The sequence below is a fragment of the Streptomyces sp. NPDC038707 genome (assembly GCF_040636485.1).
Lineage (GTDB): Bacteria > Actinomycetota > Actinomycetes > Streptomycetales > Streptomycetaceae > Streptomyces.
The window spans coordinates 54,295-107,902 of the sequence record NZ_JBEZUP010000027.1 but is presented as its reverse complement, the minus strand read 5'-3'; the positions used below and the strand labels follow the sequence as shown (position 1 = coordinate 107,902).

Genomic DNA, 53,608 nt, shown 5'->3' with positions numbered 1-53,608 from the left:
GCGGGTCCTTCCGAAGTGATCATCGGGGTTGCCCGCCCATGTAAACAGACCGGCGGCCCTCCTCGGTTCAGCGCTTTTCCGGGCGGGTGACGCCGATGGTGAGGCCCATGGCCGCCAGGCCGAGCGCCATGGTGATGACGCCGGTCAGGACGTTGTTCCAGATGATGCCGGCCCGTGCACTGTGCGTGGCGGTGACCACCCATGGTGAGATCAGGAGCCAGACACCGAGGGGCACCAGTGCCCACGCCAGGCGGAACATCCGCTCGGGGACGAGGGCGAGACCGAGACCGATCAGGCCGATGGTGATGCCGACGATCAGGTTGTTGGTGGTGATGTTGGGCCGGCCCGCGAAGTGGACGACCCACGGTGAGATCGCGGTGTAGAGACCGGTCAGCAGGATCAGCCCCTCGAGGGCGATCGCCCTGCCGGACGAGGCGGTGCGTTCGAGCCGCTCCCTCATCTCCGCCATCTCGGGGTGTCCGGTCATCCCGCCGGTGGAGCCGGTGGAGTATTGCGGATACGACATGGGCGTCGTCTCCTCTCCCGCATTGGGCTTATGTCCTTTTTACCCGAATTCCCCCACTTGAGTGACTGAAGCGACCTCATCGAACCCGCTCAATGTGATTCACATCACATGGCACCCGATCTCCCGCTCGTCCCGCCGGTCCCGTGAGGGCCGGCCGGTTTCGGCGTGCCGCGCGACGGAAACCCGGTGGTGCGTCCCGCGGAGGGCAGGGCGGGCTGTGCCCGACACCGAACAGGCCCGCGTCCGCGCATGCCGGAGGAACCCGTACAGGAGGGCACCGTGAAGCTGGCGGAATTTCTGGACCGGGTCCGTGACCGTGGGGAGTACCACAGCCCGGAGGAGGCCGAGCACATCAGTACGTCGGTGCTGCGGGTGCTCGCCGCCCGGATCCCCTCTCAGGAGGCGGACGACCTGGCCGACCGGCTGCCCGCGCCGCTGGACGATGTCCTGCACGGGCATCCTGCACGGCCGGAGGCTCTCGGGCTGGAGGAATTCCTGCGGCGCGTGGCCCAGCAGACCGGCGCCCGGCCCCGGACCGCCGAGTGGGACGCCGGCGCCGTCCTGTCCACCGTCGCCGACGCGGTGCCGGGCGCGGAGGTCGACCACCTGCTGGCTCAGTTGCCGACCGGCTACGCGGACCTGTTCGGCAGGCCGGACCTGGGCTGACCGCCGCGCGGACCGGCTCCGCGCCGGCCGCGCCAGCCGGCGGCGGAACACGGCCGAGCCCGCTCAGGAAGCCGCTTCGCGTGCCACGACGTCCGTGACCAGGGGGCCGGTGCCGGGCCGGGTGCCCGGGGTGAAGCGGAGGCCGGTGTCCGCACCGGTGGGGGTGAAGTCGTACGTCCAGGTGCGCCAGTCGTCGGTGACGGCGACGGTGGCCCTGGAGTGCCCGTCCGCCTGGATGCCCAGGCCCCTTCCCGTGCGCGCCCGTTCGCCGGGTGCCGCGCTCGCGCCGAGGGTGCCGGCGCGGGCGCGGAAGGTGACGCGGACCGGGCGGCCGGGCGTGGTGGCGAGGCGGGTGCCGAGGAATCCGGGAGCGGCGCACAGGCCCGCCGCGTGCGAGCCGTTGTCCAGACCCGCGAGACGCCCGTGACAGGCGTGCACCCCATGGTTCGTCCAGCCCGGGAAGCACGCGGGAGCGCTGCCCCGGTCCCGTTCCACCGCCTCGGAGATCCAGGGGGTCTGAAGGTGGGGGTTGGGGTTGAGGATCGGTCCGCCTGCGGGGACGGGCAGCCGCGCCCGGAGGGCGTCCCGCCAGACCGCGGCCATCTTGGCGTAGCCCTGGTCGTTCGGGTGGACCAGGTCGGACAGGTCGTCGCCACCCTGGGGTGAGGCGTGCAGCGCGGGGGCCATGTCGGCGAAGAAGACCCGGCCGCGGTGCCCGTACTCCTCGGCGATCTCGCGCACATGACGGTTGTAGCCGTCGATGTGCGCCTGCCACTCGGGCTGCCGCGAGGGAATGATCGAGGCGAGCAGGATGCCGGCGGAGGGGGCCAGGCGCAGCAGGGTCCGCACGAAGGTGCGCAGGTGGCCGGGGGCCGCCGTGTGCTCGGGGCCGTACATGTCGTTCGTGCCGATGTGGACGAGCAGCCAGTCCGGCCGGGCGGCCGGAACCCACTGCGGCAGCAGGGGGGTGAGTGCCTCGACGGTGATGCCGCAGACCGCGGCGTACGCGGGATCTCCCTGCGGCTGGAAGGCGTTGACGCAGGGGCCGACGAAGCAGGCGTCGTGGCCCAGGCGGTGGAGGTGGCGGAGGAGTTCGTCGCGGTACCCGGCCGCCCCGGTGCTGTTCATTCCGGCGGTGATCGAGTCCCCGAGCGGCATGATCCGCACGGGCCGGGGCGGGCTGTCCGTGTCTCCCCCGCCGAGCGTCCCGGCCGCCACCGCGGCGGTGGTCCGTGCGGTGACGTGCCGTGAGGTGGGGCGGGATTGCATGGCCTCTCCCAACGCGTGCCTGAGCCTGTGGTCGCGGATGGTGCCGGGCACCCGGAAGATGCCCGTCGGCCGCACGGGTTCCCCCGTGCGGCCGACGGTTCACACAGAAGAAGGACGTCCCCGGACCTTGTGACGGCCCTGTGCCCTGCACGAGGGCCGACGACGACACTGACGCTGACGCTGAAGAAGACGATGACGGGCCGGGAAGTCGCGCCACCGCCCGTGCGTCCGCGGCCGGTTCGTCAACCGGTGGTGCAGGCGGTCCCGTTGAGGGTGAACGCCGTCGGCGAGGTGTTGGCGGCCGACTTGCCGCCGGTGAAGCCGACCGTGACCGAGCCGCCCGCGGGGACCGTCGACGTGTACGACGCGGCGGCAACCGTCACCTCGGCACCGCTCTGGGCCGGGGTACCGCCCCACATGGTGCTGATGGTCTGGCCGTTCGGGAAGCTGAAGCCCAGCGTCCAGCCGCTGATCGCGGTGGTACCGGTGTTGCCGATGGTGATCTCTCCCTGGAAGCCGCCGGGCCATTCACCGACGACGCGGTACCGCACGGAGCAGCCGGCGCCGGGGGTGCCGGTGCCCTTCCCGGTCCTGACAGTGACCGTCGCGGACCGGGGCGAGCGGTTGCCGGCGGCGTCCCTGGCATAGACCGCGAAGGTGTACGCCGTGTCGGGGGTCAGGGACGGGACGGTGACCGCGGTCGTCGCGGTGGAGGCGGCCTGGGTCTCCGTGGTGCCGCTGACGCGGACCACGTCGTAGCCCGCGATGCCAACGTTGTCAGTGGCCGCGGGCCAGGTCAGGGTGACCGAGGTGGGCGAGACCGCGGAGGCGGCCGGGGTGCCCGGTGCGGTCGGGGCCTGGGTGTCGGGGGCGGCGGTGCCGAAGACCGTGGCCTCGCGCGAGGTCGCGGCGATGCCGTTGGCGCCGTGGAAGATGCGCCGGCCCCAGGAGCTGAGCCGCGCGGGGTCGAAGTCGAGGGCGAGGTCGAGGACCGGGTCGGTGTTGCCGCTCCAGGACCAGGCCAGGTAGCCGAGGCCGAGCTGCTCGGCGGTGGCCATCATGGTGTCCTCGTCCGGGTCGCCGTACTGGTCGGCCGGTCCGCCGAACTCGCCGATGACAAGGGGGAGTTTCGCGGTGACGAAGGCGTTGAGGTAGTCGGTGATCTCCTGGGCGGTGTCGAAGACGCTGTACATGTGGATCGAGAAGAGGAGGTTGCCGGTGGTGTCGGCGTCGTAGACCGTGCGGGCGTTGGCCCGCATGACGCCTTGCCAGTCCTGGCCCCAGTTGGGCGCGTCCACCATGATCGTGTGCTGGAAGCCCGCCGCGCGGAGCTTCTTGACGGCGGCCATGGTGGGTTCGGTCCAGCCGGCCGGGTTCGTGTTGCCCCAGGGCTCGTTGCCCATGTTGATGATGACGTAGTCCTCCTGGCCGGCCAGGACGTCCTTGAGGCTGATCCAGTAGTCGGCGGCGTGGTCCAGCGTGCCGGCGGCCGAGTCCTCGCCGTACCCGGTGGTGTCGTGCACCTCCAGGACGCAGATCAGCCGGTTGGCCTTGCAGTTCTGGATGACGGCCGCGACGTCCTGCGCGCTGTTGCGGGACCAGCGGTAGCCGTCGGAGAGGACGACGCGCACGGTGTTGGCGCCGAGCGCCTTGACGTCGGCCAGCGACTGGGTCTCGCCCGGGTACCAGGTGTGGGCGTGGTTGACGCCGCGCATCACGAAATCGTTGCCGTTGCCTTCGAGGAGGCGGCCGTTGCCGATGTGCAGCCCGGTCGCGGCGGCGGCCGGCCGGGAGCCGGCGTGGGCGGGGGCCGGGGAGAGGGCGAGCAGTCCCAGCACGGTGACCAGGGCGGCCAGCACCACGGCGACCGGGTTCCTCGGTGTCCAACGTGTCGTTGTTCTCACTGCGGCTCCAGGAGTGGGTGGACAAAGGGCGGCCGAAAGCTGTGGGAGCGCTCCCATAGAGCCAGTTACGGCAGGTGCACGTCAAGGGATCCGTCAGGAAAGGTCCCCGTCGGCCCCAGGGCGGGGCGGCCGGGCGCGGAACCGGAGTCTCAGCCGGCGCACTCCAGACCGGGGCCGGCGCACTCCAGGCCGGGGCCGATGTCCGCCAGGCCGCCGGCCCCGGCTTCCGGCGCCGCGGTCATCGGCACGTGGCCCCGGGCGCGGCCCCACCGGTCCAGCAGCCGGCCCATGCGCTTGGCGGTGTGCAGCGTGATGCTCCGCTCGCCGATCCGCAGGCCGGGATGGCGGTGCAGGATGCGTTCCTCCAGGGTGAGGCAGTCGGCGGGCGAGCGCAGCCACGCGGACAGCAGCAGGTTCTCCGGTCCGGTGACCGACGAGCACAGCCGGGTCTCCGGCAGCCCCGCAAGCGCGTGCGCCACGGCCTCGGTGCCGGGGCCTGGGGCGGTGATACGGAACGTGGCGATGACCGGCCAGCCGGCCAGTTGCTGGGTGAGGTCGCACCGGAGGTAGACCTCGCCGCCCGCGGTCATGCGCCCCAGCCGCCGGCGTACGGTCGTCTCGCTCAGTCCGCACTCCCGCGCCAGCTCGGCGTGGCCGCGGCGGGCGTCGGCGCCGAGCGCGCGCAGCAGCCCGCGGTCGCCTTCGAGCGGTCCGCTGCCGGGCCGCGCGCGCGTACGGCTGTCACCACCGGCGAGATGGGTGCGCTGGCGTTCGTTGAGCGCGCGCACCAGCCATCCGCTGCCCTCGCGGTACACCCGGGTGCAGACGCTCAGCCGTACCGAGCGCACTCCGTCCAGCCGTCCCAGCCGCCCGGTGACGAAGCCGTCCAGGGCGGACAGGTCGCGGGCGGCCACGCCCAGGAACAACGAGTGGTCGCCCGTCGTGCGTTCCACGCTGAACACCGGCCCCCAGCCGCACAGTTCGGTGGTCAGCGCGTCGAGTGCGCCAGGGGCGCAGGCGAGATCGACGTATCCGACGACCGAGGCGTGCTGCGCCGGGTAGGCCGTCATCCAGGCCAGGCCGCTGTCGGAGAGCCGCCGCCAGCGGCGCGCGGCGGTGGTGGCGTCGATGCCGATGACGGCGGCGATCTGCGCCCAGGGAGCGCGCGGTCGCAGCTGGAGGGCCTCGACCAGGGCCAGGTCGGTCTCGTCGAGCCCGTCGGGGGTGTCCGGGAGGGCGGTGTCGGTGGGCGGCACGCGTCTCATCCTGTCAGCGCGGGCGGCCCGGCTGAAGCCCCCGTCACGTACCCGGGACGCCGGATTCCGGCGCCGACGCGGTACGGCTGCCGGATTCCTGCGATTGCGTGGCCCGAAGCGGCGGACGGTGCAGGGTGTCCGCCAAGCGTCGCCTCGAACGGCGGGAGGACTCCTTGCTCAGAACCACCCGGACCACCGCGGTCCTGCTGTTCACCGCATGGGCCGTCGACTACATCGACCGCCAGGTGATCAATCTGGCGCTGCCGTCGATCGGCGACACCTTCGGTCTCAGCCACGCGGAGCGGGGCGTGATCCTCTCCTCGTTCTTCCTCACCTACGCGCTGACGCAGCTTCCCGCCGGCCCGGTCGCCGCGCGCTTCGGCGGCGCGCGTGTGGTGTGCGTGGCCCTCGTCCTGTGGTCGGTCTTCACCGGACTGACCGCCGTCGCCTGGTCGTTCACCGCGCTCGTGGTCTTCCGCGGTCTCTTCGGCATGGCCCAGGGCCTGTTCCCCGCGGCGGCCATCGAGACCCTCAGCCGGCGCAGCGTGCCCGAGCAGCGGCTGACCGCCAACGGCTGGATCCAGAGCTCCAACGCGGTCGGCGGGCTGCTGGCCTCCGTGCTGGGCGGGCTGCTGCTGGCCCGCTGGGACTGGCGGGTGATGTTCCTCGCCGTGTCCGTGCTGGGCCTGCTGGTGGTGGTCGCGATCCGGCGCCGGCTGCCCGGGCCGCTGCCCGCCGAACGGACCGGCCCGTCCCTGAGCCACCCGAAGGGGGCCGCGGCCGCGCTGCTGAGGTCGCCGGCCGTCTGGGGCTTCGCGGTGATGTTCCTCGCCTACGACGTCGTGGTGTGGGGCCTGAACAGCTGGAGCGCCTCCTTCCTGATGGAGGAGCGCGGTCTGAGGGTGTCCGACGCCGGGCTGGTGTCCCTGGCGCCGACCCTGCTCGGGGCGGTCGCCGCCGTCGCCGGGGGCCGGCTGAGCGACCGGTTCGAGGGGCGGCCCCGGCGGATCGTCGTCCCGGCGATGTGCGGGGCGGCCGGCCTGCTCGTCCTGCTGCCGCTCACCACCACACTGGCCCAGTTCGTGGTGGTCGGCACACTCGTCAGCGGGATCGTCGGCCTGTGCTACATGCCCTGTTTCTCGGTGCCCCTGCGCAGCCTTCCGCCGGCCCTGACGGGAACGGCTTCGGGAATCATCCTCTTCGGCGGCCAGGTGTCGGGCATCATCGTGCCGACCGTGTTCGGCCGGCTGGTCGACGCCTTCTCCTACCGCGTCGCGTTCTGGTCGTTGCTCGTGGGCCCCGTGCTCGCCGTCGCCGCCGTGCTCTGGGTGCCCCAGACCTCCCCCCGTTTCCTGGCGCGTCTGCGCGCCGTCGTCATCGACACCCCGAAGGAGGACGACAGTGATACGTCCGCTGCCGCCCACCCCGCCTGAGGCCGGCCTGAACCGCGGCCTTTCGGCACGTCTGCCGCACTGGGAGGAGGTCTACCGCGATCTGCACGCCCATCCCGAACTCGCCTTCCAGGAGCGGCGCACCGCTGCCGCCGTCGTCCGGGAACTGGCGGGCACCGGCGGCTGGGAGACCACCGAGCGGGTCGGCCGGACCGGTGTGGTGTCCGTCCTGCGCAACGGCGCCGGGCCGGTGGTCTGGCTGCGGGCGGACATGGACGCGCTGCCCGTGCGGGAGGAGACCGGGCTTCCGTACGCCTCCGCCGAGCCCGGGCTGATGCACGCCTGCGGTCATGACGTGCACGTGGCCGCCCTGCTGGGGGTGTGCCGGCAGCTCGCCGCGCACCCCGACGCCTGGAGCGGGACCGTGGTGGCCGTCTTCCAGCCGGCCGAGGAGGTGGGGCAGGGGGCGCAGGCCATGCTGGACGACGGTGTCCTCGACCGGTTCCCCCGGCCCGAGGTGGTGCTGGGCCAGCATGTGGGCCCGCTGCCCGCCGGAGTGGTGACGACCAGGCCGGGCACCGTCATGGCGGCGGCCGACAGCCTCCGTGTCACCCTGTACGGCGCGGGCGCGCACGCCTCCGCCCCCCATCTCGCCGTCGATCCGGTCGTGATGGCGGCGGCCGTGGTGCTGCGGCTGCAGACCCTGTCCGCCCGTCTGGCACCGCTGTCCCCGTCGCCGCTCCTCACGGTCGGGGCCCTGCACTCCGGCACGGTCGCGAACGTCATCCCGCACACCGCCGAACTGCTGTGCAGCCTGCGGACGTTCGACGCGCAGACCCGCGAACAGGTACTGGCCGGCATCCGGCGGGTCGTCGACGCGGAGGCCTGCGCGCAGGGCGCCACCCGTACGCCGGACATCACGACGTACGACTCCTTCCCCCTGACGGTCAACGACCCGGAGGCCGCCGAGCGGGTGCTGGCGGCCGTGGCCGGCGCGGGTGCCCTGGGGCACACCCTGTCCGCTCCGCTCGCGGGCAGCGAGGACTTCGGCCGGTTCGCGGCGGCGGCCGGATGCCCGTCGGTGTTCTTCCACTTCGGCGGCGCGGACCCCGCGGGCTTCGACGAGGCGGCCGTGGCCGCGCTGGAACGCGGCACGCTCCCGCCGGGCACGGCCACGAACCACTCCCCGTACTACGCGCCCTCCGACCGGCACGCCGTCGCCGCCGGGGTACGCCACCTCCTGGCCGCCGCCGCGTCGTGGCTTGGCCGGGACTCCCACACCGGAAGGACCGCCTCATGAAGCGCTGGAGGCCCGTTCTGCTCGCCGCCGCGCTCGCCCCGCCGGCGGCCGCCCCCGCGGCCGCCGCCTCCCCGGCCGGCGCCCCGGCGCCCCAGGTGCCCGCCTGCGCCTGGGAGCCGCTGGGTCACCGGACGTCCAACGTCGCCTATCCGGACACCAATGCCGAGTACTGGCTGCTGCGTCACACCATGCGCAAGGGGCTGGCCATCTGGCTCGACGGCCGCTTCCCGGACGCCCGTTACGCCTCGGTCGCCACCTACGACGCCCACCCCAGCAGTTCCACGGGTCCCGGCGGAGCTCCGTCCGCCCTGACGGATCACCAACTCCTCCCCGACCGGGGCAGCGGCAACCCGTACCGTCAACCCGTCCACCCCGGCGGCAAGTTCACCGTCACGGTCACGGACACCCCCGCGGGCCGGCCCAACACCCTGCCGCTCGCCCCCGCCGGCACCCCGGAAGGCGCCGAGGGAACCGTCGTCCACCGGATCCATCTGCCGCACGGGACGTTCCGCCTGCCGAAGGTCACCTTCGTCCGGGACGGGCACCGCGTCCGGGTGGGAACGTGCGCGAACGCCCTGTCCCCCGGCGCTCCCGCCGCCGGCGCGTCCTCCGGGCCCCCGTCCCCGGCCGGGGCGGACACCCCGCCCCGGCCGGCCTCCACCCCAACCCGGACAACGCGTATCTGAGCACCGGCTTCGACGCGCCGCCCGTCGGACAGGTCCTGGTCGTCCACGGCAAGGCGCCCACCGCGACCGCCGGAAACCACGCCCGGCCCTGGCCCGCCGGGGTGCCCAGGTCCGGTACTGGTCGATGTGCGACAACCTGTGGTGGGGGCCGGGCGAGGTGGTCGCCAACCCGCTGCCCGACGGCGGCGTGGCCCCGGGCTGCCGGGCGGACTTCGGCACCCGCCTCGCCGCGGACGGCACCTGCGCCTACGCCGTCGGTACGGAGGAACAGCGGGCGGCCGTCGAGCGCGTGCCCGGGGTCACCTTCCTGCCGCTGTCCTCGGCCGCACCGGCCGCCCGGCACCTGCTGATCCTGCGGAACATGGTGGCCGCGCCGGGCTTCGCCGAGGCGATCCAGCGGATGCCGGCGGGGAGCGACGCGACCCGCACCGCCGAGGTGATGGGCGCGTACCACCCCAGGGCGGCCTCTTGCGACCTGGACGCGCTCGCCGAGTCGGGACCGGAGGTCTGCCTGGGGTCTGACGCGCTGCGGAACACCGGGTCGCCGCAGGTCAGTTACAACCTTTCGGCTGAGCCGGCCGTCCAAGGGAAGTCCGGCGCGATCACTGTGCCGGACTTCCCTTCCTATCGATGTGGGAGATGCCATGAGTTCTGTCTCCGTCGGCCGTGTGCTGCGTCGCGGCGCATGTGCCGGAGCCGTTGGGGCGTTGCTGGCCGCCGGTCTCGGCAGCGGGGTCGCCTTCGCCGACGAGGCGCAGACCGACCAGCTGTGGATCCAGGCGCCGTACGAGCAGGCGGTCACCGCGGGCGCGGACGGCGCCGCGGGTGAATACCGGTCGCTGGCGCTCGGCCTGTACCACGACAACTCCGGCTTCACCGTGACCGACGGCCGGTTGACCGTCGATGTCTCGGGGCTGGCGGGGTCCGTCGACGTGGCCTGGCCCGACAACTGCGCGCCGAACACCTCCGGTACGGTCGCCGTGTGCGACACCGGGGACGTCCCCACCGGTTACACCCCGCAGGTCGAGCTGAAGGTGCGGGCCGCCGCCGGCGCCGGCGCGGTGCAGGGCGCGATCGAGTACGCGGCGGAGGCCACCGGCGGGCCCGACGGGAAGCTCGTCGCCCCGGGTGCGGAGACCTTCCTCACCGTCGGCTCCGGCCCGGACCTGGGTGTGAACGCCCTGCGGAGCGTGCGGGACGTGGCGCCCGGGACCACCCTCACGGTGCCGTTCTCCGTCACCAACACCGGTGACCGGACGGCCCACGGCTTCAGCGTGAAGCTGTGGGCGACGTACGGCCTCGACGTCGCCACTCGTTACCCGCAGTGCACCTACGCCGGGCCGGACACCGACGACAACGAGTACACGCCCATGACGTACGTGACGTGCTCGTTCGACACCGAGGTCGCGCCCGGCGCCACGGTGGAGCTGCCGGAGCCGCTGCGGCTCGCCGTGACCGGCCGCGCGCTGTACGAGCGGTTCGACTACGAGGTGCAGCCCGGCGGCGACGCCACCGACCTCGACGTCTCGGACAACGGCCAGTCCTGGAGCATCACCGCCCGCAACACCGCCGACTTCGCGGTGTACGGCACCCAGGTGAGCGGCAGCGCCGGGGACACCGTGACCGCCGCCTTCCGCTTCGCCAACCACGGCCCGGCCTGGGCCGGCAATGTCGGCTCCGGCGACCCGATCGCCGTGATCGACTTCTCTCTCCCGGAGGGCACCACCGCCACCTCCGTGCCGGACACCTGCCACACCGCCGGATCGTCCGGCAGCCCGGCCGTCGCCCACTACGCCTGCACCCTGCCGACGTGGGCCAAGCCCGACCTCGACGTCAGCTTCCCGTTCCAGCTGCGCGTCGACCGGGTCGTCCCCGACGCCACGGGCCGCGTCGTCGCCCGGCCCGAGTACGGCACGTCGTTCGCCTTCGACCCGGACAGCGGGAACAACTCCGCGACGGTGACCGTCAACCCGTCCGCCTGACAGCACGGAGCGGGGCAGGCCCGCGGGCCTGCCCCGCTCGCGGTCGCCTGCGGCGGGCTAGGAGTTGTCGTCAAAGTGTCACGCCCACATCAGAAGCGATGCGAAGCTCACCCGGGCCTACCGGCCGCAGACCAACGGCAAGGTCGAACGCTTCAACCGGACCCTGCTCGACGAATGGGCCTGCCCACGGCCCTACACCAGCAACACCGAACGCACCAACGCCCCGGCAGACTTCCTCCACACCTACAACCACCACCGCTGCCACACCGCACTCGGAGGCAGGCCACCCATCAGCCGCGTGAACAACGCTGCGGGCAATACAGTACCTGCGCCCGCAGACCCCGCGGACCGGCACGTCCCGGGACGCCGCCTGGTGGGCGCACGGAGCCGGCGGGGCGAGGGGAGTTGATGCCCCGTCAGGACACCGGGTCGCGATCGGCGTCGCCGTCAGGCTCCGCGGAGGCGGACGTGGGCCGCGGCGGCGGCGACCGAGCGGCGGCGGTTTCCAGCAGCGCCCGCGGGGCGCGGCCGTCGTCACGGGTGCCGCTCGGCGGGACCCCGAACCCGGTGAACGCCGACCGGCACAGCACCGCGTCGACGGTGAGCTTGTCGACGCCGCGTGATGGCGCGGCGCGCAGCAGGTCGTCGGTGAGGCCGGAGACGTCGCGCAGCGCCAAGGGCAAGCGAACGGTCTCGGCGACGGCGGTTCCGCCGGTGCCGGCGAACCGGGCAGCGAGCGCTCGGCCCCCGGGTCCCCTGGAACGCCGCGTCGCGCCTCACGTCCTGGCGGGAACCCGCAGGGTCAGGATGGCCACGTCGTCGTCGTTGTCGGCGGGTCGGACCCGGCTCAGCAGTCGATCGGTGAAGGAGGGCAGCGTCCGGTGGGCGAGTGCGGCGGCGTGCTGGCGCAGCCGCTGCAGACCGGTGTCCAGGCTGTAGCCGGGGGCTTCGATCAAGCCGTCCGTGTACAGCACGAGGGTGGAGCCGACCGGGATCAGGACGGTGGCGTCGGGGCGGGAAGCACCGAGTCCGGTGCCGAGGAGGATGCCGTGGCCGTCGGTGAGGTAGTCGGCGAGGCCGTCGCGGCTGACGAGCAGGGGCGGCGGATGGCCCGCGTTGGTCCAGGTCAGTCGCCGGTAGCCCTCACTCGCCTCTTCGATCCGGGCGAGGATCATGGTGACCATGGGCACATCGGTGATGTGCTGGACCGCTTCGTCGAGTCGTTCGACGATCCGGCCGGGCCCTTCCCGGTGGGTCCAGGCGTAGGCACGGAGCATGTTGCGCACCTGTGCCATGCCGGCCGCGGCCTCCAGGTCGTGGCCGACGACATCGCCGATGGCCAGGGCGGTGGCGCCGTCGGAGAGAGGGAAGGCGTCGTACCAGTCGCCGCCGACGTGCGAGGCGTCGGGCGCGGGCAGATAGCGGACGGTCATCTCCAGCCCGGGCACGCTCGGCATCTGGGGCAGCAGATGGTTCTGCATGGTCTCGGCGACCTTGCGCTGACGCTGGTAGAGGCGGGCATTGTCCAGGGCGAGACCGGCCCGGCGGGCGATGTCCTCGATCAGGGGCAGGTCGTCACCGGTGAAGTTCCCCGGGTGTGCGGCCCGGCCCAGGGTGAGGGCCCCCAGCACTTCACGGGTGCTGCGGATGGGGGCGATGGCCGCGGAGCGGATGCCGGTGGCATCGAACAGGCGGCGCTGCTCCACCGCGATGCCGGAATCCGGCGCCCCCTGGTAGGTCTCGGGTCCGGCGACGGTGGAGGCGACCCCGCGCAGAGCCCTGGACAGGGGCATGGGGGATCGTTCCGGGATCGGCGGCATCGGGCCCTGCAGGTCCTCGTGATGCCCCAAGGTGCCCCCCTCGGCGTGGACGACGACCGCGCGCCAGACCTCGTCCCGCTCGGTGATCAGGTCGATGATGACCCAGTCCGCCAGCCGAGGCACCACCAGCGCCACCAGCCGGCGCAGCGCCTCGTCAACGTCGAGGGTCGAGGTCAACCGTGTGGTGGTCTCGGCGAGCAGCGCCAGCCGCTCCAACTCCGTCAGCTCGGCCACCGGCCCCCGTCGCGCGCCGGCTTCCCGCGCGTGGTCGGTGGTGTGGAAGACGACGAGTGTGCCGTACTGCCGCCCACCGATGCGATACGGCGTGATCAGCCAGGAAACGGGCAGGACGGAACCGTCCCCGCGCGCGAAATGGTCTTCCTCGGCCTGGGCGGTGCGCCCGGCGTGGAACGCCTGCCGCATGACGCACCGTGCCGTCGGCAGTGGCTGACCGTGAGCGTCACGATGCAACAGATCGTGCGCGTCGCGGCGGAGAAGATCCTCGGCGGGCATGGCCAGCATCCGCTCCCCGCAGGAGTTCACGGCGACGATGCGGCCCTGCTCGTCCACGACATAGGCGCCGGTCCCGATGGCTTCCAGTGCTTCGGTGAGCACACCGGCGGATACGTCTTCGGACTGCTGCCGCCCACTGCTCGCGTCCGTGCCCGTGCGTTCAGGCCCTGCCATACCCGTCTCCTCGCTGATCGGCCGTCCTCTTCTGGCCGGCCGCCCGCACCCGGCTGGCCCGGTCCGGTCCCGGTGCGCCCCCCCCGATCGACAGGCAGCGGCCGCTCACCGGGACGTTCAGGCCTGATCATGTTTGACGGGTACCCGCCGGAAGCGGTGCGTTCACCCACGATCACCGATGCCCGCCACCGCCCGCCCCAGTCCGCCGATCACCTCCGGCTCCGGGAGGCTGCCGAGCCGTCCGTCGTACGCCGTCACGGACGACGGCCTCGCCGCTGCGGCCGTGGACTGCGGCGGCCGTGGACTGCGGCGGCCGTGGACTGCGGCGGCCGGGCCGCCGGCGCCCCGGATGCGGAGGCGCCTCCCAGACGCCGGCAGGGAGACAGCGACTCGGGACGCAGTCGGCAGTTCTCGGACTCGTCCGCCAGTGGCGCGTCCGGGCCGAGCAGCGGGACGGTCCGGCGAAGTTTCTCCCCTGCGGGCCCACAGGCCCATGGCCCCGCGGCCGTCGGACCGCAGCCGGCCAGGCCGGCGCCCGTCGTCCGGGCGCTCGGGCCGCCCACCCTCATGGATCCGGGGACCACGCCGACCACGATGATCGCCACCGCGGCCACCCCACATCCGGAGTGCCGGAGACCCGTGACGACTGCCTGCCTGGCCGGACTCCACATCCCGGGCATCTTCCCCTGGTCCACCGCCGATCCCGGGGAACCTGCCCGTCCCGTCAGGAGACCGCCTCGCCGGTCCTCGGCTTGATCTGCGAGACGGGGCAAGGCGGCTGTCACAAACCCGGCTGCCGTCCGGTCATAGGGATGACTGGACGGTGCGACCCATGGCGCCGTCGATGTCTTCGGTCAACTCTCTTCAAGAGGAGAAACAGCATGATCCAGACCAACATCGCACGCCCCGATGCCCGCGGGCAGGACGAGTCCGTTCCGTCGCGCTACGCGCTGAAGGTCGGCGACATCGACGTGATGGTGATCAGCGACGGGGTGCTGCCGATATCCCCCGCGACGCTGGCCACCAATGCCTCCAAGGCCGAGCTGTCGGCCTGGCTCAAGAACATGTTCCTGTCGCCCGAGGTGATCGACTACCCGCTGAATGTGGCCGTGGTGCGCAGCGGTGGCCGGACCGTCCTCATCGATTCCGGGCTGGGGACGGAGTTCCCGGGCTTCCCGCGGGCCGGGCAGTTGGCCATGCGACTGGACGCCGCCGGGATCGACCCCGCGTCCGTGACCGACGTGCTGCTCACGCACTTGCACATGGACCACATCGGTGGGCTGCTCGTCGAGGGGCTGAGGGGCCGGTTGCGCCCCGACCTGCGGGTGCACCTGGCGACCGCCGAGGCCGAGTTCTGGGAAGCGCCTGATTTCTCCCGTACCGCCATGCCGGCACCGGTGCCGGAGGTGCTTCGCACGACCGCCTCGCGGTTCCTGGAGGTGTTCCGCGGCCAGTTGCGGCCGTTCGAGACGGAGTACGAGGTAGCGCCAGGAGTAAGGATCTGCCGCACCGGCGGTCACACCCCCGGTCACAGCATCGTCCGCCTGGAGTCCGGCGGCGAGCGGCTGACGTTCGCCGGTGATGCGGTGTTCCAGTGCGGGTTCGACAACCCGGAGTGGCACAACGGATTCGAACACGACCCTGAGGAATCAGCCCGCGTCCGGATCCGTCTCCTGACGGAGATGGCGGCGAGCGGCGAGCAACTGATCGCGACTCACCTGCCCTTCCCGTCCCTCTGCCGCGTGGCGGTCGCCGGTAACGCCTTCCGGTTCGTACCGGCCGTTTGGGATTACTGACCGCACCTCGGTCACACCGCTTCTCACGGCCCTCGGCGGGAAGGGGAGGCGCAGGAACGGGCCCCTCCCGCCGGGCAGCGGGATGCCGGGTGAGAGGAGGGGGCATCGTCGGGGTGCCTCCAACCGCCGCGGTTCCGGACGGCCTGCGCTTCTCCGGTGCCGCGGCGTGGGCCGTCCGCGTGGCAGGCCGGAGCGGGTCCGGGCGCGTACTCGGCTGGGACGACCGCGCCTGTCCGCGGTGGCGGGGGAACGGGGCCGCCACCGCCGGACCCGATGAGCAGCGGGCCCACTGCAAGCCCTGCGGCTGCCGGCCGCACGGTATGACAAGCGTCATCACGCCATCACGCCTTCAATGGCACCGCGATCGTCATCCGGCTCCGGCCTCGTGGCCACCGTGCGTGGCGAGAACGGGGAGGCGGCACGGACGTTCCGCGAGAAGCGCGCCCGACGTCTGCCCTCGGCATGCCGTGCGCCACCGTACCCGCGGTCACGTCACCACCAGATCGACGCGCGACAGGCATGCCCTTGGTCCCCCGGGCCCCGTCTCGGGTCCGGTGCCCTGGCCGTCACCATCGAAACGGAGGGCAGGCGCAGACCCAGGCCCAGGTCGCCGTCGGCCGGCAGCGGGTCAGTTACGTAGGGACGCGACATAGGGAGACAGTTTCTCCGGGTTCATGACCCACATGATCCGGTCGATACCCTCGGTGGACACATCGATGGACAGCAGGGCCAGAGCAGCCCCATCGGCCGAGATGAGCGCGGCTGGCCGGCCGTTCGCCTCGACCCACTCGGTCTCTGCCGGCGGCCAGAAGCGCGGTGCGAACGCCGCCAGGTACCGGGACACGTGGGTCCGTCCGACGACCGGGATCTTGGACGCGCCGCGCATTCCGCCTCCGTCCGAGTAGCTGACGACGTCCGCGGTCAGCACGTCCTCCAACACCGAGAGGTCGCCCGTCCGGGCCGCGGCGAGGAAGACCTCCAGCAGGCGCCGGTGAGCCGCCGGATCGACCCGCTTGCCGCGTTCGGCGGCCAGGTGTCTGCGTGCCCGGCTCACCAGTTGACGGACGTTGGCCTCCTTCGTCTCCAGCATCTCGGTGATCCGCCCGTAGGGGTAGTCGAAGGCCTCTCTCAGCACGTAGGCGGCGCGCTCCACGGGATTCAGCTTCTCCAGGAGCAGCAGTACCGCCAGCTCGAGGGCCTCGGCCCGTTCCGCGCCCAGTTGCGGATCCTGGCTGGTGTCGACCGGCTCCGGGAGCCACGGACCGACATAGGTCTCCCTGCGAACGCGTGCGGACTGGGCCAGGGTGATCGCCAGACGGGTGGTCACCGTGGTCAGGAACGCGGCCGGCTCGTGGACGGTCGTCCGGTCGGTGTTCTGCCACCGCAGCCAGGTCTCCTGCACCACGTCCTCGGCCTCAGCGGCGCTGCCCAGGATGCGGTACGCGATGCCGAAGAGTCGCGGACGCGCGGAGATGAAATGCTTCGTCGCCTGGACGAGGGTGTCGTGAGAGGATCCGGCATGCATGGAACGGTCCCTTCTGACCGGGTTACCGACCATGCTACAAGTGGCACACCGAGTCACCCGAGGCTGTCCGGCGTCCCCAACTCGCCTTGCACTGCGATCAGTTCAGCGGGCAGGCAGTTTCGTCCGGATCGCTCGGCCGTCGGTCCGGGCGCGGCGTCGACCGACGTGCGGTGGGCGCGGGCCAAGCCGTTGCTCCCGGACCGGACACCGAAGCGGGGCGGCCGTTGGCGAGATCATCGCGAGATGATCGACGCGATCGCCTGCAAATTACAGTCCGGCACGCAGTGGGTGCATCTGCCGGAGAGGTACGGCAACGGGCGGGGCATCCGCAACCGGCTGCGTATTCGGGCCGTCGACGGCACCTGGAGCGGGTGTTCACCGCTCGGGTGGCCCAGGCCGACGCGGACGAAGGCCTCGACTGGGTCGGGTCGGTGGACTTCACGATCGTGCGGACCCGCCAGCACACGGCCGGGGACCACAAAAAGAGCCCCCATCAGCCGGTCCCGCGGCGGACCGACCACGGAGATCCACCGCACCGCCGCCACCCGTTGCCGGCCTCTGGCATTCGTCCTCACCGGCGGGCCGCCGGCGATGCACCTGCTTTCACCGCCCTGGCTCGACAAGGCGTACTCTTCCCGCACGGTCCGCGGGCACTAGGTGTTCTGTCCGGGGAGGTTGTGGACGGGTGAGCCAGGTCTCGGCTGAGGGATCTTGAACAGGTGAGGGCCTTCCGGTTCGGTGTGGATTGCGACGTCTACACCAACAGAAAGGCCCTCGTGCCCCACCGTAATGCACCGTTGACCGAGACCGGCCGCCTGCGCCTGGCCCGCTGCGTCGTGGACGACAACTGGAGCCTGCGCCGCGCTGCGGAACGCTTCCAGGTCTCGCCCACCACCGCTCAGCGGTGGGCCGATCGCTACCGTCGGCTGGGCGAGGCGGGCATGGCCGACCTCTCCAGCCGTCCGCGCACCAGCCCGCGCCGCACGCCCACCCGTACCGAACGGCGGATCATCAAGGTCCGCCTCCTACGCCGGTGGGGACCGGCCCGCATCGCTCACCTGCCGCACCTGGTGCCCTCGACCGTGCATCGTGTCCTGACCCGTTACGGCCTGGCCCGTCTCGCCCATATGAACCGGGCAACGGGCCGGGTCATACGCCGCTACGAACGCGACAAGCCCGGTGAACTGGTTCACGTCGACATCAAGAAACTCGGCAACATCCCCGACGGCGGCGGCCACAAAGTCCTCGCCGGGCCGCGGGCCGCAAGAACCGCACGAACGCCGGCTACAGCTACCTGCACACCGCCGTCGACGACCACTCCCGCCCGGCCTACAGCGAGATCCACCCGGACGAGAAGAAGGAGACCGCCACCGGCTTCTGGAAGCGGGCACACGCCTACTTCACCGAGTGCGGCATCACCGTCGAGCGGGTCCTGACCGACAACGGCTCCTGCTACCGCTCACGCCACTGGCGCGACCACCTGGCAGCCGCCGGGGCCACCCACCAACGCACCCGGCCCTACCGGCCCCAGACCAACGGCAAGGTCGAACGCTTCAACCGCACCCTGCTCGACGAATGGGCCTACGCCCGCCCCTACCGCTCAGAACAGCAACGACGCGACGCCTTCCCCGGCTGGCTACACACCTGCAATCACCACCGCGGACACACCGCGCTGAAAGGCCAACCACCCGCCAGCCGCGTCCCCAACCTCACAAGGCAATACACCTAGGCCTCGGCGCGGGTGAGTGCGGCCTCGCCGGCCGGCGGCTGCGGCACCGGGGAAGCGGCTGCCGGGGCGGCGTGGACGCGGTCCAGCAGGGCCGCCGGGTCCGGGTCGGCCTGGAGCGCGGTGAGGAGCAGCCGCCACAGGTCGTTCAGGTGCTGCTCGATGTGCTCGCGGCCGTCCAGGGCGTCGGAGACGGTGTGGAGGCCGAAGAAGGCGCAGACCACGCTGTGCGCGGCGGGCACCGGGTCGACTCCGGCCGCCAGTTCCCCGTGGACGCGTGCCTCGGTGAGGAGTTCGGTGACCACCTTGATCCAGTCGACGAACGGCGTGGGCAGGGGCGCGGCGATCGCCTTGCGTTCCATCCACAGGCGTGAGCCGGCGCGTACGACGACGTCGTCCCGGAAGGCGCGGGCGACGGTGAAGCTCAGCGCGACCAGTTTCTCCAGGGCCGGGCGGCCGGTGGACCGATGGTGTTCGATCATGCGCGGCCAGGAGGCGAAGTGCTCCTCGACCACGGCGAGGGCCAGTTTCTCCTTGCTGGCGTAATGGAAATAAATGGCGCCGCTGGTGCGCCCGGAAAGTGCGCTGATATCGCTGATGCTGGTCCCGGCGTAACCCCGTTCATCGAACAATCGTGCCGCGGTTTCCAGCAGAGCCCGCCGTGTCAGATTCGCTCGCACGCGTCGCAACCTTTTTCCGAGGTCCTCGTACCTCTCCTGCCGCTAGGCAATGTAGTACCCGAGCCCGTCCGGACTGTCGAGTCGGTGTGCGGAACGCGCCGAACTGCGGTCTGCTGGGGGAATGGACGCTCGAATCCGTGGCACCGTCGAAGAGCCGCGGGCCCTGAGCTGGTCGCGCACGGTCCCCCGGGAGCTGGTCCACCGGGCGTCCGTGGCGGAGGTTCTGCTCACCGACGTACTGCGCGTCGACGAGACGCGTTTCCTGGCGGCCGCCTGCTGGTCCCGGTCGCATCCGACCTTTCCGGTCGACGGCCATGCCGTCCATCATCCGCTGATGGTGGTGGAGACATTACGGCAGCTGGGTATTTTCATCCCTTTGTGTTACCTCGGCGTGCCGGTGGACACCCGCATGCTGATCACCGACGTCTTCTTCACCACGGAACCCGCGGCGCAGCCACGGGCCGCCCACGGCGCCACCCAGATCACCTGCCGGGTGCGGGTCACGGGGCTGCGCGCCGGTGCCGACGGTGCCGCCGCCGGGCTGCGGATGCACACGGAGTTCCTGGCCGGCGGCGCGGTGTTCGCCCGGGCCGGCGGCGGTGCCCGGTTCCTGTCCGCCGAACGGTACGCGGCCCTGCGCGGGCCGCTCGCCGGCACCTGCCAGCCCCCGGCGTCGGCCGGCCTGCTCCGGCCCGACCCGGCCCGGCTCGGCGTGCCCCATGCCCGGGACGTGGTCATCGGGTGCGCCGGGACCCCTGGGCCGGCCCCCCGGGAGGTGCTGGTGGACGCGGCCGATCCCTGGCATCCCTTCTTCTTCGACCACGCCACCGACCATGTGCCCGGGATGGTGCTGCTGGAGGCGGCCCGCCAGGCCGCCGCGCTGGCGAGCGACGGAGCCCTGACCCGGCCCACCGGTGCCCGGCTGACGGCACTGCGCTTCACCGAGTTCTCCCCGGCCGCGCGAATCGTCTGCGTGCCGCACCACCGCACCTGCGTCTTCCGGTTCACACAGGACAGCCAATGCCCCGCTTTCGGCGTTCTGCACTACACATCACCCTTGCGGGCGTAACTTGACGTCACAGCTTGACTCCCTACTGTGACTAAATCTAGCGTAACGATCGTTATGTTCCCTGGTGGGACTAGTCCGTACGGGCGTCAACGGCCGACCGTACGACTTTCGGCCCCGCCCGGAACCCTGCGCCGCCCCGCGCACACGGGTGGCCCGTCGGCACCGCTCGCCCCCCTGCGGTGGGAAGACGTCACGCCCCGGTCTGCGCTCTCGCGGCTCATCCGAACGGAAAGCACACAGATGACGCTTCATCGCATCCTTTCCTGGACACCGGCGGCCGTCGTCTTCGACTGCGACGGCACGCTGCTGGACACCGAACGACACTGGGAGACCGCTCGCCGGCGGGTTCTCGACGACGTGGGCCTCACCCCCGCCGCGGGCTTCGCGGAACGGGCCAAGGGCCTGCACTACACCGAGTGCGGGCAGCTCATGGCCGACGAGGGAGGCCGCCCCGACCTGGGGCAGGACCTCGCCGACCGGCTGCTGCGGCACTTCCGCGTCCTGGTCTGCGACCACCCGGTGACCATGCCGGGCGCCCGCGAGCTGGTACGGGCGGCGGCCGCCTTCGCGCCCCTGGCCGTCGCCAGCAACTGCCCCCGTGACGTGGTCGAACCCGGTCTGCGAGAGGCCGGGCTGCTGCGTCACTTCCGCGCCGTGGTGGTGCCGGAGGGCACGATCCGGCCCAAGCCCGACCCCGACGTGTATCTGACCGCCGCCGAGCGCTGCGGAGCCGACCCGGCCGACACGATGGCGGTCGAGGACACGCGCTGCGGCATCCTCGCCGCGGTCCGCGCCGGACTGACGGTGCTCGGCGCGGGCCCGTGGCCGGGCGACGAGACGGCCGCCCTGACGGACCTGTGGGTCGAGACGCTGGAGGACCCGCGGATCATCCGCTGGGCCACCGAGCGGACCCCGCTGCGGACCACGCCGCCGAAGCCCGCCGCGGCTCCGTCACCGGCCGGCTCCGGGCTGCGGCGGGCCACGGCACCGTGACCGCGCTCCCGCGGCGGGTGAACGGGGCCCGGGTCCGTCCTCGGGGGACGGGTCACCGCTCGTTCAGTCCGGCTGGTCCGGCACCGCGTCCGACCCGAAGGGCGGCAGTACGGTGACCACGCCGCCGGCCGAGGCGAGCAACAGGCCGACACCCACGGCCCCGGGGTCCGGCACTCCCCTGCCCCGCTCGCCGACGTAACTGGCCCGGCCGCGGCGCGCACGCAGACGCGCCGTCAGGCGCACCCCTTCCCATGCGGCGCGCGACGCATGGGCGAGGGCCACCCGGCTGCCGGTCCGCTCCGGACACACACGCAGCGCCTCGCACGCCGGATACAGGGCGTCCACGAGGGTCTTGTCCCCCGGCCGCGCCTCGCCGACCCGCTGTACGGCGGCGAGCCCACCGGTGAGACCGGCCCGCAGCGCGGGCACGTCCAGCTCCGGGCCGACCGCCGCCAGCGCCAGTTCCGTCAGCAGCAACCCGAACAGCGGGCCGCTGGTACCGCCGACCCCGTCCAGGAAGACGGTCGCCACCGTGCGCAGCGGCCGGCCGGCCCGCCCGGTGTCCGCGGGTGACACCGCCGTCGCCCGGTCCAGAGCGCGCACGGACGCGTCGAGTCCCGATCTGAGGTTCGTACCGAAGTCGCCGTCGCCCACCCGCTGGTCGAGCGCCGTGAGCTGGGCCTCGGTGGCCCGGACGGAGGCGGCGAACCTCCGCATCCAGCCTTCCGTGAAGGCGGCGTCGGCGGGCGGGGTGTCCGTCCGCGTCGCGCTCGCGATACCGGTGTCCGGGGACGCCGCGTCATCCTGCGCCGAGTAGTGCTCCAGCATGGTGCCACCTCCTGCCCGCCCCTGGTCATCGAGGCCATGAGGGCGTGTGCGCGGGCGCGTCGAACCACTTGACCGTCTCCGGGTCCGCCCGCATCAGCGTGAGCGAGAAACCGCGCATGTCCAGCGCGGTCACGAAGTCGCCCACGAGGACGCGTTCGAGGATCAGTCCCCACCGGTCCAGGCGCGCCGCGAGTTCCCGCGCCACGCCGTACAGCTCCAGGCGCGTCACCCCGCCGAGCCCGTTGACCAGGGCGATGACCGAGTCACCGGCGGCCGGGTCCAGCGCCGCCAGCAGTTCCTCCGTCATCCGGGTGACCAGTTCGTCCAGCGCCGGCCGGGACTCCGTACGACGGGCCCGCTCACCGTGGATGCCGACCCCCCACTCCAGGTCCCCGTCGGCGAGCTCGAAGGCGGCACGCCCCGTGGCCGGTGTGCGATGTGCGGCCGAGGCGACCGCGAGGCTGCGGCAGCGGCTCGCCAACTCGGTTCCCAGGTCGACGAGTTCGCGCAGACCGAGACCGGTGTCGGCGGCTGCCCCGAGGACCTTCTCCACCAGCACGGCGGCCCCGGTGCCCCGGCGGCCCGTGGCCGACTCGGGTGAGTCCGACGCCAGATCGTCGTCGATCAGCACGCGGGCGCAGTCGATGCCCTCATGGGCGAGCCGCTCGGCCGCGATGCCGAAGTTGATCCGGTCCCCCGTGTAGTTCTTCACCAGGTGCAGTACGCCCGCGCCGCGCGACACGGCACGGGAGGCGTCGAACACCTGGCGGTTGTGCGGCGAGGCCATCAACTGCCCGGGGCACACGGCGTCGAGCATGCCCGCGCCGAGGAATCCGAGGTGCAGCGGTTCGTGCCCGCAGCCGCCGCCCGACACGATCGCCACCCGGCGGCCGGGAGCCGGGTGCCGGGCCCGGAAGAACCCGGCTTGTTCGTCGTGCACGACGAGGTCGGCGTGGACCCGGGCGAACCCGGCCAGTGCGTCGGGGACCATGCGGTCGAGCGAGTTCGTGAAGTACACCACTGGCCGGCCTCCCAGACGTCCTCGGCCCCGCAGCGTCCCGGAGCGGGAAGCGGGAGGCCAGAAACCACGGTGGGTCGATCGGAGGCACGTCATCCACGGACACACCACCCGGGATGCCGCCTCGTATGTCTCCGGGTCTCACCTGCCTAACGGCGGTCCGCCTCGCGGCTGTCGCCCTCGGATCCGTCTTCCGGCCATGCTGCGGCGGTCCGGCCCCCACGGCAAGTCGAGCCCGGCCGCACCGGCCGCCGTGCGGACCGGTGGCGCTCGGTGGATGCTTGATGTCACCGGCTGGTCCTCCGGTGCGCCGTACGGGGACGGGACGAGGTGTCCGCGGCGGGCCCGGGTGACGAGCGGGGAGTGGTGCGGAACGCCGGGATGCCGGCCCGCCGTGCCGGGACTGGGGCGTGGCCGCGGGGGCGGTCCGGTGATGCCCGGCGCCCGGCGGTTCCGGGAGGGGCGCGGGCACGCCGGCCCGGATGCGGCCGGGCGGGCGGACCAGGGCCGTCGGCCGGGCGGCGGTGTCGGGACACGTAGTGACGTCCGTCCCGTCGCTGTCCCGTGGCGGACGAGGGCGCCGACGGCTGTGCGATGACGCTCCACCGCCTCGTCGGCCGGCCGGCTCGACCGCCGACGTCGCCACCCTGCCGCTCGCCGCCCCGGCCCGGACGGGACGTCGCGCGTATCGGCTCGCCGCCGCGACCTCGGCGCACCGCCCCGGCACGCTGCCGGACGGCCCGGCCCCGGTGGCACGGGGTGTCCTCGCGCCGCACCGAGCCCTGCCGGCCGCCCTTGACCACCGGCACGCGCTCCCCGCCTCGCCGCTCCTGCCTCCACCCGGCCGGATCCGCGTACCGGTCGCGGCAACGGTCCTCACGGCGGTGTCTCTATCACCTCGCGAGCGCGACGGGCGAACCGCTCCCGGCTCACTTCCACCGCGTCGACCGCGTCCTGCAGACCGGTGCGACAGCCGTCGTCCGGCACCTCGTCTCCTGGCCTGTCGCGACGCATTCCTTCGAGGTGCGTCCGCAGGGATCTCACCTCCGACCACACGTGCACGGCTTCGACGGCGACGGTTTTCGGTCCCATCAGGTCAAGTCGCGCCTGTGCCTTGTACAGCGCGTCCACCGCGGTATCGAGTTCGCTCACGGCTTCGCGCAACACGTCGGCCGGGGGCGGGGAGTTCCGCGACCGTCGACCGTCGTGATGCGCGATCCGGTGCAGCACGCTGTCGACCGGTTCCGCGGCCTTCATGAAGGCGAGGTACGCCTCCAGACGTTCGCTCCGCAGGGCGCGACTGTGTTCCACCGCCCCCTGGTCACGCGTCTGCCGACGAGCGGCCGCATACGTCAGCCACGAGGTGCACAGGGTGCCGACGACGCCTACTCCGGCTCCCGCCACGGCTGCCCATCCCTGGTCCATGCGGACCATCCTTCCGCGGTACGCCGACGCACGGGACCTGTTCCCCGGATCTTTTCGTCTTCTAGACTCACCAGCCGACCCATCACCACATGTGGACTGTCACAGGCCATGCTTGGAGGCGGACAGATGGCCGCAGCACCACGTCCTCGACCGGGTGATCCGCCGGAGGATCCGGCGCAGCGATTCGCTTTTGAGTTACGTGCTCTGCGCGACTCGGCGGGCAACCCGACGTACCGTCAGATGGCCGCGCGTACGGGCCAGTCACCCAGCGTCCTGTCCGATGCCGCGCAGGGCGGACACCTGCCGCCCCTTGAGATCGCCTTGGCCTATGCCGAAGCCTGCGGCGGTGATCGTACGGAATGGGAGCGGCGGTGGCGGGCGGCTCGGGCCGGCCTCGGAACCGCGCCGGCGCCGAAACGCCGGTGGCCCGTCCTCGCCGTCGCCGGGGCCGCCGCGCTCGCGTTGGCGGTCGCCGGCGCCCTTCTCGCGAAGCGGCTCGTGCACGAGTCACCACCGTCGGACTCCACCGGCCACTCCTCCCGCTTCTTCGCCGACGACGATGTCTTCAATCAACGTCACCCGCACCCCCGTGCGGCACCCGACTCCGCGCAGCTGGTCACCGGCCTGCTCGCCCTGGGGCGCGTGGAGGTGCGCACGGGCGAGGCCAGCCCCGTGGTGTACCGGGCCACCCCCAGCACTCCGACCTACGCGGTCACCCCGCGCAAGCACCTGGGGCCATGGGGAGCCAATCCGTTCGAGGGCGTCGGCTTTCCCTGGGACGCGTCCTGGAAGGCGCCGCCGGAGCGCCAGTGGACGGTGGTGATCACACCGGACGGGCGTTCGCTGGAATGCTGGCGGGCCCAGGTAAGGGACGGGAAGCCGAGCTGTGAATGGGGAGCGGTGTCCCATACCCGTGGCTCGTCGGTCTCCGCCAAGGGCCAGGCCACAGGCAGCGGCCTGTCCCGCCTCGCCGGTCTGATCACCCGCGCCGACTGGAAGGCCGGGCACATCGACCACGCCCTCAGCTTCGGCACCCCGGACAACAACGGCCAGTACGTCTTCCCGGCGGTCACGAGCGACGGCAAGGGCCAAGGCCGGTGGCGCGAGGGGCAGTTCATCTGGCTGGACCGCGCGTACGACATCGGCGCCGACACCTCGCTCACACCGTACGAGCGGGTGATCGCGAAGGCACTGCAGGAGTACGGCGCGTTCGACGTCAAGAACTCGGAACAGTTCACCTTCGTCTCCGAGTACGGATCGAAGCCGCCGGGCACCAAGGAGGACTACGCGTCCCTCGAGCACGTCAAGTTCGCGAAGTACCTGCGCGTGGGGACCATCGCTCCCACGTCATAGCCGACAGCTCCGGGGTCCTGTTGCGGAGGTCACTTGACGGAGCCTCCGGTGATGCCGGCGGCGATGTACTTCTGGGCGAGGACGAGCAGGACGGCGGCCGGGATCGCGGAGAGCACGGACGCCGCCATCACCGAGCCCCAGTCGCCCACGTGCGCCCCGATGTACTGGTAGATGCCCAGCGTGACGGGCTTGACGTCGTCGGTGGTGTTGAGGGTGAGCGCGAACATGAAGTCGCTCCACGAGAACAGGAAGGCGAACAGGCCCGAGGTGATCAGGGAGTTGCGGCTCATCGGCAGCACCACCCGGACGAAGGTGCGCAGCCGCCCCGCCCCGTCCATCTCCGCGGCCTCGATCACCTCGCCCGGTATGGACTGCATGAACGACCGCATCAGCACGATCGAGAAGGGGATGCCCAGGGAGGCGTCCGCGAGCATCAGGCCGAAGAAGGAGTTGACCAGGCCGAGATCGACGTACGAGGTGTACAGGGCGTTGGCGATGACGATGCCCGGCACCATCTGGGTGATCAGGGTGCCGAACACGATGGTGCGCGTGCCGCGCAGCCGGAACCGGGCCAGCCCGTAGGCGGCCGGGGCGGCGATCGCCAGGCAGATGACGACCGCGCCGAGCGAGACCAGCAGCGAGGTCAGCAGGTGCCCGCCCTGGTCGTCGAGCGCCTTGGAGAAGCCGGACAGGTCCAGGCCGTGCGGCACCGGATCGACCTCCAGCAGTCCGGACTCGGGCTGGAGCGCGGTGTTGAGCATCCAGTACAGCGGGAACAGCATCACGGCCAGGACGAGTGTCCCGGCCACGGTGGAGCCCAGGCGGCGTGGGCGGACACGCGGCTTGACGTTCTCTGCGGCCATCGCCGGTCACTTCCCCTCGGTGCGGTTGGCCCGCAGGTAGAACACCGCGAAGACCGCGGAGATCAGGATCAGTACGTTGCCGACGACGGCGCCCGCCCCGAAGTCCAGCCGGACGAAGGAGTTCTGGTAGGTGAGCGTGCCCAGGGTCTGGGTGGCGTCGGCGGGGCCGCCGTCGGTGAGGGCCAGGATCAGGTCGAGAATCTTGACCGTCGACATGAAACCCAGGACGAGGACGACCGTGATGACGGGACGCAGGGTCGGCAGGGTGACGGAGCGGAAGGTCCGCCAGGCGGAGGCGCCGTCCAGGGCGGCGGCCTCGTACAGCTCGCGGGGCACTTCCTGGAGACCGCCGTACAGGATGACCATGTTGAACGGGATCCCGATCCATATGTTGACCAGGATGACGGAGAGCAGCGCCATGTGCGGACTGGTCAACCATGGTGTGTGACCGTCCAGTCCGAGGGTGGCCGTGAAGGAGTTCAGTACACCCGTGTCCTGGTCCAGGATGCGCCGCCACACGATGCCGGAGACCACCATGGGCACCAGCCAGGGCAGCAGGATCAGCGACCGCAGGACGCCGTTCAGCGGGAACCTGCGGGTGAAGAAGACGGCGAGGGCGAGGCCGGCGCAGAACTGGCCGAGCAGTGAGCCCGCGGTGAAGACGAGCGTGTGCCACAGGGCCTTGCCGAACAGGGCGTCCTGGAGGACCGTCGACCAGTTGTCGAACCCGTTGAGGGGCGCCTCGCCGGTGAAGAACGTCTTCGGCGTGTAGTGCTGGAAGCTCATCACGACGTTGCGGACGAGCGGGTAGCCGAAGAACAGCAGCATGAAGAGGACTGCGGGGGCGACGAACCCCCACTGGGCGAGGCGGCGGCGGTACCGGAGCCGGGCGGGGGCCGGTACGCCGGTCGTGGAGACCGCGGTGCGCGCGGTGACGGTGGAGGTGGTCATGTGCGTCTGCCTCAGTTCCCGCTCGTGGCCCGCTGCTGGGCGCGCTGGAGGGCGGCCTGGCTGGACTGTCCGGTCAGGGCGGCCTGGAAGGCGCTCTGGAGGGCGAGCGACACTCCCGGCCAGCCGGCGCCGAGCCGGGCCGTGCGGGACCGGGCCGCGGCCACCTGGTCGGCCAGCGCGTCCAGCTGGGGCACCTGCTCGCGCCAGACGGCGGCGGCCTTCTCGTTCGCCGGGACCATCCAGCTGTTGCGTGCGTAGGTCAGCTGCTCGCGCTCGCTCGTCAGGCAGCCGACGATCCTCCCGGCCATCCGCTCCCGCCGCTCGTCGCCGGTGTCCGGGACCGTGAGCACGGCACCGCCCAGCGGCGCCACGGACCGCGCGCCGGGTCGCGGCACGGGGATCCGCGCGATGCCCCAGTGCAGGGACTTCTTGGTGTTCAGCGTCTCGACCTGCCAGGGGCCGTTGATCATCATGGCCGCGTTGCCCGCCATGAACTGGTCGTTGACGTCGGCCTGGGTCCAGCCCACCGTCGACTTGGACAGCGAGCCGTCCCTGAGCAGGCTCTTCCAGTAGTCCAGCGCCTCGACGACCCTCGGCCCGTCGAGGCGGGTCTCGTCGCCGCCGTTGGACCACATGAACGGCGTGAACTGGAAGACGCCGTCCTCCGCGCCGCCCGCGCTGAGCGCGAGGCCGTACCGCTTGCCCCGGGTGAGTGCGCGTGCGGTCTCCCGCAGTTCCGCCCAGGTGGTGGGCACCTTCAGACCCGCCCGGCCGAGGAGGTCCTTGTTGTAGAAGAGCGCGAGGGAGTTCACCGACCGGGCGGCTCCGTAGTACGTCCCCTTGTAGGAACCGAAGTTGACGATGCCGCGCGGCACGCCGTCGGTGTCCAGTCCGAGCGTCCTGAGGTCGGTCAGCCCGCCGGCCTCGGCGAACACCGGCATCTCCGAGGCGTCGAACTGCACGATGTCCGGCAGCGACTTCGAGGACGCCATGCGCAGGGCCTTGGTCATCACCTGGGCCGCCGGGACGCTCTGCTGCTCGACGGTGACGCCGAGCCGCTCGCCGCACCGGGCCATCGCCTCGGCGTCCCAGCGGTGGTACGTCTCGTCGGTCGAGGAGTTCAGCACGGTGTAGACGGAGCCGTCGCGCTGCCCGCCGCAACCGGACAGCGCCGCCCCGGCGACCAGGGCGCAGACGACCGCGAGGGGTGTCACGGCCCGGCGGGAGCGTCTATTGAAGCGCTTCGACATGTACGGCCCTTGCTGTCGTACCGTCCGGCACCAGCGCCGGACGCCTTTGTTCATGGTGATGACTAATACGCCATGCGGAGGCCGTCGCGCCAGACCCGAGCACGGTTCCGTTCGCGCGCTCCCCCGGTGACCGATGCCGGGAAATCCGTCAACCTCCCTGTTCAGAAGGGATTTCTGGGTGCGCGGGCCTGCCCAGCGGAAAGGTGTTCTGTGTACGATCAAACCGCCGGGCGGCGCCTTCGCGCCCTACTCGACCCACTCCAGCTCCCCCGAGGAAGAACATGAAGTTCACCAACGGCTTCTGGCGCGTCCGCGACGGCGTGCAGATCTCGTACTCAGTTCAACCCCGTGATGTACGTCCGTCATCGAAGCGCTTCACCGCGTATGCCGCCGTGCAGAACGTGGCGCGCAGAGGGGACACGCTCAACGCGCCGCTGCTCACGGTCGACTGCTTCTCCCCCGCCGAGGGCGTCATCGGCGTGCGGGTCACCCACCACGCCGGCAAGCACCGTCCCGGTCCGGACTTCGCCCTGGGAGGGGAGCCGGACGGCGCGGGCGTGGTGCGCCGGGACGGCACGGTCACGGAGCTGACCAGCGGACCGCTGACCCTCCGCCTGGACGAGGCGGCCCCCTGGGCGCTGGCGTTCCTCGGCGCGGACGGCCGGGAGCTGACCCGGGCGGGCGCCAAGGGCACCGCCTTCGCCACCACCGACGAGGGCGCCCACCACGTCCTCGCCCAGCTGGCGCTCGGGGTGGGCGAGCAGGTCTACGGCCTCGGCGAGCGTTTCACCCCGTTCGTGAAGAACGGCCAGGTGGTGGAGATCTGGCAGGCGGACGGCGGCACCAGCAGCGAACAGGCGTACAAGAACATTCCGTTCTACCTCTCCTCGCGCGGTTACGGCGTCTTCGTCAACCACCCCGGCAAGGTCTCGTTCGAGGTCGGGTCGGAGTCCGTCGGGCAGGTGCAGTTCAGCGTCGAGGACCAGAGCATCGAGTACTACGTGATCGCCGGTCCCACCCCCAAGGAGGTGCTCGCCCGCTACACCGCCCTCACCGGCCGCCCGGCGCTGCCGCCCGCCTGGTCGTTCGGCCTGTGGCTGACCACCTCGTTCACCACCGACTACGACGAGGCGACGGTGATGTCCTTCGTCGACGGCATGGCCGAGCGCGGCATCCCCCTGTCGGTCTTCCACTTCGACTGCTTCTGGATGCGCGAGTACCAGTGGTGCGACTTCCAGTGGGACCCGGCCGTCTTCCCCGACCCGGAGGGCATGCTGGCCCGGCTCAAGGAGAAGGGGCTGCGGGTCAGCGCGTGGATCAACCCGTACATCGCGCAGAAGTCCCCGCTGTTCGAGGAGGCGGCGGCCCTGGGGCACCTGGTGCGCCGGCCGGACGGCGACGTCTGGCAGTGGGACCTGTGGCAGGCCGGCATGGGCCTGGTCGACTTCACCAGCCCCGATGCCCGCGCCTGGTTCCAGGCCAAGCTGAAGGCGCTGCTCGACCAGGGCGTGGACTGTTTCAAGACCGACTTCGGCGAGCGCGTTCCCACCGATGTCGTCTGGCACGACGGCGCCGACCCGGAGCGGATGCACAACTACTACACCCACCTGTACAACCGGACCGTCTTCGAACTCCTGCTGAAGGAGCGGGGCGAGGGCGAGGCCGTCCTCTTCGCCCGTTCCGCCACCGCGGGCGGGCAGCAGTACCCGGTGCACTGGGGCGGCGACTGCTGGGCGTCCTTCGAGGCCATGGCGGAGTCGCTGCGCGGCGGACTGTCCCTGTCGCTGAGCGGGTTCGGCTTCTGGAGCCATGACATCGGCGGCTTCGAGGGGACCCCGGACCCGGCGGTGTTCAAGCGCTGGCTCGCCTTCGGCCTGCTCTCCTCCCACAGCCGGCTGCACGGCTCCACGTCGTACCGGGTGCCGTGGAACTTCGGCGAGGAGGCCGTGACGGTCGCCCGGCGGTTCACGCTGCTCAAGCACCGTCTCATGCCCTACCTCTACGGCGCCGCGGCCGAGGCCCACCGCACCGGTGTGCCGGTGATGCGCCCGATGGTCCTGGAGTTCCCGCACGACCCGGCGTGCCGCCCGCTGGACCGCCAGTACATGCTGGGCCCCGACCTGCTGGTGGCCCCGGTGTTCACGGCGGACGGCGAGGTGGAGGTCTACCTCCCCGAGGGCACCTGGACCCACCTGCTGTCCGGCGAGCGGGTCACGGGCCCGGCCTGGCGCACCGAGCGGCACGCCTACGACAGCCTGCCGCTGTACGTCCGCGAGGGCGCCGTGCTGCCGCTGGCCGCCGACGACAGCCGCCCGGACGGCGACTGGCTGGACACCCCCACCCTGCTGGTCCACCCGACGGCGGAGCCGGACTACGCCGCCGAGGTCACGGTCCCCGATCTGTCGGGCGCCCCCGCCGCCGTCTTCACCGCCCGCCGCGACGGCACCCGGCTGCGGGTCACCGCGCGCGGCACCGACCGCCCCTTCACGGTCCGCGTCGCCGGCGGCGCGGGCGCGACCGGCACGGGCGAGGTGGTCGTGCCCCTGGACTGAGCGCACCGGGTGCCGTCTCCCCCGTAATGCGCGGGAAAGGTCACGCGGTGCTCGGCTAGTCTGTCGCGGCAGGCAGGCCGGGCAGCAGTACGGGGGAGACACGATGACCGCCGTCCCGGAGGACACCACGAAGCGCGTCGCGGCGCCGGTCACCACCGGCCGGCTCGTGCTGCGGCTGTTCACGCCCGCCGATGCCGAGGACCGGTACGCGTACCAGTGCCTGCCGGAGGTGGCCCGCTACCTGTACCGTCCGCCGCTCACCCGCGAGGGCTGTGCCGAGTCCCTCGCGGTCCGGGCCGGGGGGACCGACTGGCGGGCGGACGGCGACACGCTGCTGCTGGCCGTGTGCCGGGCGGGGGAACCCGGCGTCGTCGGCGAGGTGGTCCTCACCCTCGCCAGCGCGCACGCGCGGCAGGCCGAGATCGGCTGGGTCTTCCACCCCCGGTACGCCGGGCGGGGTTATGCCACCGAGGCGGCGGGCGCGCTCCTCTCGCTGGCCTTCGGGCAGTTGGACGCCCACCGGGTCTTCGCCCGGCTCGATGCCCTCAACACGGCGTCGGCGCGGGTGTGCGAGCGTCTCGGGATGCGCCGCGAGGCCCATCTGGTGGAGAACGACCTCGACGGGGACCGCTGGGGCAGCGAGTACGTCTACGCGCTGCTCGCCCCGGAGTGGAGGGGCTGAGCCGCCGGGGTCCGGCGGCTCAGACCGTCGCCGTGTGCGCGGCCAGTGCGTCGCGCAGCCAGGCGTCGGCCGCGCCGAGGGTGAGGCCGGGGATCAGTTGCCCCGCCAGCTGCCAGTAGCGGTGCATCACCGGGTGGTCCGCCGCGGCGAGACGGGCCGCCAGGGCCTGGCGGAAGGCGGGGGTGTCCCGCGCGCCGGCGGCCCGCGCGTAGGCGGCGACATAGCAGTCCAGGGCCTCGCCCGGGCCCGGGGCGCGGCCGGCCCGGACGGCGGTCTCCACCAACTGGTGGGCCTCGTACAGGCCGTCGTACAGCAGGTCCGGGTGGGTCTCGGTGACGGGCCGGTGCGAGGCGAGGCAGCCGTCGGTGGCGGCCGTGGCCAGCGCGTGCACGCGGGCGAAGGCGAGGACCTCGTCCGGGGTGGGGTCGGCGGGCGGCTGGGGAACGGCCGCCTCGGTGACCGCGGCGCGCAGCCGGGCGGACAGGCGGACGGGCAGCAGCCGGCGCCAGTAGTGGGCGAGGGCGGAGGTGTCGGGCGGGACACTGACCGCTCCGATCAGCTCCAGGCGCTCCGCCAGCTGCCCCGGCTCGCACTCGTGCAGCGCCCGCAGCGCGGCCTCCCGCCAGCGCAGCGCGGCGAGTTGGCCGCCGACGCCGGCCAACCGGCGGGCCACGACCGCTTCCAGGCCGTCGCCCGAGTCCAGCACCCGCTTGATCTCGGGAACGGGCACGTCGAGGGCGCGCAGCGAACGGATGGTGCGCAGCCGGGCCGGGGCGTCCGGCCCGTAGCGCCGGTGGCCGCCGCTGCTGCGGGCGGCTTCGGGAAGCAGCCCCTGGTCGGAGTAGAAGCGGATGGTCTTGACCGTGGTGCGGGTGCGCGCGGCCAGATCGCCGATGCTCAGGGTGCCGTCCGGTGACACGGGTTGAACCTCCCTCAGGGGGAGTTCCTACGTTACCCGCGACGACCTACTTGTCTGGAGGCGCTGATGTCTGCGTTTGTGCTGGTCTCGGGCCCGTTCACCGACGGGCGGATCTGGTGTGCGGTGGTGGGCCGGCTGCGGCGGACGGGGGCCGGGGCCCACCCGGTGACCCTGGACATGCGGCCGGAGGCGGACCTGGAGACGCATGTCGAGGACGTGGTCCGGCTGATCGATTCCCTCGACGTGCCGCAGGTGGTGCTGGTCGGCCACGACTACGCCATCCACCCGGTGCTGGGCGCGGCCGACCGGCGCCCGGAGCGGGTGGCCAGGATCGTCTACCTGGACGCCGGGCTGCCGCAGCCCGGTGACCCGGCCCTCGCCCTCGTTCCCGACCCCGCGGTGCATGAGCTGCTCGGCGCCGGCGACGACCCGCGGCCCGTCCCGCCGCCGGGGCCTGGGGACTGGCGGCGCTGGGGCAGCACGGAGGGCCTCGCGGCACACCAGCTGGAGTTCCTGAGCGCCGTGGCCGTCGCGCAGCCGCCGCGCACGCTGACCCAGCCGCTGCGGCTGACCGGCGCGGCGGCCGGCGTTCCGGTCAGCGCGATCCTGTGCACGGCCGGCGGGACGACCATCGAGGGCATCCAGGAACTGGTGCGGGTCGGCCCCCCGCAGCTGCGGGAGCTCGCCGACCCGCGGGTGGGCTTCTTCGAACTGGCCACCGGCCACTGGCCGATGCTGTCCCGTCCGCAGGAGCTGACCGACATCCTGGCGCGCGCCGCCGCGGACGAGGGACGCAGGCTGACCGCGCCCGAGGGCGAGCCCGCCTTCCTGCGCCCGTTCCTGCTGGACGTCCCGGAGCGGCCGCGGGTGCGCACCGGCCGCGTGGACCTGCACCTGCCGGAAGCCGGGGACACACCCCGGCCGGCGGTGCTGTTCGTGCACGGCGGCCCCCTGTCGCCCGACCTCGTCCCGACGCCCCGCGACTGGCCGTTCTACCTCGGCTACGCCCGTCTCGTGGCGGACGCGGGTGCGGTGGGCGCCGTCGTGGACCACCGTCTGCACGGCCTCGCCGCCTGTCCGCGGGCCGCCGACGACGTGGCCGAGGCCGTCGAACTGCTGCGGGCCGACCCGCGCGTGGACCCGGAGCGCATCGCCCTGTGGTTCTTCTCCGGTGCCGGACTGCTCGTCGCGGACTGGCTCACGGACCCGCCCGAGTGGCTGCGCTGCATCGCCCTGACCTACCCCGTCCTGGCCCCGCTGCCCGGCTGGGACGCCGTCTCCCCCCGCTTCCGCCCGGCCGACGTGCTCGGAGCCGGCGGAGGGAAGCTGCCGCCGCTCCTGCTCACCCGGGCGGGCCTGGAGACCCCGCAGATCGCCGCCACGATCGAGCCGTTCCTGGACGCGGCGAAGGAGCGCGAGGCCCCGGTCGAGATCATCGACGTACCGCACGGCGCCCACGGCTTCGAGATGCACGAACCGACGGACGAGTCCCGTGCGGCGGTGACCCGTGCCGTGCGTACGGTGCTCTCCCGCCTGTGGAGCTGACGCCCCTCTGCCGTCCTCACAGGGCCGGGCGCCGCCACGGCCGGCCGAGGACGTGATGGTCGAGGAAGTTCAGCACCGTCTCGTACAGGACGCGGACGTGGTTCGGCCTGCCGATGGTGTGGCCCTCGCCCGGGAAATAGAGGAACTTCACGGGCACCCCGAGCCGTTGCAGATCGCTGTGCAGGCTCAGAGCCTGGCCCAGCGGCGCACCCTGGTCCCGGCCGCCGTGCACGAGCAGCATCGGTGTCGACAGCCCCGCCGCGTCGTGATGGGGCGAGTCGGTCTCGTACCGGTCGCGGTGGGTCCGGGGGTCGCCGAAGATCTTCCGGAAGTACGCGTGCATCTCGGTCTCGTTCTGGAAGGCCTCCAGGTTCCACATCCCGGCGGCCGAGACGATCGCCTTGAAGCGACCGGTACGGGTCGCGGCCCGGTTGGCGAGGTAGCCGCCGTAGGACCATCCGGCCAGGGCGGTCCGGGCCGCGTCGAGGTCGTCGCGGGCCAGGGCGGCGTCCGTCAGCGCGATGACGTCGCGGTAGGGCCGGCCGCCGTACTGCCCCCGCCCGCGTTCCTGCATCCGCTGCCCGTATCCGGTGGACAGCGCCGGGTCCGGCAGCAGCACGGCGTAACCGCGGGCCGCGAACGGCCAGGGGTTCCAGGTCCAGGTCCAGGCGCTCCAGGACGCCTGCGGTCCGCCGTGCGGGACGACGAGCAGGGGCGCCGGGTGCTCGGGCGAGGCGCCGTCCGGCAGGACGAGCCAGGCCCGCAGCGGAAACCCGTCGTCCGCCCGCGTGCGCACCTCGGTCAGCGTGCCGGGCAGCGGGCCCAGGCCGCCGGGCGCATCGAGGAAGACGGGATGCTGGTCCGGTGTGACGGTGTCCAGGCGGACCACCCGGGGCGGGCTGTCGATCGCGCTGCGCAGCGCGTAGAGGGTGGTTCCGTCGGGCGTCACGCACAGGGACGAGTAGGCGCCCGAGGCGGTGAGGCGGGTGATCGTGCCGTCGGCATCGCGGCGGAACACCGGGCAGTGCCCCCGCTCGTCACCGGTGAACCACAGCGTGTCGTCCCCGGGAACCGGCGACACGACCGCCCGCCCCGGCCACGGCCAGTTGTCGAAGTCCGGCAGGAGATCGGTCTCCTCGCCGGAGGCCAGGTCGAACGCGACCAGGGTGACCCGCCATTCCGTGTCGTGGGTCTCCTCCCGCTGGCGCTCGCAGACCAGGGCCGTGCCGTCGGCGGTGAACGCCATGCGGTAGTACTGGTGGCCGGGGCGGGAGAACGTACGGCGCCCGGTGCCGGTGGCCGCGTCGGCGACCACCACGACGTTCGTGTCCGGGGCGAGGTCGTTCGCGGCCCGGACGCAGGCCACCAGTGAGCCGTCCGGCGAGAGCACCACGTCACCCGAGCCGGCCAGGCCCTGGCCGCCCGCGTTCACCGGGGCACCGCCGCGGCGCAGCACGAAGGTGTGCGGCTCCCCGGGGCCGGGGGCGGTCCGCCAGATGTGGGCCACCGTCTCCTCGTACAGGATCGCGTCGATTCCGGCGCGCTCGCGCAGACGTGCGGCGTGGGTTCCGGCATCCGTCGCGCCGGGCAGCAGCTCGGCGGTGTAGGCGACCGTGCCGGCGTCCCGGGCGGCGGCGGTGAAGGCCCATATGCCCTCCGGGTGGCCGGCGATCCGCTCGGCCGTCCCGCCCTCGGGCAGCGCCCACAGCGCCGTCCCCTGCCCTTCCCCCTTGTCGTCGGCCGAGTCGGCGCCCTCCCGTTCGCCGAGGAACAGCAGCGTGCCGTCCGCGGCGAACGCGGGGGCGTGGTCGCCCGGCAGGGATCCGGCGACCGGGCGGCTGTCCCGTGCGCCCGAGGGGTCCACCTCCCACAGCCTCGGAACGTGCCGGGTTCCCTCGTCGTCGACCGAGCGCACTTCGGCGATCAGGCGCGCCCCGTCGGGCGCCAGGGCCAGCGCGGTCAGGCGGGAATGTCCGGCGAGCAGGTCGTGGAACGGCGCGGCACCGTGGCGGGGACGGGTCATGGTGATCATCCTGCCTGCCGCGTCCGCCGCGCGGCAGGGGTTCTCCGGCCGCGCGCTGACCGGTTACGGATCCCTGGGAGTGACGGGCCGACCGCAACGGCGTCTCGCGCCACTCCTGGCGCGGAGACCGCCGGGGCCGGTGATCCGGCCGGCGGTCGTCGTGACCGCGCGCCCGATGCCGGCCCCGGGCTCGTGTCCCCTGTGCCGCGGCATGGCTCACGCGGGTTCGGGCTGCGGTTCCGGACGGGGCGCCGGCACGGCCTTCGGTTCCCACCGTGAGGTGGTCCGCAGATAGCCGTAGATCACCGAGAGCATCGCCAGAATGACGAGCGGCCCGAACAGCCAGGGAAGCCGGGCCATTTCCATGGGCAGATAGCGGTACGCCAGCAGGAGCGCCACGAAAACCGTCGTGCCGTGGACGACCAGGCGGGTCCCGGAGCGGTCCCAGCCCCGGGCGAGGGAGCGCAGCGCGGCCTCGATGGTGAGCGTGAACACCACGCCGGCCACGATGTCGGCGCCGTAGTGGTAGCCGAATCCCAGGGTCGCAGCGAGCGTGGCGACCAGCCAGAACGCGCCCCCGTACCGCAGTACCCGCGGGCCCTTGCGGGAGTGGATGAAAATGGCGGTGGCCCAGGCCGTGTGCAGGCTGGGCATGCAGTTACGGGGGGTGATCCCGTCGTACAGCATCGGGTGCGGTGTGGTGACCGGTGTCGGCGTGTGCGGCCACAGGTTGGCCGCCGCCCATTCCAGGCCGCCGGTGCCCGAGGCGCCCGGGCCGTAGGCGAAGATCGGTCCGACCACGGGGAAGATCATGTAGATGCCCGGGCCGAGGAGACCGATCACCAGGAAGGTGCGCACCAGGTGGTGGCGGGGGAAACGGCGCTCCTTCGCCACGTTGCGCAGCTGGTACAGCGCGACGACGACCGCGGCCACCGCGAGCTGCGCGTAGACGTAGTCGAGCAGGTGCGTGACGACCGGGCCGCTGGCGTTCAGCAGGCGGCCGGCCAGCCATGACGGGTTGCCCAGCGCGTGGTCGGCGGTCGCCACGTACTGGTCGAGTACGGTCGGGCGACTCTTCGACGTGATGAGGAGCCACGTGTCACCGGTCTTGCGGCCGGTCATGAGCAGCAGGCCCAGGGCGACGCCCTTCAGCAGGAGGGCACGTTCCGCGCCGGTGCGGCGGGTGACGGCGAGGACCGCGCAGCCGAGGAGAACCAACAGCGCGCCGTTGCCGAAGGGGTGGCCCTCGTCCAGGTCGAAGTGGTAGCCGGACGCCAACCGCACCAGCAGGAACACGACGTCGATGCCGACCGCGACTCCGGCGGCGATGAGCCGTTCGCGCCAGGTGAGCACCACCATCATCAGGCCCATGCTGGCGTACAGCAGGAATCCCGACTTGGGCGGGAGCACCAGCTCGCGCGCCTCGGTGGTGAGCGGCCCGGGCAGTCCGTAGTGACGTGCGGTGATCTCCAGTGCGACGAGGAAACCGAGAGTCGTCACCGCCGCCACGGCCCAGAGAATCACCCGTGGCCGACGCCACGGGGCGACCTCCGTTCCGCCCTTTGTTCGGGTAAGTGCCCGTGTTGGTATAGGTATCAATTGTCTGGCCGATTTGTTAGTCGTTGTCTAATTAGGTGACTCTTCGCCCCGGACAGTCTGCTTTTCCGGTGAATGACGGGCGATGGGTACGCTCGTCATGAGTTCGATCATGTTAGCCGAGTGGTGTGGCCGGGGTTTGCCTCTTACGGGCAGCAGGAAGATCACCTGGCGGGAATTACGGGTGCCCGAATGTCCCGGCGGCGGACGGGTCCTGGCGCGAGGACCTTGACCTCAAGGGCGGTTGAGGTACGAGGGTCAAGACCATGACACGTATGCGAGATCTCCATCACCCTGCCGCCGGGACGACATTGATGAGCGAATGGCGCACCGGTACCGCCGAGCGGTCGCGCACGGCCCTGGACGCCCTGCTCGGCGAATGGTCGGCGGCACGGACGCCGCCCGGGCGGCTGGCACAGCACGTCTTCCTCTCCCTGGACGGCGCCGGCCTCTTCTTCTACGCCCAGTGGGCGAGCGACGAGGAACACCTGGCCTGGGCCCGCGCCCATCGCACCGAGGTCGTCAGCCGCGTCGACACACTGGTGCCCGGCATCGAGCGCCCCGGGCTGATCCGGTCCCGCCTCGCGCGCAGCGTCGTCCACGACGCGAGGCGGCCGGCCGGCCTCTTCGGCGTGCACACGGTGGCGCCCGGCGGCGTGGAGGCCGCGACCGCCCCGGCGCCGGGCCTGCTCGCGGCGCACCTGCACGTGACATCCGACGGCGGGCGGACCGTCGTCGTCACGGAATGGACCGACTCCGCCGCGCAGGAGGCCGCCACGGGAGGTGACGCGGGCGTCAAGCGCTACACGTACGCCCACTCCCTGGTCGACGATCACCCCCGGGGCCGGTCGTGACGCCTCACGTCACCGCTCGTGCGTCCAGGCGAGCGCGATGCGCATGTCGCGGATCCGCCAGCCCGCCGGCGTCCGCACGGTGGCGCAGGTCACACGCAGGCCGCTGGTCCGGTGAGGCGGTTCGCCCTCGCGGTAGAAGTACACGACCTGGTTCGCCGTGGCCTCCGCCACGTCACCGTCCACACGCAGCAGCACGTCCCCGTGCACGTGCTGGGTGTGCTCCCCCTCCACCCGGTGCCGCTCCAGGTGAGCGGTCACCGCGTCGAGGCCGTACAGCTCGCCGCGCGGCGAACGCACCGTGATGTCGCGGTGGTAGACCGTGGGCACCTCCTCGTGACGGCCCTCGTCCAGCAGCCGGGCCAGGCGGGCGAACAGTTCGGCGATCTCCAGGCGATCGGCGGTCGGGGCAGCAGTGGTCACGACGGCGCCTCCTTTTGACGGACACTCCAGTGTTGGTGTGGCCAACACTACAGAAAGATGTTGGTCACACCAACACAGGTAGAGTGATCGTCATGGACGAGACCCCCGAGCGGTTGACGACGCGGCCGAGCTGGCTGATCACCCAACTGGCCGTGCATGCCCGGAAGCTGGTGTTCGACGGTTTCACCGCCGTCGGGGCGCGCGGGTACCACTACCGCATCCTGGCGGCACTGCACGAGTACGGGCCCGCGAGCCAGGCGGAGCTGGGCCGGCGCTGCCGCATCGACCGCAGTGATGTGGTGGCGGCCGTGAACGACCTGGTCGAGCGGGGCTTCGCCGACCGGGCTCCCGACCCGGATCACGGACGGCGCAACAGGGTGACCCTCACCCAGGACGGCGCCCGGCAACTGCGCCGCATGGACAAGGTGCTCGACCAGGTGCAGGACGACCTGCTGGAACCGCTGTCGGCCGAGGACCGGCAGACCCTGACCCGCCTGCTCACCCGAGTCCTCGCCCGGCACGAGCCGCGGTGACGGCCGGCCCGGCGCCCGCGGCGCCGGGCGGCTCCTTCGAGGCGGCCGCTCCGTAGCGGATGAACCCTTCGGCGGCGCGCTTCAGTCGCCCGCCGGTCAGCCGGCCGCCGGCCGCCCTGCGGGCGACGGTGTCCCGGCGGTGCAGGTGAGGGCGTCGGGGATGAGGGCGAAGGTCTGCTCGATGATTCCCGTCAGGCCTTCGCGGTCCCCCTGGCCGCCCCGCGCCGTCCAGTGCAGGCACACCGTGTGCCAGGCGGCGACGAAGATCTCGACGGTGAGGCGGAGGCGCATCTCGTCCGCGCCGGAACGGCCGGCCAGTGTCTCCACGATGGCCTGGGTGGTGTCCTGGCAGTACCCCAGGCTGTGCGACCGCAGCACGGGAACGGCCTCCGCCAGCTCACGCGTGGCCAGGAAGCGGCGGTCCCAGTCCGGGTCCATGGCGTCCAGGGTGGCGTCCAGGGCCGCCCGCAGCGCTTCGAGGAGCGGGCCGTCCAGCCGCACGGCGGCCACGCGGTCCACGTACGCCGACCACAGCTCGCTGTCGGCGGCCAGCGCGACGTCCTCCTTGGACCGGTAGGTGCGGAAGAAGGTGCGCTTGGACACCTCCACCGCGTCACACAGGTCGTCCAGCGTGGTGGCGTCGTAACCGCGCTCGGTGAACAGGCGCAGCGCGGTCTCGGCCAGGGCCCGGCGCGTACGCAGCTTCTTCCGTTCCCGCAGCGGCAGTTCGCGCAGATCGTCACTCACACCCAGGAGCCTACCACCGGGACGCGGTTGCCCTTTGACAGCTAATGCCACTCGGTGGCACTGTCGCCCAAGTGGCCGTTCAGCGGCCGCTCCTGGCCGTCTCCCGAAGGAGCCCTCACTCGTGACCACCGTCCCCACGGGCCGCTCACGTCCGGCGATCACGCTGGCCGTGGTGCTGCTCGCCTTCGTCACCGTGCCGATGTCCATCTCCGGAGCGGCCGTCGCGCTGCCCGATATCGGTGCGGACCTGCACACCTCGGGCGCGCCCCTGCAGTGGGTCATGAACGCCTACAACCTGACGTTCGCCTCGTTCATGCTGGTCGCCGGGTCCGCGGCCGACCTGGTCGGGCGCCGGCGGGCCTTCGCGACGGGAGCGGCGGTGTTCGCCGCCGGGTCACTCGCCGCGGCGCTCGCGCCCGGTGTCGTCCTGCTGGACCTCGCCCGCGCCCTGTCGGGCATCGGCGCGGCGGGCGTGTTCGCCAGCGGTGGCGCGATCCTGGCCACGACCTTCGACGGACCCGCGCGCACCCGTGCCTTCGCGGCCCTGGGCAGCGCCGCCGGTCTCGGCCTGGCGGCGGGGCCGACCCTCGCCGGCTGGCTGGTCGGCACGCTGGGGTGGCGCTCCGCGTTCGGGCTGCACGCGGCCTTGGTGGCGGTGGCGCTGACCGGCGTCGGCCTGGTCGCCGAGTCCCGCGCCCCGCGGCGCCCCCGGCTGGACGCCACCGGCGCGCTGGTGTTCGTCGCGGGCCTCGGACTGCTCGTCCTGGGTACGGTCCAGGGCCCGGAGTGGGGCTGGACGAGCCCCGGCGTGCCGGCCCTGCTCGTCGCGGGCGCGGGTCTGCTGGTGGTGTTCGTCGTCCTGCAGTCGCGTTCCGCGGCCCCCGTGCTCGACATGGCGCTGGTGCGCGACCGCCGGTTCCTCGCGCTGTGCATGGTGCCCGTGGTGTCGACGTTCGGCTTCGTGACGCTGCTGACGTACCTGCCCACCTATCTCGTGGGAGCCGGCGGCTTCTCCGCCCAACGCGCCGGAACGGTCCTGCTGTTCATGACGGCGCCGGTGCTGCTGGCTCCCCCGCTGTCCGGGGGCCTGGTCAACCGGGGCGTCCCGCCCCGGGTACTGATCACGCTCTCCCTGCTGATGTTCGCCGGCGGGAACGCGTGGCTCACCGTGATCGGCCCGGACAGTTCCCTCGCCGTGATCGCCGGTCCGCTGCTGATGACCGGGCTGGGCGCCGGGGTGTCGTTCGGTGTGGGCGACGGCGCCGCGATGAGCCTCGTGGCGCCCGAACAGGCCGGTATGGCCACCGGGTTCCTCAACACCATGCGCATCGGCAGTGAGGCCATCGTGATCGCCGTGTACGGCGCGGTCCTGGTCAGCCTGATCGACGCCCGTGTCGGGTCCCGGGAACTGGCCGCGAAGGTCGCCGCGGGCGACCTGGCCGGCAGCGGCTCGACCGCGCCGGCCGACGGCTTCACCCACGCCCTGCACGTCGCCCTGTACGGAACGGCCGCCGTGTGCGCGGTCGGCGCGCTGGCCGTCTGCGCCGCCCTGGCCCCGCCGCGCCGGAACACCACCGCGCCGCCCCTCGCCCCCGAGGGTGCCAGGGAGCCCGGCAAGGCGGCCTGAGCGGGCCCCGGAGGTGACGGCCCGCACCGCCCGCGGCCGGTGTGGGCCGTCCGGTGCCGAGGGCGCCGGCGCCGCGGGCCGGGCCGCCCCTTCGGCGACCGCACGGTGGCCCCTGCCCGGCGGCTACCCGCGGACGCCGACCACCGCGCGGTGGTGGCGGGGTGTCTCGATCTCGTCGAGCAGGGCGAGCGCGAAGTCGGCGTACGTGATCCGGCTCGCCGGGTCGCCGTGGTCGGCGACCCGGTAGCGGTGGGTGCGGTCGCCGTCGTGGTCGAAGTCGCCCGCGGGTGCCACGTAGGCCCAGTCGCGGTCGCTGGAGCGCAACTCTTCGAGGCCCGCGGCGTGACCGAGGCAGAACGGCCGGTACTCGTCCGGAAAGCCTGGCTCGTCCATCAGCGGCGTGCCCGATGCCCCGGGCAGGACGGAGGCGATGCCGACCACGACCAGGCGGCGCAACCCGGCCTCGGCCAGACCGGCGGTCAGCGCGCGGGACGAGGCGGTGAAGAAGTCGTACGACGGGACGGACAGGTCCACGGCGGCGCTGAGCGCGGCATCGTGCCCGGCCGCCACCTCCGCGACACCGGACGCGTCCGTGACATCGCCCGCCACCAGCCGCACGTCGGTGAGGTCGCCGTGGCGCGCGGGGTCGCGTACCACTGCTGTGACCCGGTGGCCACGCCGGTGCGCCTCGGCGACGGCCTGCCGCCCGGCCCTGCCGCCCGCGCCGAAGACCACGATGTTCATGACGAACCGCCTTCCCCAGGACCGGAGCCCTTGCGCCCGGTCGGTGCGGCGACGCTAGCGACGGCCTTGGTTTCCCCTCGGATACCGGTTGCCGCGGTTATCGTGACGCCATGGACGCCATGAGGGAACCGCTGCCCGCCGACATGTTCGACGAGGTGTGCCCGTCGTCGCTCACCCCGATCCGGTTCGGCGACAAGTGGGCGGCGCTCGTGATCCGTTGCCTGGAGCAAGGGCCGCGCCGTTTCTCGGAGTTGCGTGTTCCGCTCCGGCGCGTCACCCCCAAGGTCCTCACCCAGTCGCTGCGTTCGCTGGAGCGGGACGGTCTGGTCAAGCGCACCGTCCACGCGCAGGGCGCGCCGCACGTGGAGTACGAACTGACCTCGCTGGGCCGCAGTCTGCTCGGACCCATCGCGGTCGCCTGCGCCTGGGCCGAGCAGCACTGGGAGGAACTCCTCGAGGCCCGCGAGTCCTACGACGACGCCACCCGCCTCGACCGCACCGGCTGACCCGCGCACGACGGCGCCGGTCCGGCGGTGCCCGGGCCGCGGCCCTGACGGGAGGGACCGTCCGCGGGCCCGCTCGACCCGCCCCGCCGATAGGCTGCCCTCATGACGCGCGGCTGGTTCCTGCCCCTCCTGCTCGCGGGCTTCGGCTCGCTCGTCGCGGCCGTGTCGGCCGTGGGCGGGTCCATAGGGCGCGCCGTCGCGCTGTGGCTGGTGTTCGCGCTGCTCGCGGGGTGGTGCTCGCCGCTGATGTTCCCGCGGTCGGTCGGTGCGGAGGAGGCACGGGACCTCGGCGCGGTCGACGGCCGGCCGGTCGTCTACTGGCGGGCGGGGTGCACGTACTGCCTGCGCCTGCGCCTCCGGCTGGGCCGCGACGCCCGTCGGCTGCACTGGGTCGACATCTGGCGCGACCCGGCGGGCGCGGCGGCGGTGCGGGCGGTCAACGACGGTGACGAGACCGTGCCGACGGTGGTGGTCGGCGGCCGGCCGTACGTCAACCCCGATCCGCGATGGGTGCGCGCCCAGCTCTGACCGGCGACCGCAACGCATGCGGCAGGTTGTACGACCATCGCATGATGCCCGCAAGGAGTACGTGCCTCACCTCTGCCGGTGATCTTCACCGTCATCGGCCTGCGTTCCGGCGGGAAACGCGTACCTTTTGCCGGGTGATCGCAGTCCTTTGCGCCGGGCGAGGAGCCCATCGACCCGGTAGGGGCGCGGAATTCCCCGGACGGTACCCCGGACTCGCCCACCGAGCCCGGCGGGAACGGCTCCGCGACTCCCCGTGCTCCGTCACCGGTCACGGTGCGGCCCGGGACAACGCCCGTGCGGCGGTGGGCGTTCCGGTCCTCGCGCAGTCGGCCCACGTGCTGCTCGCCGCCCCGGGCCGGCCGAGGCGGAACGGGCCCGGCGAGCCGGTCGCGTCCGCCTGACCCCGCCCACCGGCCCCGTGCCCCCTCCCCCTCCCTCCCCCTCCCTTTCTGGACGACGCCATGTCACTGCCGCGTACCGGCCCGCCCTCGCCCGCCGCCGCCCCATCCGTGCCCAGGCCCCGGCGCTGTCGCCCCGGAGCCGTTCTCGTCGTCGAGTCCGTGGCCGTCTTCATGGTCATGCTCGACAATCTCGCGATGAACAACGCCCTGCCGGAGATCGGCCGGGACCTGGCCGTGGGGGTCGGCGGCCTGGAGTGGGTCGTGGCCTCGTACACGCTGGTCCTGGCGGCCTTCCTGCTGCCGGGCAGCATCGTCGGCGAGCGGCTGGGGCGGCGCCGGCTGTTCCTCGCCGGACTGGCCGCGTTCATCCTCGGGTCGGCGCTCGGGGCGACGGCGGACAGCTGGGCGACGCTCGTCGCCGGTCGGATCGTCCAGGGCGCGGGAGGCGCGGCCCTGCTGCCCTCCAGCGCCGCGCTGCTGCGTCAGGTCTTCCCCGAGGACGCCGGCCGGGCCAAAGCGCTGGGGCTGCGCGGTGCCGCGTCCGGGCTGGGGCTCGCCCTGGGCCCGGTGATCGGCGGTCCGCTCGTGGAGCGGTTCGGCTGGCAGAGCGTGCTGTTCATCAACGTGCCGATCGGCGTGTGCCTGCTGGTGTTCGGCGCGTTCTTCCTGCCGTACGCGGCGCCCTGCCGCGACCGTTCCTGGGACCTGCCCGGACAGGCGCTGTCGGCCGTCGGTGTCGGCGGGCTGATCTTCGCGCTCATCCAGGGGCCGTCGGCGGGCTGGACCGACCCGGTCGTCCTGGCCGGGCTCACCGCGGCGGGGCTGGCGCTGCCCGCCCTGATCGCGGTGGAGACGCGTGCCGCCGAGCCGATGCTCGACCTGTCCTTCTTCCGTGACCGGCTGTGCGCGGTGGCCGCGCTGGCCGGTTTCTCCACGAGCCTGGCGCTGTTCGGAGCGATCTTCTTCCTGTCGCTGTACCTCCAGTACGTCCTCGGCTGGTCGCCGGCCGGGGCCGGCCTCGTCTTCCTGCTGGCGTCCGCGTTCATCGTGGTCACGGGCCCCCTCGCGGGCCGGATGTCCGCGCGCTGGGGAGCCCTCCGGCCGCTGCTGATCGGCGTCACGCTGTGCCCGCTCGCGCTCGCGGGACTCGCCCTGTACGGGGATCACGCGCGCTATGCCGAGTACTGCTGGATCCTGCCGGTCATCGGGGTGTGCGTGAGCCTGACCTTCGTACCGGTCAACGTCATCGTCGTCCAGCGGGTACGCGGCCGGCGGGCCGGCATGGCGACCGCGCTCGCCGAGATGCTGCGCGAACTCGGCGGCGTGACCGGTGTGGCGGCGCTCGGGGCGGTGCTCAACTCCCGGATGAGGGAGTCGTTCCTGCGCCAGGCGGAGGCCGTCCTCCCGGCGGGCGAGGCGCACGCGCTGGCCGACCGCGCCCTGGCCCACGGACCGGCGGCCGCGCTCGCGGGCCCGGACGCCGGCGCGGTACGCCACTGGTTCCACGCCGCGTTCCTCGACGGTCTGCACGCGGCGCTGCGCACGGGCGCCGTGGGCACGGCTGCGGTGGCCGTGTGCGCCTACGTGATGGTCCGCACATCGGCGACGGCACCGGCGGACGAGCCGAACGACCTGGTGCAGCCGGCGGCGTGACCCCGCGCGAGCGCGCCGAGGAGGGCGGACGGGGGTGGTGTCAGGCACACCACCGATACGCGCCCCAGCCCCATTCTTCGCCCTTCCAGGGGTCCGTAGCGTCCCCGCCATGACACTCGCCACCAGACCCCTTCCCCTCGCGAACCGGCGCCGCGGACTCCTCGTCTACCTCGGCCTCGCCTGTCTCGGCATGTGGGCGGCCATGTCACCGCTGCTGCTCAGCGGTTTCCACCGCGGCGACGCACGCGAGGAGACCGGTGCGCTCCAGGAGGTGTGCATCGCCGCCGCGATGCTGGCACCCGCCCTCGCCGCGATCTTCGTCGTCCGCCGGGTCGAGGGCGGCGGCCGGGTCCGGGACACGCTGGCGCTGCGGTGGCCGAGGCCGTGGGGGCGCACGGCGCGGGCCTGTCTGACCGCCTTCGCCGTCCCCGCCGGCCTCACCGCGGCCGCTCTCGCCCTCGGCACCCTGGCCGGCCGTTACCCGTTCGACGGCGTGCACGCGAACGGGCTCGGTGCCCGGGCGGCCGGGGCCGTGCTGAACATGCTGGTGTGGCTTCCGCTGTTCTTCGGCGAGGAGTTGGGCTGGCAGGGGTACCTGTTCCCGCGCCTCGCCCAGGAGGGTGGCCGGCGGAGGCTGATCCGGGCGTACGCGCTCACCGGTACGGCCTTCGCCCTGTGGCACCTGCCGACCCTGCTGATGGGCGGCCAGTACCCGGGACACCCCTGGTACGTGTCGGTGCCCGCCATGCTGGTGAGCTGTCTTCTGATCCTGCCGGTCTTCACCTGGCTGCGGCTGCGGTCGGGATCGGTCGTACCCGCCGTCATCGGCCACGCGTTCGTCAGTTCGGTGAGTGTCGGCATGGTCAGGGAGTTCGCCGATCCCACGGCCTCGCTCGACCCGCTGCACATGGGCATGGCCGGCTGGCCCGGCTGGGTCGCCACCGGCACGTTCGTCGCGTTCCTGGCGCTGACCGGCCGGCTCCGGCCGTCGTTCCACACTCCCGCCCGGGTCCGTGAACTCTGCCCGGCCGACACGGACTTCGGTCCCGGACAGACCGCCCGCTCCCGCTGAGGCGACGGCTCGTACCCTGTTCCCGTGTCATCGTCCCGTCCGCGTCGCGTCGCCGTCCTCGTGCTCGAGGGTGCCAAGCCGCTCGATGTCGGCATTCCCGCCCAGGTGTTCACGACCCGGGCGAGCATGCCGTACGAGGTGCGGGTGTGCGGCGCGGCGCCCGGTCTGGTGACCGGCGGTGACGGCCTGTCGTACCACGTCGCCCACGGCCTCGACGCACTGGAGTGGGCCGGGATCGTCTTCATCCCCGGCTACCGGTTCCCGGACCGCGAAGACCCGCCGGCCGCCGTGGTCGAGGCGCTGCTCGCGGCCCACGCCCGGGGTGCGCGGCTCGCCGCCATCTCGACGGGCGCCTTCGCGCTCGCCGCCACCGGCCTGCTCGACGGCAGGCGTGCCACGACCCACTGGCACTACACACGGGCGCTCAGGGCGAGGCATCCGCTGGTCCGGGTCGACGAGAACGTCCTCTTCGTCGACGAGGGCAGCGTGCTGACGTCGGCCGGCGCGGCCTCCGGCATCGACCTGTGCCTGCACATCCTGCGCACGGACCTCGGGGTGGCCGCGTCGAACCACGCGGCCCGGCGCCTGGTCGCGGCCCCCTACCGCAGCGGCGGTCAGGCCCAGTACGTGCCGCGCAGTCTGCCCGAGCCGCTCGGCGAACGGTTCGCCGCCACCCGTGAGTGGGCGCTGCACCGGCTCGGCGAGCCCCTCACGCTCAGGGTCCTCGCCCGGCACGCGGCGGTCTCCCCGCGCACCCTCTCCCGGCGCTTCGTCGAGGACACGGGGTACACGCCGATGCAGTGGATCATGCGGGCGCGCGTCGACCTGGCCCGCGAACTGCTGGAACGCACGGAACGGAGCGTCGAGCAGATCGCCGCCGACGTCGGTCTCGGCACCGGCACCAACCTGCGCACCCACTTCCAGCGCATCCTCGGCACCACCCCGAGCGAGTACCGGCGCACCTTCGTCCGGCGGGACCCGTAGGCGCCGTCGTCGGCGGGCGGCCGGATCCGCGCCGGCCCGGGTACGGTGCGGAGCGTGAACCGTCAGCAGCTGGAGTACTTCCTCGCGGTCGCCGAGCACGGCAGCCTCGGGCACGCGGCGGCGGCCTCCGGGGTGAGCCAGCCGTCGCTTTCGCAGGCGCTGGGCACCCTGGAGAAGGAGCTGGGCGCGGCACTGGTGCGCCGGGTACGGCGGGGGGCCGTCCTCACGCCCGCCGGGCATGCGTTCGTGCCCCACGCGCGGCTGCTGCTGCGCGAGCTGCGACGCACGGGCGACGTGCTCGACCAGCTGGACGGCGCACCGGCCGGGGAGCTGGACCTGGTCACCACGCCGGTGCTGGCCGTCGATCCGTGCGCCCCGCTGCTCGGGCGGTTCCGCGGGCTGCATCCCGAGGTACGGGTACGGGTCCAGGTCACCGATCGCGACGAGGAAGTGGGCGGGATGCTGGCGGACGGCCGGGCCGAGATCGGCCTGACGTACCTGCCCCTCGACACGGAGGGCATCGCGGTGCGTGCGCTGGCCGAGCACGAGATCATGGCCGTCTTCCCGCCCGGCGGACCGCCCCTGCCCGACCCGTTGCCGGTCCGGTTGCTGGCCGGCCGGGAGACGGTGGGGGTCACCGGGCACAGCCTCCAGCGCGCGCTCCTGGGCGGCCATCTGGCGGCCCACGGGGTACGTCCGCGGGTCACGGTCGAGGTGGCGCACCGGGAGATGGTGATTCCGCTGGTGCTGGCCGGCGCGGGCATGTCCTTCCTCGCCGGGCGGGTCGCCCGGTGGGCCGCCGGGCAGGGCGCCCTGGTCCGCCGGCTCGATCCGCCCCTGCGCCAGCCGTACGGGCTGGCGTACGTGCCCGGCCGGCTGTCCCCGGCCGCCCGGGCGCTGGCCGGCCTGGCGGTGGCCCGGGAGAACGGGGGGAACGCGGGTGGTGGGTCCTGTGGCGCGTGAACCGGGCCGGGGAGCGCCGTTCACCGGTCTGCGGCAGGCCGAGTACTTCCTGGCCGTGGTGGACAGCGGTGGCATCACCGCGGCGGCGCGGCGGCTGCGTGTGGCCCAGCCGTCCCTGTCGCAGACCGTGCGGGCGATCGAACGGCAGGCGGGCACCGAGCTGTTCGAGCGGACGCCGCGCGGTGTCGTGCCCACCCCGGCGGGCCGGGCGCTGGTGGAACCGGCCCGGCGGCTGCTGGCGGCCCGCAGGGCGGCCGGCCGCGCGGTCGCGGACGTGGCGTCGCTGCGCGCCGGGCGCCTGGAACTGGTGGCGCACGCCTCGGTGACGGCCGATCCGCTGGCGCGGGCGGTGGGCAGGTTCCGCCGGGCCTTCCCGGGGGTGGAGGTGCTGGTGGAGGACGCGCCCGACGACGACGAGCTGGTGTACGCGCTCACCGACGGTCGCCATGAACTGGCGGTGGTCTCGCTGCCCCTGCCGGTGGCCCCCGCCCTGGTGACGGAGGAGCTGGGCCACCACGACATCTGGCTGGCCATGGCACCGGGCACCGTCGTCGCGCCGGGGCCGGTGTCGCCGGCCGAGGTGAGCGCCATGCCCCTGGTGGCGGTCCTGCACGGCGGCTCCGCCCGGCACGCGATCCGCCGGGCCCTCACCGGAGCCGGGCAGCACGAGGAGGAGGCCGGAGCCGGGCACGGGGAGGACGGCAGGGAGCCGGCCGGGGCGGCGCGTTCCTGGGCCGGTGTCGTCACTCCGCACCTGGGTTCGGTCATCCCGCTGGTGCTGACCGGAGCGGGCGCGGCTCTGGTGGACCGCTGGTACGCCGAGCGCATCGCGGAGCGGGGCGGGGTGGTACGCCCCCTCGAACCGGCCGTGCGCGCTCCGTTCGGGGTGGCACGCCGCGGGGAGCCCCTCTCCCCGGCCTGCCGGGCGTTCCTGGACATCCTGCGGGAGACGTGCGCGGGACGGTCCGCCGGCGGTCCCGGCCCGAGGGCGTGAGCACGCCCGCCCCGTCACCGCTCCGCGTCGGCCGTACCGGTCACCGCGGCCACCTGCTCGGGGGTGCAGCCGATCTCGGTCAGGACGGAGACGGTGTCCTCGCCGAGTTCCGGGCAGGGCCGCCGTACCCCGGAGGGCGAGCCGGAGAAGCGGACGGGTTCGCCGATCACCCGGTAGGCGCCGACGTGCGGGTGCTGCTGGACGTCGAGCATGTGCCCGTCGGCCCAGTAGGGGTGCTCGCCGGCGTGATCGAGGTTCATGACCGGGGCGAACGGGATGGAGTGCCGGGAGCAGAACGCCTCCCACTCCGCGGTGGTGTGCCCGGCGGTGTACCGGGCGAGCAGCTCGTACAGCTGCCCGATCCTGGACTGGAAGTTCTCGGGGGTGAAGCCCTCCAGCGCCTCGGGGTGCCCGACGAACGCGAAGAAGGCCTCGGCGTCGCGGTAGGTGTACGGCAGGACGCAGGCGTACCCGTCCTTGGTGGGGAACGCCGCGTGCCCCGGTTCCAGGGAGCGCGGGAAGCCGACGGGGCCGGCCGGGGGCTCGTACGCCTGGCCGCCGATGTGCTCCACCAGGGTGAAGGCGAACATCGTGTCCGCCATGGGCACCTCGACGTGCTGCCCCGTGCCGGTGCGTTCCCGGCCGAGCAGGGCGGCGAGCACGGCGTAGGCGATGGTCATGCCGCAGACCTTGTCGGCCATGGCGGTGGGCACGTAGTAGGGCTGGCCGGTGACCCGCCGCATCAGGTCGACCATGCCGGAGGCGGCCTGGATCACCTCGTCGTAGGCGGCGTAGTCGGCGGCCGGGGAGTCGGAGCGGAAGCCCTGGGCGTTGCAGTAGACCAGGCGCGGGTTGCTCTCGGCCAGGTCCTCGTAGGTGAGGCCCAGCTTGCGCAGGGCCCGTGGGCGCATGTTGGTGATCAGCGCGTCGGCCGTGCCGATGAGCGCGAGCGCGGCCTGCTTGCCCTCGGGCGTCTTCAGGTCCAGGCGGACGCTGCGTTTGTTGCGGTTGATGTTGAGCGCCAGTGCCCCGATGGTGTCGGCGTCCCGCCGGTGCACGTGGCGCATCACGTCACCGGTGGGCGACTCGATCTTGATGACGTCGGCGCCGAGGTCGCCGAGGATCTGGCAGGCGTAGGGCCCCATGATGACGCTGGCCAGGTCGATGACGCGCAGGCCGTCGAGGGGGCGGGTGCCGGAGGCCGGGGTGGAGTGGTCCATGGACGTTTCATCCCCTTGCGGAATGTCTGGTCCCTGTCCGGAACGCGGGAGGTGCGCGGTGGGTGCGGGCTCGCGGCGCGCGGACAGGGCGCACGCGGTGCGCGAGCGGGGGAACCCGACGGCTCGCGGCCCGGGCTCGGGGCCGGGCTCGGGAGCGCGGGGCTCAGACGAAGGCGCTGATGCCGGTTGCCGCCCGGCCGACGATGAGGGAGTTCATGTCGCGGGTGCCCTCGTAGGAGTAGAGGGCCTCGGCGTCGGCGAAGAACCGGGCCGCCTTGTACTCCAGCAGGATGCCGTTGCCGCCGAAGACCTCGCGGGCCCAGGCGACGGTCTCGCGCATCCGGGTGGTGCAGAACATCTTGGCCATGGCCGCCTGCGGCTCGCTCAGCGCGTCCTCGGCGTGCAGCTGGGCCATCCGCACCGCCATCGTCTGGGAGGCGGTGATGTTGCCGAGCATGCGGGACAGCAGGTCCTGGATGAGCTGGAAGCCGGCGATCGGCTTGCCGAACTGCTCGCGCTCCACCGCGTAGGCGCGGGCCGCCTCGTAGGCACCGATCGAGCAGCCGATGGCCTGCCAGGCCACTCCGCCGCGGGTGACCTTGAGGACGCGCGCGGTGTCGCGGAAGGACTCGGCCCGCTGCAGGCGGTTCTCCTCCGGGACCCGGACGTCGTCCAGGACGATGTGGGCGTTCTGCACGCCGCGCAGGGCGATCTTGCCCTCCAGCTTGCGGGCGGTGAAGCCGGGGGTGCCCTTCTCCACCACGAAGCCCTTGACCTGACCGTCCGCCTCGTCGCGCGCCCAGATCACCACCAGGTCGGCGAACGTGCCGTTGCCGATCCACCTCTTCTCGCCGTTGAGCACCCAGGCGCCGCCGTCGCGGCGGGCCGTGGTCAGCAGCCCGCGGGCCGTGCCGGAGCCCACCAGCGGCTCGGTCAGGCCGAACGCTCCGATCTTGCGCCAGTCGACCATCTCCGGCAGCCACCGCTGTCGCTGCTCCTCGGAGCCGCATTCGCGGATGGAGCCCATGCCCAGCCCGCTGTGCACGCCGTAGAAGGTGGCGAACGACGGGTCGACGCGGGCCATCTCCATGCTGATGAGACCGCTCAGCAGCGGGCTGCGCGCGGTGATCCCGGGGGCGTCGCCGGGGATGCCGGTGATGCCGAGGTCACGGACCGCGTCCACCAGGTGCAGGGGGGACTCGGAGCGGGCCCACAGCTCGCCCGCGGACGGCTCCACCTTGTCGGCGAGGAAGGAGCGGATGCGCTCCAGCGTCTGCCGTTCCTCGGGGTCGAGCAGGTCCTTGATCCGGAAGAAGTCGCCCTCGACGGCGAACGGATCCACCTTCTTGTGCTGCGAGGCCATGATCGCCCTTCCGTGTCGGAGAAACATGCGGGGCACCGGTGCCGGGTTCCCCGGATACCGGGCCGGTGAGTCATGCGACTGCCCTTCCAGTGCACGTCCGGGAGACCTCATAGGTCAAAGACGAAAGAGTGACCAGACTCCAAGGGCATTTCGATGGCCCTACGCCGAGCGCCATGGCACACATCACAGCAGAATGGGACGAAATGTACGGCGACCCAGCGGAGGCGACTCGGTGATGCGTGACAGCGCCGAGGACGGCGAGAGGACGGTCGAGGAGCGGTCCGGGCTGCCCGCCGAGGACGCCGTCCCCCCTGAGGACGAGGTCTACGACGACTTGGCCGGCCCGGACGCGGTACCCGTCGTCCGACACCGGGCCGCCGACGCGGAACCCGATGTCTTCCTCGACGTCCCGGTGCTCAAGGTGGAGCAGATCGACCTGGACGTCGAGGACCTGCGGGCCCATGTCTCGCTCCAGGCCGAGGTGCTGGACCTGCTGCGGCTGAACGTGGGCGCCGATGTCTCACTGGGCCGGGTGCACCTGGGCATCTCGGGGGTGGAGGCACAGGCCCGGCTGGAGGTGCGGCTGGACAACGTGGCGATGATCATCGACCGGGTGCTCACCACGCTCGACCGCAATCCGCAGATCCTCGAGGAGCTGACCCGCGGGGTGGGATCCGCCCTGCGGGACGTCGGGAGCGGGGCGCGGCAGGCCGTCGGC

46 protein-coding genes and 4 pseudogenes (1 of these 50 cut by a window edge) are annotated in these 53,608 nt (G+C 72.7%); 27 read left to right on the top strand and 23 right to left on the bottom strand.

The genetic code is table 11. The features are described 5' to 3' along the window. Positions 1 to 67: 67 nt before the first annotated feature. Positions 68 to 526, bottom strand: coding sequence for an SPW repeat protein (locus tag AB0E62_RS29555; protein ID WP_362200377.1), 459 nt, complete (start codon positions 524 to 526; stop codon positions 68 to 70). Between the two features lie 279 nt (positions 527 to 805). Here AB0E62_RS29555 and AB0E62_RS29550 point away from each other — a divergent pair, with 279 nt between their 5' ends. After that, positions 806 to 1,192 carry a DUF2267 domain-containing protein gene (locus AB0E62_RS29550; RefSeq protein ID WP_362200374.1) on the top strand — a complete coding sequence of 129 codons (387 nt, stop codon included), beginning with the start codon at positions 806 to 808 and terminating at the stop codon, positions 1,190 to 1,192. A gap of 63 nt (positions 1,193 to 1,255) precedes the next feature. Here AB0E62_RS29550 and AB0E62_RS29545 read toward each other — a convergent pair whose 3' ends face one another. From AB0E62_RS29545 to AB0E62_RS29535, 3 genes are all read right to left on the bottom strand, one after another. After that, entirely contained in the window at positions 1,256 to 2,461 is a 1,206-nt protein-coding gene (locus AB0E62_RS29545) for an SGNH/GDSL hydrolase family protein (protein WP_362200371.1), read from the bottom strand. A 242-nt stretch (positions 2,462 to 2,703) separates the two neighbouring features. After that, the gene (locus AB0E62_RS29540) at positions 2,704 to 4,365 is read right to left on the bottom strand and encodes a cellulase family glycosylhydrolase (protein WP_362200368.1); all 1,662 of its coding nucleotides are present in this window, start codon (positions 4,363 to 4,365) and stop codon (positions 2,704 to 2,706) included. A gap of 149 nt (positions 4,366 to 4,514) precedes the next feature. Then, on the bottom strand, positions 4,515 to 5,621 hold the full coding sequence (locus AB0E62_RS29535; protein WP_362200365.1) for an Lrp/AsnC family transcriptional regulator: 1,107 nt from the start codon (positions 5,619 to 5,621) through the stop codon (positions 4,515 to 4,517). A 173-nt stretch (positions 5,622 to 5,794) separates the two neighbouring features. Between AB0E62_RS29535 and AB0E62_RS29530 the strand changes: the two genes are divergently transcribed. From AB0E62_RS29530 to AB0E62_RS29520, 3 genes are read left to right on the top strand one after another with little or no spacing between them, the layout of a single operon-like run. Continuing rightward, complete coding sequence (locus AB0E62_RS29530; protein WP_362200362.1) at positions 5,795 to 7,054, top strand: MFS transporter; 1,260 nt, start codon at positions 5,795 to 5,797, stop codon at positions 7,052 to 7,054. Continuing rightward, a complete protein-coding gene (locus AB0E62_RS29525) occupies positions 7,023 to 8,312 on the top strand; it encodes an amidohydrolase (RefSeq protein WP_362200359.1) in 1,290 nt (429 codons plus the stop codon). The genes AB0E62_RS29530 and AB0E62_RS29525 overlap by 32 nt, the downstream gene beginning before the upstream one ends. Beyond that, positions 8,309 to 8,998 (top strand): hypothetical protein, encoded by a 690-nt coding sequence (locus tag AB0E62_RS29520; protein ID WP_362200356.1) that lies wholly within the window; start codon positions 8,309 to 8,311, stop codon positions 8,996 to 8,998. Before AB0E62_RS29525 ends, AB0E62_RS29520 begins: the two co-directional genes overlap by 4 nt. Positions 8,999 to 9,244: 246 nt before the next feature. Here AB0E62_RS29520 and AB0E62_RS29515 read toward each other — a convergent pair whose 3' ends face one another. Next, positions 9,245 to 9,427 carry a hypothetical protein gene (locus tag AB0E62_RS29515; protein WP_362200353.1) on the bottom strand — a complete coding sequence of 61 codons (183 nt, stop codon included), beginning with the start codon at positions 9,425 to 9,427 and terminating at the stop codon, positions 9,245 to 9,247. A gap of 215 nt (positions 9,428 to 9,642) precedes the next feature. On the opposite strand from AB0E62_RS29515, the gene AB0E62_RS29510 reads away from it, so the two are divergent. Both AB0E62_RS29510 and AB0E62_RS29505 read left to right on the top strand, forming a co-directional pair. Continuing rightward, on the top strand, positions 9,643 to 10,980 hold the full coding sequence (locus tag AB0E62_RS29510) for a hypothetical protein (protein ID WP_362200350.1): 1,338 nt from the start codon (positions 9,643 to 9,645) through the stop codon (positions 10,978 to 10,980). A 103-nt stretch (positions 10,981 to 11,083) separates the two neighbouring features. Next, positions 11,084 to 11,296, top strand: a pseudogene (locus tag AB0E62_RS29505) (integrase core domain-containing protein); the annotation flags it as partial. Between the two features lie 100 nt (positions 11,297 to 11,396). On the opposite strand, the gene AB0E62_RS29500 reads toward AB0E62_RS29505, so the two are convergent. Both AB0E62_RS29500 and AB0E62_RS29495 read right to left on the bottom strand, forming a co-directional pair. Further along, positions 11,397 to 11,657 (bottom strand): hypothetical protein, encoded by a 261-nt coding sequence (locus AB0E62_RS29500; protein WP_362200347.1) that lies wholly within the window; start codon positions 11,655 to 11,657, stop codon positions 11,397 to 11,399. A gap of 99 nt (positions 11,658 to 11,756) precedes the next feature. Then, a complete protein-coding gene (locus AB0E62_RS29495; RefSeq protein ID WP_362200344.1) occupies positions 11,757 to 13,487 on the bottom strand; it encodes a SpoIIE family protein phosphatase in 1,731 nt (576 codons plus the stop codon). Between the two features lie 881 nt (positions 13,488 to 14,368). On the opposite strand from AB0E62_RS29495, the gene AB0E62_RS29490 reads away from it, so the two are divergent. Next, positions 14,369 to 15,283 (top strand): MBL fold metallo-hydrolase, encoded by a 915-nt coding sequence (locus AB0E62_RS29490; protein ID WP_362200341.1) that lies wholly within the window; start codon positions 14,369 to 14,371, stop codon positions 15,281 to 15,283. Between the two features lie 628 nt (positions 15,284 to 15,911). On the opposite strand, the gene AB0E62_RS29485 is transcribed toward AB0E62_RS29490, so the two are convergent. Then, entirely contained in the window at positions 15,912 to 16,808 is an 897-nt protein-coding gene (locus AB0E62_RS29485) for an RNA polymerase sigma-70 factor (protein ID WP_362200338.1), read from the bottom strand. Here AB0E62_RS29485 and AB0E62_RS29480 point away from each other — a divergent pair. The 3 pseudogenes from AB0E62_RS29480 to AB0E62_RS29470 form a co-directional block, all read left to right on the top strand. Further along, a pseudogene (locus AB0E62_RS29480) lies at positions 16,761 to 17,165 on the top strand (transposase); the annotation flags it as partial. The gene AB0E62_RS29485 and the pseudogene AB0E62_RS29480 overlap by 48 nt on opposite strands. Positions 17,166 to 17,300: 135 nt before the next feature. Continuing rightward, positions 17,301 to 17,390 (top strand): annotated as a pseudogene (locus AB0E62_RS29475) (IS5/IS1182 family transposase); the annotation flags it as partial. Between the two features lie 194 nt (positions 17,391 to 17,584). Next, positions 17,585 to 18,537: pseudogene (locus tag AB0E62_RS29470) on the top strand (IS481 family transposase). On the opposite strand, the gene AB0E62_RS29465 reads toward AB0E62_RS29470, so the two are convergent. Continuing rightward, a complete protein-coding gene (locus AB0E62_RS29465; RefSeq protein WP_362200335.1) occupies positions 18,534 to 19,223 on the bottom strand; it encodes a ScbR family autoregulator-binding transcription factor in 690 nt (229 codons plus the stop codon). The pseudogene AB0E62_RS29470 and the gene AB0E62_RS29465 overlap by 4 nt on opposite strands. 112 nt (positions 19,224 to 19,335) lie before the next feature. Here AB0E62_RS29465 and AB0E62_RS29460 point away from each other — a divergent pair, with 112 nt between their 5' ends. After that, positions 19,336 to 20,283 carry a ScbA/BarX family gamma-butyrolactone biosynthesis protein gene (locus AB0E62_RS29460; protein WP_362200332.1) on the top strand — a complete coding sequence of 316 codons (948 nt, stop codon included), beginning with the start codon at positions 19,336 to 19,338 and terminating at the stop codon, positions 20,281 to 20,283. Positions 20,284 to 20,523: 240 nt separating this feature from the next. Then, positions 20,524 to 21,276: an HAD family phosphatase gene (locus tag AB0E62_RS29455; RefSeq protein WP_362200329.1), complete on the top strand. Its 753-nt coding sequence runs from the start codon at positions 20,524 to 20,526 to the stop codon at positions 21,274 to 21,276. A 63-nt stretch (positions 21,277 to 21,339) separates the two neighbouring features. On the opposite strand, the gene AB0E62_RS29450 is transcribed toward AB0E62_RS29455, so the two are convergent. The 3 genes from AB0E62_RS29450 to AB0E62_RS29440 all read right to left on the bottom strand — a co-directional run bounded on the left by AB0E62_RS29450 (position 21,340) and on the right by AB0E62_RS29440 (position 24,379). Beyond that, the gene (locus AB0E62_RS29450; protein ID WP_362200395.1) at positions 21,340 to 21,993 is read right to left on the bottom strand and encodes a DAK2 domain-containing protein; all 654 of its coding nucleotides are present in this window, start codon (positions 21,991 to 21,993) and stop codon (positions 21,340 to 21,342) included. A gap of 136 nt (positions 21,994 to 22,129) precedes the next feature. After that, the gene (locus AB0E62_RS29445; protein ID WP_362200392.1) at positions 22,130 to 23,095 is read right to left on the bottom strand and encodes a dihydroxyacetone kinase subunit DhaK; all 966 of its coding nucleotides are present in this window, start codon (positions 23,093 to 23,095) and stop codon (positions 22,130 to 22,132) included. Positions 23,096 to 23,998: 903 nt separating this feature from the next. After that, positions 23,999 to 24,379: a hypothetical protein gene (locus AB0E62_RS29440; protein WP_362200326.1), complete on the bottom strand. Its 381-nt coding sequence runs from the start codon at positions 24,377 to 24,379 to the stop codon at positions 23,999 to 24,001. Positions 24,380 to 24,787: 408 nt separating this feature from the next. On the opposite strand from AB0E62_RS29440, the gene AB0E62_RS29435 reads away from it, so the two are divergent. Then, positions 24,788 to 25,900, top strand: coding sequence for an XRE family transcriptional regulator (locus AB0E62_RS29435; RefSeq protein ID WP_362200324.1), 1,113 nt, complete (start codon positions 24,788 to 24,790; stop codon positions 25,898 to 25,900). A 29-nt stretch (positions 25,901 to 25,929) separates the two neighbouring features. On the opposite strand, the gene AB0E62_RS29430 is transcribed toward AB0E62_RS29435, so the two are convergent. The 3 genes from AB0E62_RS29430 to AB0E62_RS29420 are packed head-to-tail and all read right to left on the bottom strand — an operon-like array spanning position 25,930 to position 28,964. Continuing rightward, positions 25,930 to 26,763 (bottom strand): carbohydrate ABC transporter permease, encoded by an 834-nt coding sequence (locus AB0E62_RS29430; RefSeq protein WP_362200320.1) that lies wholly within the window; start codon positions 26,761 to 26,763, stop codon positions 25,930 to 25,932. A gap of 6 nt (positions 26,764 to 26,769) precedes the next feature. Then, on the bottom strand, positions 26,770 to 27,714 hold the full coding sequence (locus AB0E62_RS29425; RefSeq protein WP_362200317.1) for a sugar ABC transporter permease: 945 nt from the start codon (positions 27,712 to 27,714) through the stop codon (positions 26,770 to 26,772). A gap of 11 nt (positions 27,715 to 27,725) precedes the next feature. Further along, positions 27,726 to 28,964, bottom strand: a complete 1,239-nt coding sequence (locus AB0E62_RS29420; RefSeq protein ID WP_362200314.1) for a sugar ABC transporter substrate-binding protein — start codon at positions 28,962 to 28,964, stop codon at positions 27,726 to 27,728. A gap of 281 nt (positions 28,965 to 29,245) precedes the next feature. Here AB0E62_RS29420 and yicI point away from each other — a divergent pair, with 281 nt between their 5' ends. Together yicI and AB0E62_RS29410 are read left to right on the top strand one after the other, a co-directional pair. Further along, a complete protein-coding gene (gene yicI, locus AB0E62_RS29415; RefSeq protein WP_362200311.1) occupies positions 29,246 to 31,516 on the top strand; it encodes an alpha-xylosidase in 2,271 nt (756 codons plus the stop codon). 103 nt (positions 31,517 to 31,619) lie between these two features. Further along, a complete protein-coding gene (locus tag AB0E62_RS29410; RefSeq protein ID WP_362200308.1) occupies positions 31,620 to 32,198 on the top strand; it encodes a GNAT family N-acetyltransferase in 579 nt (192 codons plus the stop codon). A 19-nt stretch (positions 32,199 to 32,217) separates the two neighbouring features. Here the strand turns inward: AB0E62_RS29410 and AB0E62_RS29405 are convergent, their stop codons facing one another. Beyond that, positions 32,218 to 33,117, bottom strand: a complete 900-nt coding sequence (locus AB0E62_RS29405) for a MerR family transcriptional regulator (RefSeq protein ID WP_362200305.1) — start codon at positions 33,115 to 33,117, stop codon at positions 32,218 to 32,220. A gap of 66 nt (positions 33,118 to 33,183) precedes the next feature. Here AB0E62_RS29405 and AB0E62_RS29400 point away from each other — a divergent pair, with 66 nt between their 5' ends. Then, positions 33,184 to 34,662 (top strand): alpha/beta hydrolase, encoded by a 1,479-nt coding sequence (locus AB0E62_RS29400; protein WP_362200302.1) that lies wholly within the window; start codon positions 33,184 to 33,186, stop codon positions 34,660 to 34,662. Positions 34,663 to 34,678: 16 nt separating this feature from the next. On the opposite strand, the gene AB0E62_RS29395 is transcribed toward AB0E62_RS29400, so the two are convergent. Both AB0E62_RS29395 and AB0E62_RS29390 read right to left on the bottom strand, forming a co-directional pair. Continuing rightward, positions 34,679 to 36,685, bottom strand: coding sequence for a S9 family peptidase (locus AB0E62_RS29395; protein ID WP_362200299.1), 2,007 nt, complete (start codon positions 36,683 to 36,685; stop codon positions 34,679 to 34,681). A gap of 216 nt (positions 36,686 to 36,901) precedes the next feature. Continuing rightward, the gene (locus AB0E62_RS29390) at positions 36,902 to 38,206 is read right to left on the bottom strand and encodes a phosphatase PAP2 family protein (protein WP_362200389.1); all 1,305 of its coding nucleotides are present in this window, start codon (positions 38,204 to 38,206) and stop codon (positions 36,902 to 36,904) included. Positions 38,207 to 38,595: 389 nt separating this feature from the next. Here AB0E62_RS29390 and AB0E62_RS29385 point away from each other — a divergent pair, with 389 nt between their 5' ends. Then, positions 38,596 to 39,135: an antibiotic biosynthesis monooxygenase gene (locus AB0E62_RS29385; protein WP_362200296.1), complete on the top strand. Its 540-nt coding sequence runs from the start codon at positions 38,596 to 38,598 to the stop codon at positions 39,133 to 39,135. A gap of 9 nt (positions 39,136 to 39,144) precedes the next feature. On the opposite strand, the gene AB0E62_RS29380 is transcribed toward AB0E62_RS29385, so the two are convergent. Continuing rightward, positions 39,145 to 39,555 carry a nuclear transport factor 2 family protein gene (locus tag AB0E62_RS29380; RefSeq protein WP_362200293.1) on the bottom strand — a complete coding sequence of 137 codons (411 nt, stop codon included), beginning with the start codon at positions 39,553 to 39,555 and terminating at the stop codon, positions 39,145 to 39,147. A 92-nt stretch (positions 39,556 to 39,647) separates the two neighbouring features. Between AB0E62_RS29380 and AB0E62_RS29375 the strand changes: the two genes are divergently transcribed. Next, positions 39,648 to 40,088 (top strand): MarR family transcriptional regulator, encoded by a 441-nt coding sequence (locus AB0E62_RS29375; RefSeq protein WP_362200290.1) that lies wholly within the window; start codon positions 39,648 to 39,650, stop codon positions 40,086 to 40,088. Between the two features lie 96 nt (positions 40,089 to 40,184). On the opposite strand, the gene AB0E62_RS29370 is transcribed toward AB0E62_RS29375, so the two are convergent. After that, positions 40,185 to 40,835: a TetR/AcrR family transcriptional regulator gene (locus tag AB0E62_RS29370; RefSeq protein WP_362200287.1), complete on the bottom strand. Its 651-nt coding sequence runs from the start codon at positions 40,833 to 40,835 to the stop codon at positions 40,185 to 40,187. A 121-nt stretch (positions 40,836 to 40,956) separates the two neighbouring features. Here AB0E62_RS29370 and AB0E62_RS29365 point away from each other — a divergent pair, with 121 nt between their 5' ends. Next, the gene (locus tag AB0E62_RS29365) at positions 40,957 to 42,462 is read left to right on the top strand and encodes an MFS transporter (protein ID WP_362200284.1); all 1,506 of its coding nucleotides are present in this window, start codon (positions 40,957 to 40,959) and stop codon (positions 42,460 to 42,462) included. A gap of 123 nt (positions 42,463 to 42,585) precedes the next feature. Here the strand turns inward: AB0E62_RS29365 and AB0E62_RS29360 are convergent, their stop codons facing one another. Next, entirely contained in the window at positions 42,586 to 43,206 is a 621-nt protein-coding gene (locus AB0E62_RS29360; RefSeq protein WP_362200281.1) for an NAD(P)H-binding protein, read from the bottom strand. Between the two features lie 119 nt (positions 43,207 to 43,325). Here AB0E62_RS29360 and AB0E62_RS29355 point away from each other — a divergent pair, with 119 nt between their 5' ends. From AB0E62_RS29355 to AB0E62_RS29325, 7 genes are all read left to right on the top strand, one after another. Then, positions 43,326 to 43,712, top strand: a complete 387-nt coding sequence (locus tag AB0E62_RS29355; protein ID WP_362200386.1) for a helix-turn-helix domain-containing protein — start codon at positions 43,326 to 43,328, stop codon at positions 43,710 to 43,712. Between the two features lie 102 nt (positions 43,713 to 43,814). Beyond that, on the top strand, positions 43,815 to 44,240 hold the full coding sequence (locus tag AB0E62_RS29350; RefSeq protein WP_362200278.1) for a glutaredoxin domain-containing protein: 426 nt from the start codon (positions 43,815 to 43,817) through the stop codon (positions 44,238 to 44,240). 461 nt (positions 44,241 to 44,701) lie between these two features. After that, a complete protein-coding gene (locus AB0E62_RS29345; RefSeq protein ID WP_362200275.1) occupies positions 44,702 to 46,294 on the top strand; it encodes a DHA2 family efflux MFS transporter permease subunit in 1,593 nt (530 codons plus the stop codon). Positions 46,295 to 46,403: 109 nt separating this feature from the next. Then, a complete protein-coding gene (locus AB0E62_RS29340) occupies positions 46,404 to 47,366 on the top strand; it encodes a CPBP family intramembrane glutamic endopeptidase (RefSeq protein WP_362200272.1) in 963 nt (320 codons plus the stop codon). Positions 47,367 to 47,390: 24 nt separating this feature from the next. Beyond that, positions 47,391 to 48,350 carry a helix-turn-helix domain-containing protein gene (locus AB0E62_RS29335; protein WP_362200269.1) on the top strand — a complete coding sequence of 320 codons (960 nt, stop codon included), beginning with the start codon at positions 47,391 to 47,393 and terminating at the stop codon, positions 48,348 to 48,350. Positions 48,351 to 48,404: 54 nt separating this feature from the next. After that, a complete protein-coding gene (locus AB0E62_RS29330) occupies positions 48,405 to 49,313 on the top strand; it encodes a LysR family transcriptional regulator (protein ID WP_362200266.1) in 909 nt (302 codons plus the stop codon). Then, a complete protein-coding gene (locus AB0E62_RS29325; protein ID WP_362200263.1) occupies positions 49,303 to 50,307 on the top strand; it encodes a LysR family transcriptional regulator in 1,005 nt (334 codons plus the stop codon). Before AB0E62_RS29330 ends, AB0E62_RS29325 begins: the two co-directional genes overlap by 11 nt. 14 nt (positions 50,308 to 50,321) lie before the next feature. Here AB0E62_RS29325 and AB0E62_RS29320 read toward each other — a convergent pair whose 3' ends face one another. Both AB0E62_RS29320 and AB0E62_RS29315 read right to left on the bottom strand, forming a co-directional pair. After that, the gene (locus AB0E62_RS29320; protein WP_362200260.1) at positions 50,322 to 51,527 is read right to left on the bottom strand and encodes a CoA transferase; all 1,206 of its coding nucleotides are present in this window, start codon (positions 51,525 to 51,527) and stop codon (positions 50,322 to 50,324) included. Between the two features lie 163 nt (positions 51,528 to 51,690). Continuing rightward, positions 51,691 to 52,890, bottom strand: coding sequence for an acyl-CoA dehydrogenase family protein (locus AB0E62_RS29315; RefSeq protein WP_362200257.1), 1,200 nt, complete (start codon positions 52,888 to 52,890; stop codon positions 51,691 to 51,693). Between the two features lie 235 nt (positions 52,891 to 53,125). Between AB0E62_RS29315 and AB0E62_RS29310 the strand changes: the two genes are divergently transcribed. Continuing rightward, positions 53,126 to 53,608, top strand: partial view of a hypothetical protein gene (locus AB0E62_RS29310; RefSeq protein ID WP_362200254.1) — the start only. Its footprint extends 684 nt past the window's final position; the window shows 483 of its 1,167 coding nt (coding positions 1-483); the start codon lies at positions 53,126 to 53,128; its stop codon lies off the right edge, out of view.

Excerpts from the sequence above, each read along its gene's own strand:
- AB0E62_RS29340 (WP_362200272.1), top strand. The coding sequence starts at position 46,404 with ATGACACTCGCCACCAGACCCCTTCCCCTCGCGAACCGGCGCCGCGGA.
- AB0E62_RS29410 (WP_362200308.1), top strand. The coding sequence starts at position 31,620 with ATGACCGCCGTCCCGGAGGACACCACGAAGCGCGTCGCGGCGCCGGTC.
- AB0E62_RS29345 (WP_362200275.1), top strand. The coding sequence starts at position 44,702 with ATGTCACTGCCGCGTACCGGCCCGCCCTCGCCCGCCGCCGCCCCATCC.
- AB0E62_RS29445 (WP_362200392.1), bottom strand. The coding sequence starts at position 23,095 with ATGGTCCCCGACGCACTGGCCGGGTTCGCCCGGGTCCACGCCGACCTC.
- AB0E62_RS29315 (WP_362200257.1), bottom strand. The coding sequence starts at position 52,890 with ATGGCCTCGCAGCACAAGAAGGTGGATCCGTTCGCCGTCGAGGGCGAC.
- yicI (WP_362200311.1), top strand. The coding sequence starts at position 29,246 with ATGAAGTTCACCAACGGCTTCTGGCGCGTCCGCGACGGCGTGCAGATC.
- AB0E62_RS29385 (WP_362200296.1), top strand. The coding sequence starts at position 38,596 with ATGAGCGAATGGCGCACCGGTACCGCCGAGCGGTCGCGCACGGCCCTG.
- AB0E62_RS29485 (WP_362200338.1), bottom strand. The coding sequence starts at position 16,808 with ATGCATGCCGGATCCTCTCACGACACCCTCGTCCAGGCGACGAAGCAT.
- AB0E62_RS29360 (WP_362200281.1), bottom strand. The coding sequence starts at position 43,206 with ATGAACATCGTGGTCTTCGGCGCGGGCGGCAGGGCCGGGCGGCAGGCC.
- AB0E62_RS29350 (WP_362200278.1), top strand. The coding sequence starts at position 43,815 with ATGACGCGCGGCTGGTTCCTGCCCCTCCTGCTCGCGGGCTTCGGCTCG.
- AB0E62_RS29430 (WP_362200320.1), bottom strand. The coding sequence starts at position 26,763 with ATGGCCGCAGAGAACGTCAAGCCGCGTGTCCGCCCACGCCGCCTGGGC.
- AB0E62_RS29395 (WP_362200299.1), bottom strand. The coding sequence starts at position 36,685 with ATGACCCGTCCCCGCCACGGTGCCGCGCCGTTCCACGACCTGCTCGCC.
- AB0E62_RS29455 (WP_362200329.1), top strand. The coding sequence starts at position 20,524 with ATGACGCTTCATCGCATCCTTTCCTGGACACCGGCGGCCGTCGTCTTC.
- AB0E62_RS29400 (WP_362200302.1), top strand. The coding sequence starts at position 33,184 with ATGTCTGCGTTTGTGCTGGTCTCGGGCCCGTTCACCGACGGGCGGATC.
- AB0E62_RS29460 (WP_362200332.1), top strand. The coding sequence starts at position 19,336 with ATGGACGCTCGAATCCGTGGCACCGTCGAAGAGCCGCGGGCCCTGAGC.
- AB0E62_RS29355 (WP_362200386.1), top strand. The coding sequence starts at position 43,326 with ATGAGGGAACCGCTGCCCGCCGACATGTTCGACGAGGTGTGCCCGTCG.
- AB0E62_RS29555 (WP_362200377.1), bottom strand. The coding sequence starts at position 526 with ATGTCGTATCCGCAATACTCCACCGGCTCCACCGGCGGGATGACCGGA.
- AB0E62_RS29545 (WP_362200371.1), bottom strand. The coding sequence starts at position 2,461 with ATGCAATCCCGCCCCACCTCACGGCACGTCACCGCACGGACCACCGCC.
- AB0E62_RS29450 (WP_362200395.1), bottom strand. The coding sequence starts at position 21,993 with ATGCGGAGGTTCGCCGCCTCCGTCCGGGCCACCGAGGCCCAGCTCACG.
- AB0E62_RS29495 (WP_362200344.1), bottom strand. The coding sequence starts at position 13,487 with ATGGCAGGGCCTGAACGCACGGGCACGGACGCGAGCAGTGGGCGGCAG.
- AB0E62_RS29510 (WP_362200350.1), top strand. The coding sequence starts at position 9,643 with ATGAGTTCTGTCTCCGTCGGCCGTGTGCTGCGTCGCGGCGCATGTGCC.
- AB0E62_RS29520 (WP_362200356.1), top strand. The coding sequence starts at position 8,309 with ATGAAGCGCTGGAGGCCCGTTCTGCTCGCCGCCGCGCTCGCCCCGCCG.
- AB0E62_RS29420 (WP_362200314.1), bottom strand. The coding sequence starts at position 28,964 with ATGTCGAAGCGCTTCAATAGACGCTCCCGCCGGGCCGTGACACCCCTC.
- AB0E62_RS29490 (WP_362200341.1), top strand. The coding sequence starts at position 14,369 with ATGATCCAGACCAACATCGCACGCCCCGATGCCCGCGGGCAGGACGAG.
- AB0E62_RS29440 (WP_362200326.1), bottom strand. The coding sequence starts at position 24,379 with ATGAAGGCCGCGGAACCGGTCGACAGCGTGCTGCACCGGATCGCGCAT.
- AB0E62_RS29425 (WP_362200317.1), bottom strand. The coding sequence starts at position 27,714 with ATGACCACCTCCACCGTCACCGCGCGCACCGCGGTCTCCACGACCGGC.
- AB0E62_RS29320 (WP_362200260.1), bottom strand. The coding sequence starts at position 51,527 with ATGGACCACTCCACCCCGGCCTCCGGCACCCGCCCCCTCGACGGCCTG.
- AB0E62_RS29375 (WP_362200290.1), top strand. The coding sequence starts at position 39,648 with ATGGACGAGACCCCCGAGCGGTTGACGACGCGGCCGAGCTGGCTGATC.
- AB0E62_RS29435 (WP_362200324.1), top strand. The coding sequence starts at position 24,788 with ATGGCCGCGCGTACGGGCCAGTCACCCAGCGTCCTGTCCGATGCCGCG.